The 40,490-nt window shown below is 71.1% G+C and carries 28 protein-coding genes and 3 pseudogenes; 18 read left to right on the top strand and 13 right to left on the bottom strand.

Annotation, left to right across the window (positions count from 1 at the left end):
• Positions 1-2,737: pseudogene (locus VH969_RS26005) on the bottom strand (hypothetical protein); the annotation flags it as partial.
• A 311-nt stretch (positions 2,738-3,048) separates the two neighbouring features.
• A complete protein-coding gene (locus VH969_RS26000; RefSeq protein ID WP_331978776.1) occupies positions 3,049-3,834 on the bottom strand; it encodes a helix-turn-helix domain-containing protein in 786 nt (261 codons plus the stop codon).
• A 131-nt stretch (positions 3,835-3,965) separates the two neighbouring features.
• Here VH969_RS26000 and VH969_RS25995 point away from each other — a divergent pair, with 131 nt between their 5' ends.
• A complete protein-coding gene (locus tag VH969_RS25995; protein ID WP_331978774.1) occupies positions 3,966-4,586 on the top strand; it encodes a dihydrofolate reductase family protein in 621 nt (206 codons plus the stop codon).
• Positions 4,587-4,735: 149 nt separating this feature from the next.
• Entirely contained in the window at positions 4,736-5,605 is an 870-nt protein-coding gene (locus VH969_RS25990) for a S1 family peptidase (protein ID WP_331978772.1), read from the top strand.
• 83 nt (positions 5,606-5,688) lie between these two features.
• On the opposite strand, the gene VH969_RS25985 is transcribed toward VH969_RS25990, so the two are convergent.
• The 4 genes from VH969_RS25985 to VH969_RS25970 form a co-directional block, all read right to left on the bottom strand.
• A complete protein-coding gene (locus VH969_RS25985) occupies positions 5,689-6,297 on the bottom strand; it encodes a class I SAM-dependent methyltransferase (RefSeq protein WP_331978770.1) in 609 nt (202 codons plus the stop codon).
• Between the two features lie 205 nt (positions 6,298-6,502).
• Positions 6,503-6,970 carry a DUF4265 domain-containing protein gene (locus tag VH969_RS25980; RefSeq protein ID WP_331978768.1) on the bottom strand — a complete coding sequence of 156 codons (468 nt, stop codon included), beginning with the start codon at positions 6,968-6,970 and terminating at the stop codon, positions 6,503-6,505.
• Positions 6,971-6,980: 10 nt separating this feature from the next.
• Positions 6,981-13,307 (bottom strand): RHS repeat-associated core domain-containing protein, encoded by a 6,327-nt coding sequence (locus VH969_RS25975; RefSeq protein WP_331978766.1) that lies wholly within the window; start codon positions 13,305-13,307, stop codon positions 6,981-6,983.
• Positions 13,308-13,528: 221 nt separating this feature from the next.
• A complete protein-coding gene (locus tag VH969_RS25970) occupies positions 13,529-14,461 on the bottom strand; it encodes a substrate-binding domain-containing protein (RefSeq protein WP_331978764.1) in 933 nt (310 codons plus the stop codon).
• A 71-nt stretch (positions 14,462-14,532) separates the two neighbouring features.
• Between VH969_RS25970 and VH969_RS25965 the strand changes: the two genes are divergently transcribed.
• From VH969_RS25965 to VH969_RS25925, 9 genes and pseudogenes are all read left to right on the top strand, one after another.
• Positions 14,533-15,393: an ABC transporter substrate-binding protein gene (locus VH969_RS25965; RefSeq protein ID WP_331978762.1), complete on the top strand. Its 861-nt coding sequence runs from the start codon at positions 14,533-14,535 to the stop codon at positions 15,391-15,393.
• A 5-nt stretch (positions 15,394-15,398) separates the two neighbouring features.
• The gene (locus VH969_RS25960; RefSeq protein ID WP_331978760.1) at positions 15,399-16,100 is read left to right on the top strand and encodes a TupB family ABC transporter permease; all 702 of its coding nucleotides are present in this window, start codon (positions 15,399-15,401) and stop codon (positions 16,098-16,100) included.
• Positions 16,101-16,143: 43 nt separating this feature from the next.
• A pseudogene (locus VH969_RS25955) lies at positions 16,144-17,133 on the top strand (ABC transporter ATP-binding protein); the annotation flags it as partial.
• 347 nt (positions 17,134-17,480) lie between these two features.
• Positions 17,481-18,074, top strand: coding sequence for a hypothetical protein (locus VH969_RS25950; RefSeq protein ID WP_331978756.1), 594 nt, complete (start codon positions 17,481-17,483; stop codon positions 18,072-18,074).
• 89 nt (positions 18,075-18,163) lie between these two features.
• Entirely contained in the window at positions 18,164-21,301 is a 3,138-nt protein-coding gene (locus VH969_RS25945) for an ATP-binding protein (protein WP_331978754.1), read from the top strand.
• A gap of 112 nt (positions 21,302-21,413) precedes the next feature.
• Positions 21,414-22,376, top strand: a complete 963-nt coding sequence (locus tag VH969_RS25940) for an efflux ABC transporter ATPase subunit, DrrA-related (RefSeq protein WP_331978752.1) — start codon at positions 21,414-21,416, stop codon at positions 22,374-22,376.
• Positions 22,373-23,119, top strand: coding sequence for an ABC transporter permease (locus VH969_RS25935; RefSeq protein WP_331978750.1), 747 nt, complete (start codon positions 22,373-22,375; stop codon positions 23,117-23,119). The genes VH969_RS25940 and VH969_RS25935 overlap by 4 nt, the downstream gene beginning before the upstream one ends.
• A gap of 37 nt (positions 23,120-23,156) precedes the next feature.
• Positions 23,157-23,993, top strand: a complete 837-nt coding sequence (locus VH969_RS25930) for a DUF4097 family beta strand repeat-containing protein (protein WP_331978748.1) — start codon at positions 23,157-23,159, stop codon at positions 23,991-23,993.
• Between the two features lie 362 nt (positions 23,994-24,355).
• The gene (locus VH969_RS25925; RefSeq protein WP_331978746.1) at positions 24,356-26,320 is read left to right on the top strand and encodes a S53 family peptidase; all 1,965 of its coding nucleotides are present in this window, start codon (positions 24,356-24,358) and stop codon (positions 26,318-26,320) included.
• Between the two features lie 164 nt (positions 26,321-26,484).
• On the opposite strand, the gene VH969_RS25920 is transcribed toward VH969_RS25925, so the two are convergent.
• From VH969_RS25920 to VH969_RS25910, 3 genes are all read right to left on the bottom strand, one after another.
• On the bottom strand, positions 26,485-27,435 hold the full coding sequence (locus VH969_RS25920; protein WP_331978744.1) for a patatin-like phospholipase family protein: 951 nt from the start codon (positions 27,433-27,435) through the stop codon (positions 26,485-26,487).
• A gap of 404 nt (positions 27,436-27,839) precedes the next feature.
• Complete coding sequence (locus tag VH969_RS25915) at positions 27,840-28,298, bottom strand: nitrile hydratase subunit alpha (RefSeq protein ID WP_331978742.1); 459 nt, start codon at positions 28,296-28,298, stop codon at positions 27,840-27,842.
• Positions 28,288-29,544 carry a cupin domain-containing protein gene (locus VH969_RS25910; protein WP_331978740.1) on the bottom strand — a complete coding sequence of 419 codons (1,257 nt, stop codon included), beginning with the start codon at positions 29,542-29,544 and terminating at the stop codon, positions 28,288-28,290. Before VH969_RS25910 ends, VH969_RS25915 begins: the two co-directional genes overlap by 11 nt.
• Positions 29,545-29,865: 321 nt before the next feature.
• Here VH969_RS25910 and VH969_RS25905 point away from each other — a divergent pair, with 321 nt between their 5' ends.
• A complete protein-coding gene (locus VH969_RS25905) occupies positions 29,866-31,095 on the top strand; it encodes a glycosyltransferase 87 family protein (RefSeq protein ID WP_331978738.1) in 1,230 nt (409 codons plus the stop codon).
• Here VH969_RS25905 and VH969_RS25900 read toward each other — a convergent pair.
• The 3 genes from VH969_RS25900 to VH969_RS25890 form a co-directional block, all read right to left on the bottom strand.
• Entirely contained in the window at positions 31,037-31,930 is an 894-nt protein-coding gene (locus VH969_RS25900) for an aminoglycoside phosphotransferase family protein (RefSeq protein WP_414638622.1), read from the bottom strand. The two genes, VH969_RS25905 and VH969_RS25900, sit on opposite strands and share 59 nt — an antisense overlap.
• Before the next feature lie 183 nt (positions 31,931-32,113).
• Positions 32,114-32,308 carry a hypothetical protein gene (locus VH969_RS25895; RefSeq protein WP_331978734.1) on the bottom strand — a complete coding sequence of 65 codons (195 nt, stop codon included), beginning with the start codon at positions 32,306-32,308 and terminating at the stop codon, positions 32,114-32,116.
• A 328-nt stretch (positions 32,309-32,636) separates the two neighbouring features.
• Positions 32,637-32,810, bottom strand: a complete 174-nt coding sequence (locus tag VH969_RS25890) for a CsbD family protein (RefSeq protein WP_331978732.1) — start codon at positions 32,808-32,810, stop codon at positions 32,637-32,639.
• Positions 32,811-33,080: 270 nt separating this feature from the next.
• On the opposite strand from VH969_RS25890, the pseudogene VH969_RS25885 reads away from it, so the two are divergent.
• Both VH969_RS25885 and katG read left to right on the top strand, forming a co-directional pair.
• A pseudogene (locus VH969_RS25885) lies at positions 33,081-33,515 on the top strand (Fur family transcriptional regulator); the annotation flags it as partial.
• A 16-nt stretch (positions 33,516-33,531) separates the two neighbouring features.
• Positions 33,532-35,808 (top strand): catalase/peroxidase HPI, encoded by a 2,277-nt coding sequence (gene katG / locus VH969_RS25880; RefSeq protein WP_331978730.1) that lies wholly within the window; start codon positions 33,532-33,534, stop codon positions 35,806-35,808.
• An 87-nt stretch (positions 35,809-35,895) separates the two neighbouring features.
• Here the strand turns inward: katG and VH969_RS25875 are convergent, their stop codons facing one another.
• Positions 35,896-37,455 carry a sialidase family protein gene (locus VH969_RS25875; RefSeq protein WP_331978728.1) on the bottom strand — a complete coding sequence of 520 codons (1,560 nt, stop codon included), beginning with the start codon at positions 37,453-37,455 and terminating at the stop codon, positions 35,896-35,898.
• Positions 37,456-37,609: 154 nt separating this feature from the next.
• Here VH969_RS25875 and VH969_RS25870 point away from each other — a divergent pair, with 154 nt between their 5' ends.
• The 4 genes from VH969_RS25870 to VH969_RS25855 all read left to right on the top strand — a co-directional run bounded on the left by VH969_RS25870 (position 37,610) and on the right by VH969_RS25855 (position 40,428).
• On the top strand, positions 37,610-38,002 hold the full coding sequence (locus tag VH969_RS25870; protein WP_331978726.1) for a GntR family transcriptional regulator: 393 nt from the start codon (positions 37,610-37,612) through the stop codon (positions 38,000-38,002).
• Positions 37,999-38,880: an ABC transporter ATP-binding protein gene (locus VH969_RS25865; protein ID WP_331978724.1), complete on the top strand. Its 882-nt coding sequence runs from the start codon at positions 37,999-38,001 to the stop codon at positions 38,878-38,880. The genes VH969_RS25870 and VH969_RS25865 overlap by 4 nt, the downstream gene beginning before the upstream one ends.
• A complete protein-coding gene (locus VH969_RS25860; RefSeq protein WP_331978722.1) occupies positions 38,877-39,866 on the top strand; it encodes an ABC-2 membrane transporter-related protein in 990 nt (329 codons plus the stop codon). Before VH969_RS25865 ends, VH969_RS25860 begins: the two co-directional genes overlap by 4 nt.
• Positions 39,867-39,987: 121 nt before the next feature.
• Positions 39,988-40,428 (top strand): response regulator, encoded by a 441-nt coding sequence (locus VH969_RS25855; protein WP_331978720.1) that lies wholly within the window; start codon positions 39,988-39,990, stop codon positions 40,426-40,428.
• The last annotated feature ends 62 nt before the right edge of the window (positions 40,429-40,490 follow it).

The raw sequence follows: 40,490 nt of genomic DNA, 5'->3' as shown, positions 1-40,490 counted from the left end.
CGCCACCACCGAAGTCGCCGCCACCGCCACCGAAGTCGCCGCCACCGCCACCGAAGTCGCCGCCACCACCACCGAAGTCGCCGCTGGCACCGCCACCCCCGAAGTCGCCACCGCCACCACTGAAGCCACCATCGCCACCGGCACCAAGGTCACCGCTGGCACCACCGAAGTCGCCGCTCGCGCCACCACCACCGAAGTCGCCACCGCCACCACCGAAGTCGCCGCTCGCGCCACCGCCGCCGGAGTCACCACCGCCACCACTGAAGCCACCATCGCCACCGGCACCAAGGTCACCGCCGGAGCCGCCGCCACCACTCAGGTCACCGCTGAAACCGCCGGAATCTGTCGAGCCACCGAGGTCGTCCGAGCCCCCGGCGTCCCCGAGACTGTCGGACCCGCCGGAACCACTGATGCCGTCGGACGCGGCCTGGGAACCGTTGAGGCCGTCATCGGTAGTGGCACCCTCATCCCCGGACTGAGGGGACTGCTGCCCATCGGTTGGAGCCTGGGCCTGGTCCGCCGGGGCCTGCTGGTCCGCGGGAGCCTGCTGATCCGCGGGAGCCTGCTGATCCACCGGGGCCTGCTGATCCGCGGGAGCCTGCTGGTCGGCCGGAGCCTGCTGCTCTGGCTGTGCCTGCTGCGCCGGGTTGGTGTTCGCCGGAGCGTTCGCCGACGGCGCCTGGGTCGGCGAGGCCTGCGGCTGCTGGGTGGGTGTCGCGGAGGTGCCGAAGGGGTTCAGCGAGTTCACCGCGTCGCGCACGGTCTGGTAGACCCGAGCCGGATCCACCGTGACCTGGAAGCCGGCCTTGCCGCCCGGTCCGAAGGCCAACCCGGCGTCCGCGCCGATGGTGATCTTGCCGTCCTCGGACCGGCCGATCGTCCCGTGCGCCTCCGCGCCGATGCCGAACCTGACCTCACCCGTGACACCGGCCCGCAACCCGCCGATGTCCGCGTGCGCCTCACCGCCGGCCTTCGCGCCGGCGAACGCGTTCGCACCCAGCTGCGCCCCGTTGGGTCCGATCGACGCGTTCGCGCTGGCATCCGCGCCGACGGTGGCCCGGCCCGAGCCGCCCACCTCTACGGGGCCGGACTGCAGCGAGCCCTGGGCGGACACCTGACCGAGGAAGGCCTGTGCGGCGGCCTGTGCGTTGAGGCCGTTCGTGGTGTTGAAGCCGCCCCGCGCGGAGGCCTCGCCACCCAACGCCCTGGCGTCCGCGCCGCCGGTGGCGGTGACGCCGCCGAACTGGGTCGTGCCGCTCGTGCTCGCGTCGAACACGCTGCCCTGGACCTTGCCACCGTCGACCGTGACGTTGACGCCCGGGCCCGCCGTGGTGGGCGTACCGGCTTGCGGTACGGACTGGCCGGCCTGCGGGCCGAACTGGCCCAACGGGGCGACGACGCCCGCCTGCACCTGGCCCGGCTGCACGCCGGTGGGCTGCGCCGGCTGCTGGTCCGACGCAAGCGGCTGCTGTGCGTCGGCGGTCGCCACGGGAGCGTTGCCCGGCTGGAGGTCGCCCGCCAGAACCTGCGGCTGCGCGCTGTTCGGCGCCACGGAAGCCGGGTCGGCCTGACCGTTTGCCGCGAGGACCGAATTCTGCGCGACCTGACCGTTCCCCGGCACCGCATTCGGGGCGAACTGGCCGTTGCCCGCCAGCACCGAATTCGGCGCGACCTGGCCGTTGCCCGCTACCGCGCTCGGGTCGGCCTGACCGTTTGCGGCCAGGACCGAATTCTGCGCGACCTGACCGTTCCCCGGCACCGCATTCGGGGCGAACTGGCCGTTGCCCGCCAGCACGGAATTCGGGTCCGCCAGCGCTTTCGGCACGATGCGGACGGTCTGGCCCTGCGCGTTCGTCGGCTGGCCGCCGAAGTTGTCCCGCTCGGCCAGTTCGGCGCCGTTGAACTCCATCGCGGTCTGGTTGAACCGCGCGATAGCGGCGTTCTGGTCGCGCAGCGACGTCGCGCTGTGGATGTCGTCGATGTTCTGGTCGAACCGGTCCTTGAAGCCGTTCAGGACGTTCGCGTTGTTCGTCGCGTTCAGGAACGACTGGCTCATCTGCGCGTCGATCGCGCCCTTGTCGAGAGACCGGCGCGCGTCGGCCGGCAACGTCGTGGCACGCAACGCCTTCGGCGAGTACAGGCTGATGTAGCCCGGCGACTCCGCCTTGTCGAGCACGTCCCGCATCGCGTCGATCTGCTGGTCCGAGTACGCGAGATCGACGCCCGGAATGCTCGTCGCGCCCTGCTGCCCGGCGGAGGGGTCCTTCGCCTGTGGCTGCGCCGGCGTGGCCCGCGACCCCGCGTCCCGCGGCGAGGGCAGCTGCGGACGGCCCGGTGCGGCCTCGGGCGGCAACATCGGGGTCGGGGCGAGCACGTCCGGCCCCCTGGCGGTGGTCGGCAGGTACCCCAGGGGCAGCGAGTCGTTGCGGTCGGCTCCCTGCGGCAGGATCGTGCCCGGGGACGCGGCGGCGAGCGTGGGGGCCACGATGCCGGCGGCCAGCGCCACACCGGCTGCCGCCGCCGCACGCTTGGACAGGGAACGTCGCTGGCGTCGATTCGGCTGAACCTCGTCCTCGACGCCGGTGGCGAGGTTCGACACGACGTGGTCGCAGGCGACCGGGGTGACGGGCCGGACGTGGGCGGCCGGGTCGCTCTCCGTCAACATCTGGCTGGCGAACCACTCCAGCCACGTGTCGTTGACGGCTTCAGCGGCCGTGGGCCGGCGGTTGGCATTCATGTGGAGGTCCCTCTCGGCTCGGACACGACAGGTCCCCCCGGACCGGCTGAATCACGATGTGTTCGGGCACTGCGCCGGTGCCAACAGCCGACGCGACCCGGAAGTCTTGCCCCGGAACTCGGGCGCACATCCCGGCCTGGCCAGGCCTTTTGCCCCGAAGGATGTGCATTTGTCGCCCTCGTATCTGAGCACGGTCGTCAGTGGGTAGTCACCGTGATACGCGATGTTAGGGATGCGAACTCGGCCACGACAACGAACTTTCGGCGGAACATTCCGGGTTCTCGAGCCGAACCCGGCCGGGCTGCCGGGCCTCAGTTCTGAACGGATTTCACCTGTGGCGCCTTCAGGTGGGCCGCCGGACTGGTCCCGAAGAACTGCCGGAAGTCGCGGATCATGTGCGCCTGGTCGGCGTAGCCGGCCGTGGCGGCCAGCTGATCCCAGTCCGGCCGGGACCGCTCGCGCGCCAACCGGCTCAGCAGGTGCTCGAACCGGGTGATCCGCGCCGCGCGTTTCGGGGTGAGGCCGACCTGCTGCCGGAACCGCGTGATCAGGTGCTTGTGGCTCCACCCGATCTCCCGGCAGATCTCGCCGATCGCGACGGTGCCGGCCGTCTCGGTCAGCCGCCGCCACGCGAACCGCACCTCCGCGGACACCGCCGGCGCGGCCCGCAGGCGCGCCAGGAAGAACCGGTCGAGCAGGTCGAACCGATCCGTCCAGCGAGGGAGGTCGCGGACGCGCTCGCCCAGCCGCCGGGCGTCCGCACCCAGCACGTCGTGCAGATCGACGAGCCGGCCGGTGAGGTGATCGGCCGGCACCCCGAAGACCTGGTACGCACCCAGCGGCGACAAGTCGATCTGCAGGTACCGCGGGGCGCAGCCGCCTTCGATGGTCGAGTGCGCCTCCTGCACACCGTTCACGAACTCCGGGGGACGCACCGCCGAGTCCTCCACCTTGATCAGCATCTGCACCGACAGCGACGCCGGCAGGACGAACCGCCCGGTTCGGTCATCGGGCCTGACCCAGCCCCCGTAACCCTTCGAGAGCGTGTCCCGCAGCGCGGGGTGCGGCAGGCGGCGGACCGGAGCGGGGGAGGTCACCAGCCCAGCATGGCCTCGACGCACCCCCCGGCGCATCCACGACTTCGCCGGATCGACACGCCATGCTGGTGGCCGTAGGGGGAAGCTCACCGCGAAAGGCGCCGGCAGGTGGCCGCCAGGAGGACAGCGCAATGACCGCACGAACGGGCAGGGTGACCTGCGACCTGTCGATCTCGCTCGACGGGTACGCGGCCGGGCTCAACCAGACCGAGCAGCGCCCCTTCGGCGACGACGGCGGCGACGGGTGGGGCGACAAGCTGCACGCCTGGTTCGGCGAAGGACCCGAGGAGCACCCGGCCGAGTTCGCCCGGATGATGACGGCCAAGGCGTTCATCATGGGCCGCAACATGTTCGGCCCCGTGCGCGGCGAGTGGGACCGGCAGTGGAACGGCTGGTGGGGCGACAACCCGCCCTACCACGGCCCGGTCTTCGTGCTCACCCACCACCCGCGCGACCCGCAGCCGATGGCGGGCGGCACCACGTTCCACTTCGTCACCGACGGCATCGAAGCCGCGTTCGAACGCGCGCGCGAAGCGGCCGGCGACGGCGACATCTCCATCCATGGTGGCGCGACCACCGTCAACCAGTACCTCGCCGCCGGCCTGATCGACGAGCTGCGGCTGCACATCGTGCCGATGACGCTCGGCGCCGGCGCGCGACTGTTCGACGGCGTCCCACCGCTGAGTCTCGAGCAGGTGGAGTCGCGCGCGGCGCGCTCGGTCACCCACGTGCTCTATCGCGTGCCGTCCTGACGAGAAGTGCAACTGACGGACGAGGCGTTCGGCAATTTCCCACCGAATGGCTCTGCAGTCCGGTTGTCGGTACCGGTTAGCGTCCGGGGGTGCTCGTCACAACGAGTCACGAGGGCAACGCTCTCCTCCCCCTGCTACCGGAGGCTTTCATGTACAGACGACTTGCCGTCGGACTGATGTCCCTCGTCACCGCGGGCGCCGCGGTCCTGACCGCGTCGCCCGCGCAGGCTGTCCAGAGCGTCACGCTGGCCGGCACCATCGCACTCAGTAACTGCTCGGCCTCGCTGGTCCGGTTCCCGAACTCCGCCGGCACCGACCAGGCGATGATGCTGACCAACGGGCACTGCTACGAGGGCGGGATGCCCTCCGCGGGCGAGGTGCTGGTGAACCGGCCGAGCAGCCGGGCCGGCACGTTGCTCGACGCGTCGGGCGACTCGCTCGGCACGGTTCGGGCGGACCTGGTGCTCTACGCGACGATGACCGACACCGACGTCACGCTCTACCGGCTGACCAGCACCTACGACTCGATCCGCGACTCGACCGGTGCGACCGCGCTGACCATCTCGGCGGGCCATCCGGCTGACGGCAGCGCCATCGGCATCCCGTCCGGGTACTGGCAGCAGGTGTGGAACTGCCAGATCAACGGTTTCGTCCCCACGTTGCGCGAGGACGAGTGGACCTGGCACGACTCGATCCGCTACGACACCGCCTGCGACACCATCCACGGCACGTCGGGTTCGCCGGTCGTGGACGTCGCCAGCGGCCTGATCGTCGGTATCAACAACACCGGCAACGACAACGGCGAGACCTGCACGCTGAACAACCCGTGCGAGGTCGACGACGCCGGCAACGTCACGGTGCACCCGGGGCAGAGCTACGGCGAAGAGACCTACTGGTTCACCACCTGTCTCGACGCCGCCAACACCCTCGACCTGAGCACACCAGGCTGCCTGCTGCCCTCGCCGCAGGGCTCGGCGGATCTCGGCCGCCGGCAAACCGCGGTGGCGGTCCCCCACTGACGCGCGCCGAACTGCGGGCGTGCGCCGCGGCCGCCGGTGCGGACTCGAGTCCGGGTCCGCACCCGCGGCCGGCGCGGTGGTGATCAGGATGCCCGACGCAGGACGGCGACGAGGAAGCCCGAGTCGTCGGTGAACGGGCGCAGGTCCCATGTGGACAGCAAGAGGTCCGGCTCGAGCCCGGCCGCCGCCGCGTCTTCGACGAACTCGCCGAACTCGTAGCCGCGCCCGGCACCGAAGCCGATCACCGCCCGGCCGCCCGGTGCGAGGTGGGTGCGGAACCGGGCCAGCACCTCCCCGCGAGTGCTCGGGGCGAGAAACGACATCACGTTCCCGGCACACACGATGGCGTCGAACGGCGCGGTGATCCCCCGCGCGGGCAGGTCGAGCTCCGCCAGGTCGCCCACCAACCACAGCGGCCCCGGATGGTCCTGCGCGGCGGCCTCGATCAGGACCGGGTCGACGTCGACACCGACCACGTCGTGGCCCGCCTTCGCCAACGTGCCACCGACCCGGCCGGGTCCGCAGCCGGCGTCGAGGATGCGGGCCCGGCGCGGCACCATGGCAGCCACGAAGCGAGCCTCCCCGTCAAGGTCCTCACCGGCCCGGGCCATGGTCCGGAACCGCTCGATGTACCAGTGCGAATGACCCGGGTCGGCGGTCACCTTCCGCATCCAGATGCTCTGCTCCGCCATGCCGCCATCCTCCCAGAGCGGTGAGCGGCTCACTCCGGTACGGACAGGCACTCGGCGAGCGGCGAGACGATGTCGCGCCATGCCGTCCACGCCGACGCGATGGCGACCGACCTCTCGCGCCGCGGGGTGTACTGCGGTGGCCCGCAACGACCTGTGCCCGTGGAAGTTCCGCAGGCCGGCCGAAACGTCCAGGCGACCCCGATGGTCAGGAGACCCACCAGTTGAGCGGGGTGCTGTCGTCGGCGGGGTCGTAGACGTTGACGTAGTACCACTCGCCGGTTGGCACGCGTTTGCGATAGGTGTTGAGCGTGGACTCGATCGCGGGGAAGCCGGCCCGGAAGGGGATGGTGAAGACCGTCAACGTGCTGCGGTCCCGCGTCCAGCCCTTGCCGTCGCTCCAGCCGCCGAGGCCTTCGATCTCGCCCTTGAGACGGTCCACATCGGCATCCGCGCCGGGTGGAGCGCTGACGTGCACGGCCACGTTGCCGCCTCGCTCCACCACCTCGAACGACTGGTCGTCGCGGACCTCCAGCAGGTCGCCCGCGGCGGCGCCCATGGCCAGGCCGGGCGAGGCGAGCAGGCGCCACCGCCGGCCCTCCGGCTGGGCCGGCACATCCTCGTGCACCGGCCGGCCGGATCGGCCGATCTGGACGAGCAATCGCACGGTGGTCATGCGCCCGACCCTAGTCTGATCGCCCATACGGTGCGCCGCAGCTTCCCCGCTCGGCACAGGACATCCCCGGGCTCGGCCCGCCTCGGTTCCCGGAGGACAGGTTGCAGGCGGCACCCTCGAGACAGACGTTCGGCGAATCCAGGTTGCCACCCTTCGATGTCGGCACGTTGCGATGACCGACATGCATGTTGTCCGGATTGCGTGTGGTCTGCCCGCAGCGCCAGCACCGGTAGAGCCCGCCCGCGTCGTCCGCCTCGTCGAGCAGGGCCTGGCGCACCGCGTCCTGTCCGGCCCGGGAGCCTCCGGTCGGGCCGCCCGTGCTGGCCGCGATCTCGGCCGGGCTCGCGCCTTCGGCGTCGCGCAGGATCACCCCGCCGCCGCCCATCGGCTGCTTGGTCGCCGGTCGGACGGACTTTCCGACCACCTTCTGCGCGACGCTCTTGGCCGCGTTGGCGACCTTCCCGACCGCCGGGGCGACCTTGCCCGCCGCGGCCTTGACGGTGTTGGCGACGCTCTTTCCGGCCGTGGTCACCGCGGACTTGATGGCCTGGCCGGTGGCGGAGCTCGCGACCTTGCTCGCGACCGCGCCGATGCCGACGCCAACCCCGGCGCCGAGAGCGCCGAACGCGGCGCCGATGCCGACGTTGGTGGCGAGGCCGGCCCAGGAGAACTGCTGCTTGCCCTCGGCGACGTCGACGCCGTAGCCGGCCGCGGCGCCCGCGGCGCCGGCGACCGCGCCGGCGACGATCACGCAGCCGACCCCCGCGGTCGCGCCGCAGAACGCGCCCGCGGCGATGCCCACACCGATGCCGACGGCGACGTTCGCGATCAGGCCCTTGTGCTCGTCGACCCAGTTCACCGTGCTGGACGCGGCGCTCTTGACCGCGTTCCACGCGCCGGACAGGCTCCACAACCCGGTCGGGTCCATGTACGTGACCGGGTTGTTCGCGCCGTAGCTGTACGGGTTGGCGGTCTGCGCCGACGTGAGGTCGTTCGCCGGGTCCGGTGAGATGAACCGCCCGGTGTCCGCGTCGTAGTACCGGGCACCGAGCGCGTTCAGCCCGGTCGAGGTGTCCTTGATCTTGCCGAGCCAGCCGTGTTCGGTCAGCGGGGCGAGCGCGAGGTCGCGGATCTGGCCGTAGGGCCGGTAGTAGGCCCGGTCGAGGATGCCCGGCGTGTCGGCCGGCACCGCGAGCTGCGCGGAGCCTTGGGTGTCGTTGAACTGCCACGCGATCGTCCCCGTCGGCAGCCGTTCGGCCACCACCGTGCCGGCGTGGGTGTAGAAGCGCGTGCCGACCGGCAGCACGCCGACCGCGACGGTGATCTCCTCGCGGTCGAGGTAGAGCGTCGTGTTGCCCAGCGGGTCGATCTTGGCCAGCCGGCTGCCGTCCGGCGCGTACACGAAGGACGTCTTGGTCACCAGCGTCGCGGTCTGCGACTCGAGCTGGTGCTGGCTGTTCCAGGCCAGCTTCGTCGGCAGCAGCGGGAGGCCCGGCCGGGTGACCATGGCCCCGTTCTCGTCGTAGCTGAACGACTTCGCGCCCACCTTGGTCGCCGCGTGCGGGTGCGCCGGGTCGTCGTAGCGGTAGGAGGTCGGCACGCCCAGCGAGCGGTCGGACGTGATGTTGCCGTCCGGTGCGTAGGTGAAGGACTGGTTCATCCCGGCCGGTCCATCGTGGACGGTCGAGGACGAGGAGTCCGAGCAGTCGGTACGCCGGGTGGTCCACGCGTGCGAGAGCCGGTTCAGCCCGTCGTAGCCGAAGCACGTGGCGACCGGTGCGGGCAGCGCGCGGTCCGTGATCGACGTGATGTTGCCCGCCGGGTCCCACTGGTAGTTGTCGTCCTGCTTGGCCGCCTCGCCGCCGGTCAGCGGGTCGCCCACCAGCGTCTGCATCCGCGACAGCCGCTGGGTGTCCGGCTCGTACGCGTACGCGCGGCGCAGCGGGAACAGCGGGTTGGCGTAGTCGCGGCCGGCGAGCTTGCCGTCCGCGGCGTACCGGGTGGCCGAGATGTAGGACTGCGCGCCGGTCAGCGTGGTGGGGTTGCCGAGCGCGTCGTAGCCCGTGGTGATCGTCTCGGCCGGGGCGCCGAGCACGTTGTCCGGGTACCTGACGGAGACCTCGTGGTCGGCGGCGTCGTAGCCGTACCGCACCGAGTAGGTCGCGGGCGTCAGCAGCCCCGGCAGGCCGGCCGGGAAGCTCCAGGACCGGCCGGTCACGCGGCCGCGGGGGTCGTAGCCCAGGACCGCCTTCGTGTAGGACCTGCCGCCCTGGATGGTGGTCTGCGTGGCCTCGCGCCCGATGCCGTTGGGGATCGAGGTCGAGTCGTAGGTGAACGTGCCGACCTTCCGGCCGCTGCCCGACGCGCCGGCCCAGCGCGTGGTCGGCCGGTTCAGCGCGTCGAAGTCGGTGGACAGCGTCGGCGCCGAGCCGCCCGCGGCGAGGGTCTTCGCGTCCCAGGTCGCGGTCACGTTGCCGTTGGCGTCGTAGCGCTGCCGGGTGGCGCCGGCGTCCGCGTCGGTGCCCGCGATCACCCGCTTCTGCAGGTCGTAGTCGAAGGTCGAGCGGTGCCCGGCCGGGTCCGTGATCGACTCGATCTGGTCGGCCGGCGTGTAGGTGTAGGTCGTGCTGACCGTGGCGGACCCGGTGCCCTCCTGCTTCTTGACCTGCCGCTCACGGGCATCGGTCCAGGAGGTGGTCACGACGCCACCGGTCGGCGGGGTCGTGCGGACGTGGTCGCCGAAGTACTCGGTCGTCGTCGCCCACAGCTCGCGGCCACCGGCGAACTGGGCCGTCCGCACGTCGCGGCCGAGCGCGTCGTAGCTGTGCCGGGTCTCGTCGACCGCGTCGCCCGGCACGGTCAGCAGGGCCGTGCCCGCCCCGCCGGCCACGACGACCGGCAGCGACTTGGCGGCGAGATGGCCGGCGTCGTCGTAGCGGGTGTCGGTGACGATGGTCTTCGCCGCGGTGTCGGTCGACGCGGGCGAGATCTCCTGGGCCTGCCGGTCCCGGCCGAGCGAGTCCAAATAGGACCAGGAGGTGACGTAGGTCGAGCCGGACTGCAGCTGCCGGCTGGTGACCAGTGGCGGCTTGGTGTGCCCGGGATCGAGAAAGTAGCTGAAGGCCTTGGCGGGCGGGGCGTCGGGCGCCTGTTCCGGCATGCGGACCGACGTGAGCCTGCCGAGCGCGTCGTAGGCGCTGGTCGTGACCTGGCCGTTCGCGTCCCGGACACTGACCGGCTGCTGACGGTCCGGCTCGAGCGTGGTGACCTCGGCCTGGCCGAGTGCGTTGGTCTCGGTGACCGTGGCCGGCCGCCCGGTCGCCGGTTGGTAGCCGGTGCGCGCGGTGTTGCCGTTGCCGTCGGTCTCGGTGACCGTGCGGCCGTACTCGTCGAACCCGACGCGGGTGGTGACCGCCTGGCTCACGGTGTCCACACCGGACGCGGCGACGGCGTCGTCGCTGCGGGTGATGTCGCCCTTGGCGACCGGGCCGCCGAGGGTGGCGGAGCCGTCGAAGTAGCTGTCCTTGCCGGCGACGAGCGCGGTCGGCGCGTCGCACGTGCCGGCGTAGGTGCGCGTGCGGTATGGGAACGCCAGCATCCAGGCGTCCACGGTCGCCTCGTCGCGGGCGTAGGAGATCTTCGTGCAGCGTGGGTCGTCGCCGTCCGCCCGGTCGAGCACGGACGTCGCCTGGCCGTAGGTGTCGAAGGTGGTGTTCAGCCGGGTGCTGCGGGTGGACCGCGCGCCGTCCTCGCCGAGCACGGTCACGCGGGTCACGCCCGCGTTCTCGACGACCTGGTGCGCGTCGTCGTACGGGTGGGACTCGCCGGGCGTGACCGGCGTGGTGTGCGCCGAGACGTAGCCGTGGGTGGCGCCGCCGAGCTCGTAGGTCGCGTCACCGTTGCCGTCCACCGCGAACTGCTGGGTCTCCCGCGGCTTCGCGCGCAGCCATGCCTCGTCCGGCAGCGTGGTGCCCTGCGAGTCGGTGACCGACACGGACTTGGTGCCCCCGCCCGCGGTCCGGTCGCCGTTCATGCCGCGGAAGAACAGGTTGCGGGTCAGCTCGAGCGTGCGCGGCGCCTGCTCCCCGCGGAAGTCCGGATCGGACATCTTGGCGACGTCGACGCTGCCGTAGCCGCGCCAGTCGCTCCACGTCTTGCGTTCCGACGGCGTGACATCGTCGTCGTCGTAGTGCCACGCGGGGTCGCCGCGGTAGCGGTACTCGGTGACCTGGGGCGGTGAACCGCCCGCGCGGTCGGTCACCGTGACCTTCGTGACGAGATACTTCGACCACCAGCCGAAGCCGGCCGAGTCGCCGTTGCCGCGCCAGGCCGGGTAGCAGTCCTGCGTGTTGGTGTCGGCGTGCCCCTCGGGGAAGTTGTCGATGGTGCACGGGCTCGGCTGGCCGTAGGTGACCGAGACCTTGCGGCCCAGCTCGTCGGTGGCCGACGTGATGCGCAGCTTCTTCAGCGCGGGCACGCCGGACGACGGCGCCGCGTCGACCCGGTTCGCCCGCTCCTCCCCGGTGAAGTCGACCGACGGCAGCGTGGCCTGGCCCGACCCGGCGAAGCCGGTCTGCTGGACCTTCTCCAGCCACAACGACGCGCTGGTGCCGTCGGACGGCTTCGGGAACGAGTAGGTGAAGTCCATCCGGTCGACGTCGGTGTAGCCGTCGCCGTCGCCACTGCCCTCGCTGCGCTGCGCGGTCACCGACCGGAGCAGGTCGCCGGTGAAGAACGACGGCGACTTCTGCTCGTCCTCGCCGCACTCACCGGTGCAGAGCTGGTCGACCGGAACGTCCGGATAGGACGAACCGTGATCGGCGTCGAGCGGCGGGCAGGTGCCCGAGCCGTCGGCGGCCTCGGTGCAGCGCGGACCCGTCGTGAAGTGCAGCCGCGCCGGGGCGAGCTGGTCCTCGGCGCCCGCGCGCTGCGAGTACGTGATGTCGCGGACGTGCCCGCCGCGCACGTAGTCGGTCGACTTGTCCTTGTCGCCGTTGCGCGCGTACCGGTTCTTCTCCTGGGTGTAGAAGTAGGTCGCCGAGTTGCCGTGCGCGTCGACCACGCCGTCGAGGTTCCAGCGCCATGCCTGGTCGCAGAAGGCCTTCTCGATGTCGCTGTCGTGGCACGGTTCGCCCGAGTCGTCGCCGAACACCGGGACGGTGAACACCGAGCCGGTCTTCGTGCCGGTGGTCGGCTGGGCGCCACGGCCGAAGGTGTAGCGGACGCCCTGCGGGGTGGCGACCTCCCAGTACTCGCCGTTGTTGTCACCGTTGTCGGCGCCGGTGTGCCGCTCGATCCGCCAGCCCGGGTCCTGCTTGGCGCGCCACACGTCGCCGCCCGCGGCCTTGTCGGCCACCAGCTCCGAGGACGTGCCCTGCAGCGAGAGCATCAGCTCGTCGCCCGCCCAGCACAGGTCCCCGGTGTCACCGCCGTCGTCGACGCAGCCGTTGTAACGCCGCTCGAGGTAGGGCGTCGCGAGGTCCCAGCCGAGCCCGGTCCACGACGGCTGCGCGTTCTCCGACGCGGTCAGGCCGTCGACCGCCTGGGAGGAGTAGCCGAGGTCGAGGTCGGGAGCGTCACCGGCGATGGCCGGCACCTTCGGCATCGGGATGGACCAGGAGAAGTCCCCGGCCTGCAGCCCGACCGACCACTTGCTGGACGACGCGAGCTTCGTCGCGGTGTAGGACCCGGTCTCGCCGCCCGGCGCCGCCGCGACCACGAACACCGACCGGCCGTCGGCCGGGACGTCGGCCACGAGGCGGTGGTGCGGCAGATCCACGTGGCTGCGCACCTGGCGCGTGGGGCCGCACTTCTCGCCGTCGAGGACGCAGTCCGGCTTGGCCAGCAGCACGAGCCGGGACTCGAAGTCACCACCGAACGAGCCGGCGAAGCCGCCGACGTCCACCCGGACGCCGACCTTCTCGTCGTCGGTGCCGCCCTCGACGCCGAAAGCCGTGCCGTGGCCACCGAGCTTGGCGGCGTCGTCCGGACCGTACGCGGTCACCCGCACCTTCGCGGGCTTGCGCGCGCCCCGCCCGGGCGCGGTCACGGAGATCGCGCTGGAGCCGACGCGGGCGAGGCCCGCGGACGGCACGTCGACCGTGCCGCTGCCGGCGTGCGGCCAGCGCGGTGCGCCGGGACGGTACTGCGCGAGGCCGGTGCCCCGGGTGGGTCCGGAGTCCTGCGTGGGGACACCCGCGCGGGGGATGTCGATTACCGAGCCGTCGGCCGTCGCCACGTCCGGGTCGGCCCCCGGGGGCGGCGACGCGGTGAGAGTGCCGGCGAGCAGGACCAAGGAAAGCGCTCCCGCGAGAGAGCGCACAATGCGGCGTGGCATCGGCCGAGACTCCGTCCCCTTCGGAGCGTCGGCCCCCAGTCAGCCGACGACGACATGACCTTGCCACCACCCGGTAGGCCGGTGTCAAGGCCTACCTACATTGGTGACTTACTTGTCAGGAATTCGCATGCCGGCTCAACCCGAATGGCCTCACCCGTACGAGTGACCACGGATACGCGTACCGTCCACAGTGGAGAATGCGTCCGGATCCGGCACCCCGACTAGCGTCTGGCGGGTTCGCCGGTGAGGTGGTCGATGGTGCCGGCGCGGCTGAGGTCGTAGCCGTGGAGTGCCGTTATGGCTGACCGGATCGCCGGGTCCTGAATCGCGCCGACGAGCGGGGAGGCGGCATCGAGAGCGTCGGCGGGTAGGACGAGATCGAAGTCCTCCCAGGCCACGGGCAGGAAGTCCAGGTCGAGGTCGGCGGCGACGGCGCGCACGGCGAGCCCGGCGTCCATGGCACCGACCGCGACCGCGAGCGCGACCTCGACGTGCGAGTCGAACTCGGCGCCGGTCACGCGGTCGGGGTCCAGGCCCAGCGTGGTGAGGGTGTGGTCGAGCAGCACGCGGGTGCCGGTCCACGGGTTGCGTTTGGCGAGGCGGAGACCTTGCATTTGCCGCAGGTCGCTGATCCCACTCGGGTTCCCGGCGGGCAGCAGCAGGCCCTGCTCGCGCCGCCACAGGTGGATCAGGACCGGGTCCCGGCCGCGCAGCACAGCCCTCGCGAACGGGGCGTTGTAGACGCCGGTGTGGTGGCGCAGGTGGACGGTCGCGCCGTCCGCGGTGTTCGCGGCGACGGCGGCGAGGCCGTGCAGGCTCCCGCGGGAGGGCACCATCGAGACCCGGTCGCCGAGGTGGCGCAGGACGAGGCCCATGGCCGGATCGTCGCTGCCGGCGAGGCGGAACACCGACCGGCCGGCGAGCAGGCGCCGGGCGGCGGCCCGCCCGCCCGGGCTCACCCGCGCCCGGCGGCGCGGCTCCAGCACGATCACCCCGTGCTCGGCGAGGTGCCGGTAGGCGCGGCTCGCGGTGGCCGGCGTGGTGGCGTTGGCGACGGCGTGCACGCGGACGCTCGGCAACTCGGCCCCCGGCGTGAGCTCGCCGGCGAGGACCGCTCTGGCGAGCTCCGAGCTGAGATCCAGGTACCGCGTCACGGGTGTTCCTCGACGTCCAGAGCCGGTTATGGTTGGTGTCTCGCATTGTGATGCTACAGAAGGAGTCAGTCATGCAGCGACACCCGGTCCCGCGGGTGCTGGCGTTCCTGACCGTTCTGTTCTCGCTCGCCGCGTGCGGGTCGGACCAGGCGGCCGGGCCGTCGGACGGGAAGTCGATGATCCTCGCCACCACGACGAGCACGCAGGACTCGGGTCTGCTCGACGAGTTGCTGCCGGCGTTCACCAAGGACACCGGCTGGCAGGTCAAGCCGCTGGCCGTGGGCAGCGGTCAGGCGATCGAGCTGGGCCGCCGCGGCGAGGCCGACGTGCTGCTGGTGCACTCGCCGGAGGCCGAGGAGAAGTTCGTCGCCGAGGGCACCGCCGGGGAACGCCGGCTGGTGATGCACAACGACTTCGTGATCGTCGGGCCGGCGGACGATCCGGCCGGGATCCACGGCCTGCCGGCCGCCGAGGCGATGCGGAAGATCGCCACCGCGAAGGCGGGGTTCGTGTCCCGCGGCGACGAGTCCGGGACCCACGCGCGGGAGAAGCAGCTGTGGGAAGAGGACCAGATCGTCCCGTCGGGACAGTGGTACCGCTCGACCGGTCAGGGCATGGGTGACACGCTGCGGGTGGCGAGCGAGACGTCGGCGTACACCCTGTCCGACCGCGCGACCTACCTCGCGCAGAAGGAGAACCTCTCGCTCGAGGTGCTGAGCGAGGGCGACGAGGCGCTGCTCAACGTCTACCACGTCATCGAGATGACCAAGCGTGCCGGGGAGAAGGTGCAGCCGGACGCCGCGAAGGCGTTCGCCGACTGGATGGTCGGCGAGCGGGCACAGAAGATGATCGGTGACTTCGGCGCCGAGAAGTTCGGGCAGCCGTTGTTCGTGCCGGACGCGGGCAAGGACGAGACGACGCTGGGGAACTGACCACTGTGGACGTACTCGGCGACGGCCTGGTCGAGGCGTTGCGGCTGCTGCTGACCGGCGACGAGGACACCTGGGCGATCACGGCGCTCACCCTGCGCGTCTCCCTCAGCGCCGCCCTGATCGCCTTCCTGCTCGGTGTCCCGGTCGGCGCGCTCATCGCCCTGCGCCGGTTCTGGGGGCGGCGGGTGCTGCACGCGGTCGCGAACACCGGCATGGGCATGCCACCGGTCGTGGTCGGGTTGTTCATCACCGTCCTGCTCTGGCGCAGCGGCCCGCTCGGTTCGCTCGGCCTCCTCTACACCCCGACCGCGATGGTGATCGCCCAGGCCGTGATCGCCACGCCGATCGTGATCGCGCTGACCGCCGCCGCGCTGCAGCAGGTCGACCCGGACTTCCTGCTGCAGATGCGTGGGCTCGGCGCCACCCGGCTGCGCGCGCTCGGCGCGCTGCTCGGTGAGGCGCGGCTGCCGCTGCTGGCGGCCGGCATGGCGGGGTTCGGTGCCGTGGTCAGCGAGGTCGGCGCGGCGCAGATGGTCGGCGGCAACCTCGCCGGCGAGACCCGGGTACTCACCACCGCCGCCGTGCTCGCCACCAGCCGTGGCCAGTTCGCGCTGGCGATCGCGTTCGGCCTGGTGCTGTTGGCGATCGCGTTCGCCGTCAACCTCGCGATCACCTTCGCCCAGCACCGGCAGGCGGCGAACCGGTGAGCGTGAGCGCGAACCGATGAGTATCGGCTGCCACGACCTGGTGGTCACCGCGGGTGGACGGGTGCTCGTCGCTGTACCGGCGCTGGAGGTCCCGGCCGGGGAGACCCTCGCCGTCCTCGGTCCCAACGGGGCCGGGAAGTCGACGCTGCTGCGCGCGCTGGCCCACCTGGGCTCGGCGTCCCGGTCCGGCACCGTGCTGCTCGACGGTCACCCCGCCGCCACCGCGGAGCTGCGGCGCGCGGTCGCCGCCGTACTGCAACGCCCGGTGCTGCAACGCGCGACCGTGCTCGACAACGCCGCCGCCGGCCTGCGGCTGCGCGGCGTGCGGGCACGCGAGGCACGCGACCGAGCCGCACCCTGGCTCGACGCGCTCGGCGTCGCGCACCTCGCCACCCGCCAGTCCCGCACCCTGTCCGGCGGCGAGGCGCAGCGGGTGGCCATCGCCCGGGCCCTCGCCGTCGCGCCACGAGTGCTGCTGCTCGACGAACCCTTCACCGGCCTCGACGCCACCACCCGGGCGGACCTGCTGGCCGACCTGCGCGCCGCGCTGGACCGGCAGCACGCCGCGGTCCTGCTCGTCACCCACGACCGCGAGGAAGCACGCGCGCTCGCGCAGCGCACGGCCCTGCTCGTGAACGGCGAGATCCGCCAGATCGGCACCACCGAGGACGTCCTCGACGCACCCGCCGACCTTGAGTGCGCCACCCTGCTCGGCTTCACCACGCAGCTACCGCCGGCCCTCACCGGCCGGGAGGTCACGCTGGTCGCCCGCCCCGAACGCTGCCGCCCACTCACCGACTCGACACCGCCCCCGGCCGACTCCGTCGTGATCGACGGTGTCCTGCGGCGGGTCGTCCCGCTCGGCGGCGCGACCCGCCTCGATGTGGACACCACGACCGGCCACGCCACCGCGGTCACCACCGCCGACGTCACCGCGACCGCCGGCAGCACGATCCGGCTCGCGATACCGAACGAGCATCTCCGGGAATGCGGGCGACCGGTCGCTCCGCAACATTTGCCGCGCAACACGTGAACCTGGAATCGACGCGCGCCGGCGTCGCCGTGCTCGACCGGCGACGACCCGCACAATGCGGAACACGAAAATTCGCCGCCATTGCCCGCAACGGAAAATTCCCATCCATTCCCGGGCCACACGGAATGACGAATCCGAGAAACGGAATTGGTCGTGCGGACGATTTCCGTTGTGTGCGCCACTGACGCAGGAGGCCGGCAGGGCGTTACCACTCGAACTCAGGAAGGGCACTCGCAATGAGCTCTGACAGGCAATTCACCGCGAACGGCCCGACGGAGATCGGGTTCCAGTGCAACGGCGCCAACATCGGCGTCGGCGGGTTCTTGGTGGGAAACAAGAACGGTGTTGTGGCGCGCTGCGGCAATGCGCTCGGCCAAAACGGCGCCGCGGTCCACGCACAGAACGACACACCCGACGCCAACGGTGTCATCGCGACCGCGCACATCGGTTCCAACGCGTTCGGTATCTGGGCCTCGTCCGCTAATGGTTTCGCGGGGCGCTTCGACGGGAGGGTGCACATCCGGGGCAAGCTGACATCGAGCGAGCCGAAGTCGGCCGCGGTCCGCGTCGCGGACGGCTCTCTTCGCCTTCTCTACGCCATCGAGAGCCCGGAGAGCTGGTTCGAGGACTTCGGCTTCGGTCGCCTCGAGAGCGGCTACGCCCGGATCGAGCTCGACGAGACGTTCGCCTCGGTGGTCGCCGACGGTCCGTATCACGTCTTTCTGACGCAGTACGACGGTGACGACGGCCTCTACGTGACCGAGCGGGACACGTCCGGCTTCGCCGTACGCTCGGCGCGCTCGGCTGACGCCGGGTGCGAGTTCAGCTATCGGGTGACCGCGAAACGCAAGGACGCGGCGCACCTGCGTTTCGAAGAGGCCGACGAGCCCACGGGGACCCTTCCGGAGCTGTCCGCGGTCCCGCCGGAGGACGCCGATTGACCGCACGCCCGGCGCCTGGTCGGGGCCGCATGCCGACGGCTCCACCGTGGTCGGCGTGACCGGCGGATCGCCATGACAAAATCGGCTGAGTGCAGATCAGGATGCTTGGACCGTTCGAGGTCCGCGCGGACGACGGCGCCCTCGCCGACGTGCCAGGCGCCCGGCTGCGCGGACTGCTGGCCGCCCTCGCGCTCGAACCGGGTCACGTGGTCCCGAAGGCGACGCTCGTCGACTGGATCTGGGGTGAACAGCCTCCCTCCGACGCCGCGAATGCCTTGCAACGCCTGGTTTCCCGGCTGCGGAAGGCGCTGCCGGAAGGGTCGGTGGAGGGCCAGCCGAACGGCTACCGGTTGCGGGTGGAACCCGACGCGGTCGACGCCGTGCGGTTCGAGCGCCTCGTCGCCCAGGCACGCGACGACGAGGATCCACAGGGGGTGCGGCGGCTGCGCGAGGCGCTCGCATTGTGGCGCGGCGCGGCCATGCAGGAAGTCGGCCTGCCGGACAGCGGGGCGTTCGACGCGGCGGTCACCCGGCTCGAAGGCCTGCGCCTGACGGCCATGGAGGACCGGTTCGACGCGGAGATCGGCCTCGGCCACGGTGCGGAGCTCGTCACCGAGCTGACCGACCTGGTGGCCGCGCACCCGGTCCGGGAACGGCTGGTCGCGGCGTTGATGCGGGCCCTGGTCGCGACCGGTCGCGACGCCGAGGCGCTGCTCGTCTACGAGCGCACGAGGGAAGCCCTGGCCGATGCGCTGGGCGTCGATCCGTCACCGGAACTGTCCGGGCTGCACCTCGCGCTGCTGCGGGGCGAGCTGGGACGCCGGGAGGAGAACCGGAAGACCAACCTGCGCGCCGAGCTGACCAGCTTCGTCGGCAAGGACGCCGACGTCGCCGCGGTCCGCGACCTCGTCACCGAACACCGGCTCACCACCCTGATCGGACCGGGCGGCTCGGGGAAGACCAGGCTGGCCACCGAAACCGCGCGCACGCTGCTCGGCGACCTGCCCGACGGAGCCTGGCTGGTCGAGCTCGCGCCGATCGGCGCCGACGGCGACGTGGCGCAGGCGACGCTCGCCGCGCTGCGGCTGCGGGACGCGCTGCTCGGCGACGCACCGGACGCGGAACCGACGGACCGGGTCATCGCCGCCATCCGCGAGCGGGCGATGTTGCTGATCCTGGACAACTGCGAGCACGTGATCGAGACCGCGGCGACGTTCACCCACCGGGTGCTCGGCGAGTGCCGGCGGCTGCGGATCCTCGCGACGAGCAGGGAACCCCTCGGCATCACCGGTGAGGCACTGTGGCCGGTCGCGCCGTTGGTGCTGCCCGCGGCGGACGCCGACCCGGCTGAGATCGCGTCCGCCCCGGCCGTCCGGCTGCTGGCCGACCGGGCCGGCGCGGTACGCAACGACCTGGCGGCCGACGCCCGCACGTTGCCGACCATGGCGCGCGTCTGCCGAGCGCTGGACGGGATGCCGCTGGCGATCGAGCTCGCGGCGGCCAGGTTGCGCACCATGTCCCTCGACCAGCTCGCCAACCGCCTCGACGACCGGTTCCGCCTGCTGACCGGCGGCAGCCGTACCGCGCTGCCGCGGCACCGGACGCTGCGCGCGGTGATCGACTGGAGCTGGGAGCTGCTCACCGACGCCGAACGCACCGTGCTGCGCAGGCTGTCGGTGTTCTCCGGGGGCGCGAGCCTGGAAGCGGCCGAGCGCGTGTGCGCTGGCGCCGGGGTCGAGGCGGACGACGTGCTCGAGCTGCTGACCGCGCTGACCGAGAAGTCGCTGGTCGTCAGCAAGGACGAGGGCGCGCCGCGCTACCGGATGCTGGGCACGATCAAGGAGTACGCCCAGCAGCGTCTCGCGGAGGCAGGCGAATCGGACCTGGCGCGCCACGCGCATCTGGCGTACTTCACCGATCTCGCGGAAACCGCGGACCCGCACCTTCGGCGCGCCGAGCAGCTGGCATGGCTCGCCAAGCTCGAGGTCGAGCACGACAACATCGGTGCCGCGATGCGCGGTGCGCTCGCGGCCGGCGATGCGAACGGGGCGATGCGGCTCGCCGGTGCCGCTGCCTGGTACTGGTGGCTCGGTGGACACAAGACCGAGGGCAACGAGCTGCTGATCGCGGCGACCGCCACGCCCGGCGAGGTGGCCGACGAGATCGGCGCCAAGGCGTACGAGTTCCTCTCGGTGTTCATGACCTCCGGGCGGACCGACGCGAGCCAGGCGGCGGAGTGGATCCGCAGGGCGTACGAACTCAGCCGGCGCATCGAGAGCCGCGACCCGCTGCTGGGGTTCGTCGACGCGCTGGAACGCCTGCTGCACGGGCCGGGCACCTTCCTGTCCGCCTTCGAACCGCTGCTCGACGAGAAGGACCCCTGGGTACGCGCCGTCGCGCGGCTGCAACTGGGCAAGCAGCGGATCCTGCTCGGCCAGGACCTGGAGACCGCGGACGCCTACCTGGAGACCGCGCTCGCCGAGTTCCGCGCGATCGGCGAGCGGTGGGGGATCTCGTTCGCCCTGACGGAGGTGGCGAACCGGATCGCCGTGCGCGGTGAGTTCGCCGGCGCGTGCGAGCTCTACGAGCAGGCGATCACGGTCGTCACCGAGGTCGGCGCCGTCGAGGACGTCCTGTGGATGCGGGCCCGGCAGGCCCAGTTGTACTGGCTGCTGGGCGATACGGACGCCAGCGTGGCCGCCATGGCCGAGGCGCAGCGGGTCGCGGAACGAGTCGCCTGGCCGAACGCGCTGGCCGAGCTGGCGCTGGCGAAGGCGGAGCTCGCGCGCTGGAGCGGCGACGCCGAGCAGGCGCACCGGCAGCTCGACCTCGCGACACCGCTGCTGGGCGACAACGCCAAGCAGGAAACCGTCCGCGCGATGGTCCAGGACCTGCTCGGCTACCTCGCCGAGGACCTCGCCGAGGCCCGCGAACACCGCACCGCGGCCGTCCAGGCCGCTGCCGAGACGGGGTTCGCGCCCACGATCGCGCAGGTGCTGGTCGGGATCGCGGACCAGGCATTGCGCGGCGAGGAGTACGAGCAGGCCGCGCGGCTGCTCGCGGCAAGCGCCGGCGTGCGTGGCCTGGCGGATCGTTCCCATCCGGACGCGGTCCGCATCGAAGGGGCCGTACGGCGCCGCCTCGGCGACGCACGGTTCGACGAGGTGGCCGCGGAGGGGACACGGACCAGCTGGGACCGGCTGGTCGAGGTCACGCTCGCCACCTGAACTTCACCCCCGCGCGGCCGTGACCAGGCAGCACGCCGTGTCAGGGCCGGTGTCAGGGCCGGTGTCAGGTCGGGGGCAGGGCGGTGTCAGGACGGCCGCGCATGTTGGCGTCATGACAAGTTCAGCGATTACGGCATCGGGCCTTAAGAAGGCCTACCACGACAAAGTCGTGCTCGACGGCATCGACCTGGATGTGCGTGCGGGCACGATCTTCTCCCTGCTCGGCCCGAACGGGGCGGGCAAGACGACGACCGTGAACGTGCTGACCACGTTGCTCAAGATGGACAGCGGGACGGCGCGTGTCGCCGGCTACGACGTGGCGACCGAGACCAGGAAGGTCCGCTCGGCCATCGGCGTCACCGGCCAGTTCGCCTCCGTGGACGAACTGCTGACCGGCCGCGAGAACCTGCAGCTGATGGTGGACCTGCACCACCTCAAGGGCGGCGAGGGCAAGACCGTCGTCGAGCACCTGCTGCGGCGCTTCGACCTCGCGGAGTCGGCCGACAAGCAGACGTCGACCTACTCCGGCGGCATGCGCCGCAAGCTGGACCTGGCGATGACCCTGGTCAGCCGGCCCCAGATCATCTTCCTGGACGAGCCGACCACCGGCCTGGACCCGCGCAGCCGCCGCACGATGTGGAACATCGTCCGCGAGCTGGTGGCCGACGGCATGACCATCTTCCTCACCACCCAGTACCTCGACGAAGCCGACCAGCTCGCCGACAAGATCGCCGTGCTCGACCAGGGCCGGCTGGTCGCGGAAGGCACGCCCGAGCAGCTCAAGCGCCAGATCCCCGGCGGCCACGTGCAGCTGCGGTTCGCCGGCGCCGCACAGCTCGGCGCCGCGCTCCGCGTGCTGACCGACGCCACCCCGGACGAGGAGAGCCTGCTCCTGCGCGTGCCCAGCGACGGCAGCGTCAAGGCGCTGCACGCCCTGTTGGACCGGCTCGCCGAGTACGCCATCGACGTCGAGGAGTTCACCGTGCAGATGCCGGACCTCGACGACGTCTTCCTTTCACTCACCGGTCGCTCGAGCGCCACAGCCGAGCCCAAGACGGAGGTCATCACCAAATGAGCAGCGATTCGGCGATCATGCTTCGCCGCAACTTCAAGCACACCGTGCGCAACCCGGTCACGGTTTTCAACGCGATCTTCATGCCGATCATCATGATGCTGATGTTCGTGTACGTCTTCGGCGCCGCGTTCGACGTCGGTGGCGGCGACTACATCGACTACGCCACCCCGGGCATGCTGATGCTGGCCATCGTCTACGGCCTCAGCGCCACCGCCGTCTCCGTCAGCTCCGACATGACCAAAGGCATCATCAACCGCTTCAAGGTCATGGACGTCTCCCGTGGGGCCGTGCTGACCGGGCACGTCGTGTCCACCGTGGTGCGCACCGCGGGCGCCGCCGCCGCGATCATCGGGGTGGCGTTCCTGTTCGGCTTCAGTCCCAGCGGGTCCTTCTTGGACTGGCTCGCGGTCGTCGGCCTGCTCCTGCTGGTGATCCTCGCGGTCAGCTGGCTCACCGTCGCCTTCGGCCTGGCCGCGAAGACCGTGGAGTCCGCGGGTTTCTTCGCCGTGCCGCTGATCATGCTGCCGTTCTTCAGCAGCGCGATCGTCCCCGCCGACAAGATGGGCCCCGGGATCCGGGAGTTCGCCACGTACCAGCCCTTCACGCCGATCATCGAGTCCATCCGCGGGTTCCTCGCCGGCGCACCGGACACCGGCCAGACCCTGGCCGCGATCGCCTGGTCACTCGGCATCGCCGTGGTCGGCTACGTCTGGGCCCGCTCGAAGTTCGACAAGCGGGCCTGACCGCTCGCCGATCACCACAAGTCAAGGGGAGTTCGTCATGGTTACATTCGCAACGCCTGAGCCGATCACGGCCACGTTGACCACCGGAGGTGCCCGAGTCCGGATCGCCGCAAGCGAGCGGCCGGACACGGTGGTGCTCGTCGAGCCGATCAACCGCGCGAGCAAGTCGGACGTGCGGGTGGCTGACCGCACCAAGGTCGGCTTCGCCGACGGCGAGCTGTCGATCGAGACGATCAAGGCGGGCGACAAGAAGGGTTCCGTCGCCATCACGGTCGAGCTGCCGGCCGGCTCCAGGCTGGTCCTCAACACGGCATGGACGGACGTGCACGCCGACGGCCGGTTCGGCGACTGCGCGCTGGACGTGGCATCGGGGCAGGTCCGCCTCGACCGGATCGCCGCGCTGCGCGGGCGCCTCGGCGCCGGCGAGGTCGAGGTTGGGCACGTCGCCGGGATCGCCGACATCGAAGGCGGCGCGGGCGGGCTGCAGATCGGCGAGATCGGGGGCACCGTCAGGTACGAGGGCTCGACCGGCACGGTCTGGATCGGCCACGCCAGGTCCGACGTCGAGCTCACCGGCGCCGGCGGCAGTTTCGACATCGACCGCGCCGAGGGCAGCGTCATCGCCAAGGCGGCCGGCTGTCCCATCCGGATCGGCCGGCTGACCCGCGGCCAGGCGGAGCTGATGAACGCCTCCGGGGGCATCGAGATCGGCATCGGCGAGGACACCGCCGCCTGGGTGGACGCCAAGAGTACGAAAGGGACGGTGCGCAACTTCCTGCCGGTAGAGGAGAACGCCGACGATCTGGACAACCAGGTCAAGGTGTACGCCCGCACGCGGCTCGACGACATCGTCATCCGGCGCGCGGCGAGCTGAGCCGCATGCGGTGGCGCCACCACGGCGCCACCGCAGCACCACCGCAGCCGGCCGGTTCGAGCGCCGCCGCCTATGTGGAGTTCGCACCGTTAGCGCCGGACACCCGCTTTTCTTAGGTAAACTAATTTGCTCACATCCAGTCACAGAGCAGCTGCCCGCCAAGTCGGGCAAAGGCGGGCAATTGCCCGAACTTGGTTGGTTTCTTTCCTTCTCTGACGGCTAACTCTGTGACGATCCGTCACATTTGCCGACGTCGGCCACTTGACCGGGTGGCCGACGTCCTTCCATCGGGCAGTTCGCCGCCCTAGGGTCTCCGGCCGTTCACAGGCTTCGAGAAGGGATCTCTTGTGCGACGAGGCTTCATGGTGTTCGCCTCCCTCGCCGCGGTCGGTGGCCTCGCGTGGGCGGTGCCGGCGATCGCGTCGACCGACGGCCGGGCGACCATCCCGAGATCGCATTCGGACTGGGCCACGGCCCACAGCAAGGTCGCGGACACCGATCCGCAGTCACGACTGTCGTTCCGGGTCTTCCTGAAGATGCGCGATCAGGCCGGCGCCGAGGCGCTCGCCAAGGCCGTGTCCGACCCGCAAAGCCCGTCGTTCCGCAAGTTCCTGAGCCCGGCTCAGGTCCGGGACCGGTTCGCCCCGACCCAGCAGGCCGTCGGCTCGGTGCGCCAGTGGCTGTCCGGCGAGGGCTTCCGCATCGGTGACGTTCCCGCCAACCGGGCGTACATCACCGCCAGCGGCACCGCAGACCAGGTGCAGCAGGCGTTCGGCGTGGAGCTCGGCCAGTACAAGGTCGGCGGCAAGACGCTGCGTGCCGCGGACAAGAACCTGAGCATCCCGTCCAACCTGGCCGGTGACGTGTTCGGGGTATCAGGGGTCGACCAGAGCACCGCCATGGTCCGGCCGAACCACGAGACCGGCACCAGCGGCAAGCCCGCCCCCGCCGCCACCGCCCACAGCAAGGCCAAGCCCGGCGACGTGCCGCCCGGACCCGGCTTCCGCAACGCCGGTCCCTGCAGCGCCTACTACGGCGAGAAGACCGACACCACCGACCCGGCGTTCGACGGCAAGCAGCGCCCGTACGCGCCGTGCGGGTACAAGCCGGACCAGCTGCGTTCCGCGTACGGCATCGACGGGACCGTTCAGTCCGGTGTGGACGGACGCGGCACCACGGTCGCGATCCTGGACGCGTTCGGCTCCCCCACCATCGTCAACGACGCCACGACCTACGCGAAGCGCAACGACCCGCGCCACCCGCTGCGCCAGGCGCAGTTCAGCCAGAAGGTGTACCCGCCCACCCCGGAGCTCGAGCCGCCGGACCAGTGCGACGCGGCCGGCTGGTACGGCGAGGAGACCCTGGACGTCGAGGCCGTGCACGCCATGGCACCCGGCGCGAACATCTACTTCGTCGGCGCGTCGGACTGCCTCGACTCGTCCATCGACGTGGCGCTGAACGACATCGTCGCCAACCGCTCGGCCGACATGGTGTCCAACTCCTACGGCGACGCCGGTGAGGACATCCCGGCCGAGGAGGTGCAGGCATTCACCCAGATCGCGACGCAGGCCGCGCTCGAGGGCATCGGCCTGTACTTCTCCTCCGGTGACAGCGGTGACGAGGCCGCCAACCTCGGCCAGCCGTCGCCGGACTTCTCCGCGTCCTCGCCGTGGGTCACCGCGGTCGGCGGCACCTCGATGGCGGTGGACGCCACGGGCAAGCGCCAGTTCGAGACCGGTTGGGAGACCGGCAAGAGCACGCTGACCGACGGCGGCTACCCGGAGCCGGCCTTCAACGGCGGCGCCGGCGGCGGCACCAGCCGGCTGTTCAGGGAACCCTTCTACCAGAAGGGAATCGTGCCGGACGCGCTCGCCCGGCAGAACCAGACCGGCGGCAACCGCGGCCGGGTGGTGCCGGACGTTTCGGCGCTGGCCGACCCGAACACCGGCTTCCTGATCGGGCAGACCCAGACGTTCAGCGACGGCGTCTACTACGACCAGTTCCGCATCGGCGGGACAAGCCTCGCGTGCCCGCTGATGGCCGGCATCGTCGCGGTGGCCGACGATCTGGACGACGTGCACCACGGCTTCATCAACCCGGTCATCTACCAGATCACCTCGCACACCGGGTCGATCAACGACGTGAAGCACGTGGACGCGGCGGTCGAACGGGTCGACTTCGCGAACTCGGAGAACGCCGACGACGGCCTCATCGTGTCGGCGCGGACGCTGGACTACGGCGGCCTGACCATCCACACCAAGCGCGGCTACGACAACGTGACCGGCGTCGGCTCGCCCGGCGGACGCTCGTTCCTTCGGTTGCTCTGACCGGTCCGTCGACCGCACCCTGACCGCGGGCCCCGGCGCACACCAGCGCCGGGGCCCGCGCAACACCCGGGTGCCGCCCGAAGCCAGTGACGTCGCCGGCCACCGCGTCGCTCATGGCTGAACGGCGCGACACCGGGTGGCGCTGGGCCGGCGGCGTGCAGTCGTCAGCGGAACGTCACGCGGGTCGCTTCCCGCTTGCCTTGGGCGAAGCCGGCACGGGCGGCGGGGACGCGGGTCGCCGGATCCATCTGGTTGGTGCCCATCGCGGCTCGGGAGTCGGCGTCCGGCGTGATCACCTCGACGTGGCTGCCCTGCTCGCGCAGGGCCGCGACCTGGCTTGGCAGGTCCGTGCCCCATTCCGGTTCCCTGCGCAGGCCCTCGAACTGGCCCGCTCGCGGTGGCGCCTGGCTTCGGCCGCCGAAGGGCGAGAGCACCACGACGTTCGCATGGCCGGCGGCCAGGTCGGCGTTGTCGGTGGAGCGCACGCCGCCGTTGATGTAGTGGGTGCCGTTGATGCGGTGCGTGGGACCACCGGGCAGCGCGGTGCTCGCGGTCACCGCGTCCACCAGGTCGACGCCGGACTCGCGGTCGAACGCGGCCAGCTCGCCCGTATGCGCGTCGACGGCCACCACGATCATCGGCCGGTCCGGCCATTCGGCGCGAGGCAACCTGGCGGCGACCACCGCACGCCGCTGTTGCGCCGCCTCGGGTGCGAGTTTCGCGTTGCTCTCCAACCCGAACGCGCCCATCGCACGTCGTAGCTCTGCTGCCGACGTGGCGGCGGCGCCGATGGCCCTCATGCGCTCGAAGACGGTGGACATGGGCAGGGCCATCGGCAGGGCCATCGGCGGAGACGCCGGCCGGGACGCCGGCCGTTCCCGGTGCTGGCCGACCGGCCGAACCGGCTCGGACAGCACCGAGGCCAGCAGTTCGGCCGGCGGTATGCCGCTGCGCACGTGCGCCGCGGCGGTGGCACCGGACGAGGTGCCGACCACCAGATCGGCGGCCTCCGCCAGATCGACGCCGGCTTCGGCCAGTCCCGCGATGACACCGATCGCCCAGGCATTTCCGGCAGCCCCACCACCACCGATCACCAGGGCAACGTCGTGCCCCATCAGTGGGTGCGACCTCCGTCGCATCGAGTCGGGCGTGCCGGATCGGGTTTCGTCCCCGGTCACGGGCAGCGGTTCAGGAAATTGCGACATGTCTTGGTCCCTTTCCGGGCATCCGCGATGCGGGTGCTCGAGGACCGGTGACGGCGAAGCGCTAGCGGCTCCAGCGTGAGGGGGTGAGCACCCGACTGTGAACGAAGATCGGACTCACCTCCTTGGCTCGTGCGCTGTGGCAGCGCTCCCGAACGAACTCGGGGCGAACGATAGCCGGGTAAGCGGCTCCGCCGCAAAGCGGTTGTCGCCGCGATGGAAGTTGAGCTGCCGGCTCCCCCGATGTCCACGGCGGCCGGATCGCTCGCGCGGAGCCGGTCTCGGACGCCCTCGGCGCACCCAGGAGCAGGGGTGGCTCAGTCTCGCCGCGGGTCGCCGAAGTTGAACCTGCTGTCTGTTCCGTCGCCTGGCGGCCGATCGATCTCGTCGCCGCGAAGGCGCGGATCGAAGTTGGCGTCGTCCTGGAAGAACGCCTTCACCTTGACGATCCGGGAAGCGAGGTACTCGTCCACGCTCGTCGGCCGGGCCACCTCTGCCACGGCCGGCGGGAGGATGACCGTCAGGGAGTCGGCGGTGTTCTCGACGAACCGTATCGTCGTGTTCTCGCCGACCTCGACGGTGATGCCCAGCTCGGCCATCACGCTGCGCGGGTCGGCGATCAGCCGAGCCCGGTACTCGGGGTCTGCCATCGCGATTGCGGCCAGCACGAACAGGCCCTTGTCCTCGTACCGCGGATCCAGTTCCCACATGGTGATCCGCCAGTCCTGCAAACGGCGCTGCGCGTCCGCCGAGAGTGTCGTGACATCAGGAGGCATGAGAGTTTCCTTCCACTGTGTGGTCCGCTATTACGAGTAGCCCCTCGCGGATGAGCCGCGACACCAGGTCGGTCTTCGCCGTCGCGGGAAAGTCGCCGATGGCCGGCAGCTCGCCGATCCGGAAATGCTCGTGGTCGGCGACGAAGCGCAACGCGTCCTCGAGGAACAGCGGGCCGGACACGAAGTTTCCGTCGAACTCGATGGTGACCTCGGACGCGTCTGTCCGGATCCGCCTGGGCATGACCCGCGTCCATCGGACGAGCGACTTCTCGGTGAGCCGGGCTATGCCGTCGAGTGAGCGGATATGCCCGCCCGGCGCGGCCTTGCCGCCGTTGACCAACCTCGCACTCAGGTTCTCCCGGGCACGCCGGACCAAGGACTCGTCGGTCAGTGCGCGGGCGAACCGGTCGCCGAGCCCGGTGAGAGTGTGCGGATCGATCTCGTGGTCGAGGAATCCCGGGGGCAGGGCAGTCCGGAACCGGGAGTCCTCGTCGGCGGCCAGCCGCAGTGCCTCCGCCATCAGGTCCACCCAGCAGAAGGCGTGGATGCCGACGGTGAGATGCAGTGACGACGTGCTGGTCGACACCGCGCGGTGCGCGTGCCCGCGCGGGATGTAGAGCGAGTCGCCGGGCTCGATCGTCAGGGTGCGAAGGACCGTGTCCTCGGGTGGGCGCCTGCCGTTCTCCGTGGCAAGCGGCATTCGTCGAACGGGCTCGGCGACATGCCATTCCTTCGTGCCGTGCAACTGGAGGATGAAGACGTCGTGGGTGTCGACGTGCAGGTCGAATCCTTGCGCGTTGCGGGGCGTCAGGTAGAGGTTCACGCCGACCGGATGATGTAGCTCGGCCTCCACGGCGCGCGACAGGTTCGCCACCTTCGACGAGCGGCGGTGCAGCGCGTTGAGAACGATCGTGTAGCCCTCGTGGTACGCGCGGTAGACGTCCTGGATGTCCGGCACACCCGCCGCCGTCATCACGACTTCGCGTTCCGAGACACGGCCTTCGCCGGTGCGCACCAACCCGTCTCCGGCCCACCGCCGGCTGTTCTCGCCACCTCCGAAGATCCGCAGCCCGGCCGTCGTCGCGGTGATCAACTCGTCGACGTCGTCGAGACCGGGCAGATCCTCGAAATAGGCCGGCTGAGACCTGCCGATCAGCAGCGGCTCCTTCTCCCAAGCCGTCCGAAGGAATTCCTCCGCGGTGATCGGATGCAGCAACCGATCGAGCCCCAGGGAATGTCCGCGCACGGGATCGATATCAGCGTGAACCCGAACCACCGCTCCGCCTCTCCCCAACGCCGAGAATCCCCGTCAACATCAATCGGCCCGCCCAGCCGAACAGGAACTCCGCGTACCCGAAAACACAGGTCAGTGACCTAACTTTCGTCGCTTCGCCCGCTTTGATCGTTACGATCTGACTTGTCCGGCCAGGACTGATTCACACGGCGATATCCGGTTTGGTTTCTCACTTCCGAAAGGGACGATCGGCAGCCGGCATCGGTGTACGAAAACTTGTCGCCGTCGCGGTTCCCAACACGGATGTCACCGGAAGAAGCGCACATTGGACGGGTGCGAAGACCTGCTCTCGTCGGGCTGGCCGTAGCGAACCTCGCGGTAGTCGCCTGGTTCCTGCTGTCGTTCCGGCGGGGTGGCGTCAGCGGCTACGTCTACCGCATCGACCTCGACGTCTACCGGATCGGCGCCACGGTGTGGCGGCACCGTGGCCAGCTCTATGGCCAGCTGCCCGCACCGCGCTACGGCAGGCACCACCTGCCGTTCACCTACCCGCCCATCGCCGCCATCGTGTTCGTGCCGTTCGCGCTCATACCCTTCGGGCTGGCCAGCGCCACGATCACGGTTCTCACGATCGCGGCGCTGGCACTGGTCCTGGCCGTGACACTGCGCTCGCTCGACGTGCCGCCACACCGGCACCTGGTCTGGGCGTTGCTGCCCGCGACCCTGCTCCTGGAACCGGTCCGCTCGACCCTGCACTACGGCCAGATCAACGTCCTGCTGATGGCGCTCGTCGTGCTGGACTGCCTGACCCGCACACCACGCTGGCCCCGCGGCGTGCTGCTCGGACTCGCCGCGGCGATCAAGCTCACGCCGGCTGCGTTCGTCCTGTTCTTCCTGATCCGCGGCGACCGCAGGGCAGCGCTCACCGCCGCACTGTCGTTCCTGTGCGTGACAGGCGTCGGGTTCCTGCTCGCCTGGCGTGACTCCGTGCGGTACTGGACGGCGACCGCCTTCGACACGCGCCGGATCGGCGGCATCACCTTCGCCTCGGACCAGTCGATCAAGGCCCTGCTGGTGCGCCTCGGCCTCGGTCCGGGCGCGTTGTGGCTCGTGCTCGCGGTCGCGCTGGTCGGCATGGCCGCCATCGGCATGCGCCGGGCCTTCGCCGCCCGGCGGCCGACCTGGGCACTGGGCCTCAACGCCTTCGGCGCGCTACCGGCCTCGCCCATCTCGTGGTCGCACCACTGGGTCTGGGCCGCGCCGATCCTCCTCACCGCCGGCGTCGATGCCTGGCGCACCCGGGCCCGCGCCGCGATCGCCGGTGCCGCGGGCGGCACGCTCCTGTTCATCCTGTCCCCGCACTGGTGGTGGCACAGCACCGACCCGTGGACCACGTGGCGCCTGCTGACCGGCGACGCCTACCTGTTCGCCGCGGTCGCGGTCGTCGCCCACGCCGCCGTCAGGCCCTCCGGGCCGGTCCACGTCGCCGCCACCACGTCGAAGCTCACCCGGTCGGGGCAGCACCGACAGCCCGGAGCACGTGGCGGGCATTGGCGGAGATGATCGGGTTGGTGTGGCGGTAGTACGGGAGCTGGATGGCGGCCATGGACAGCGCCCAGCCGCGCCCGCGCGCCCACGTGGCGTCGTCGGCGCCCACCGCGTCGCGGAAGAGTGCCGTCGCCGCGGGGGTCAGCAGGTTCCAGGCGGGAATGAGATCGCAGGCCGGGTCGCCGACGCCGGCGGTCGCGAAGTCGAGGACGGCGGTCAGCCTGCCGTCGGTGACGAGCAGGTTGCTGGGCATGAGGTCGGAGTGAACCCAGCGGGGCGGCCCGGTCCAGGCGGGGGCCGCGAGCGCGTCCGACCACACGGCGATGGCCGCGTCGGCGTCGAAAGGCTCGTCGGTGTGCCGTAGCTCGTCGATCGCGGCCCGGGTGGACCGGTCGACCGTGGCGAGCGAGCCGCCTCGGTAGGCGGTGGGGCTGCCGGGCAGGCTCACCCGGCGCATGGCGATGACGAAGGCAGCCAGATCGCGGGCCAGCTGCTCGGGCGCGGCGAGGCGGCCTTCGACCGGCGTGGTGCCGGCGATCCACTCGTGCACCGCCCACGCCCAGGGGTAGCCGTCGGCCGGTTCGCCGGCGGCCACCACGGTCGGGATCCTGACCGGCAGCACGGGGGCGAGCCGCGGGAGCCACCGCCGCTCCCACTCCAGATCGTCGACGCCGTGGGTGGTGAGCGGGAGCCGGACCGACAGCGCGTCGCCGAGCCGGTAGACCGCGTTGACGGTCCCGCCGGAGGCGATGCGCTCGATCGGCAGGTCCGCCCACTGCGGGAACTGGCCGCGCAGCAGGCGGCGGACGAGCTCGGCGTCGGTGTGCGCCTCGTCGGCATGCATCTTCATCACGGGCACCCGATCATCAACGCCTCGTCAGGGGCAAGCCGATTCCGGCCGTCGAAGACGTGCTCGAACAGAGCCGCCACAGAGGACCAGGGCCAGCAGGATGATCGACAGCGTGATCCAGATTTGTGCCAATGCGACACGCTCCCGTTGGTCGCGCGGTCTGTCTTCCGAAAGGCCGGCTTTCTAGTAGCCCAGCGCGGCGCCCTCACCCCGCGGATCGGCGCCCCCTTCGTGGAAACCGCGGTCGCGATCGACGCGGATCGCTTCCATCGGCGCGGCCCGCGGAGCGCGCCACCGCAAGGGGACCAGAAACACGAGCGACGCGACGATCGGCAGAGTTGCCGGCAGAACGTCGACGGGGACCTGCGCCGTCTCCATGCGCCCCTCCGCAAGCCAGACGTGAACGCCTGGCGCCGCTCGTCGCGAGCAGCGCACACCACGCAGTCGCCCGGCGTGCCGATGGCCGCGCAACAGTGCCCGACGGGCGCGAGCTACGCCGGCGACTCTGCTCCCGGCCCGTCCGGCGGAACTTCACCCGAACCGGGTGAGTTCGGCTTCCCGCGGACGGCTCGGCGTGCGCGGGCGCGGAGTGCGACGGTTCGGGGGCCCACTCCGCGAGAAACGACGGAGACGCGACACCGGCGTCTCCGTCGTGCTTGTTCGTCTTGTCTGTGTTTGTCGTCGTTTTGTCTTCGTTCGGAGGTTGTCAGCGTTTGAAGGCGTCCTTGACCTTCTCGGCCGCCTGCTTCAGGTTTCCCTTCGTCTGGTCGGTTTCGCCTTCGGCCTCGAGCCGCTCGTCGTCAGTGGCGCGACCGACCGCTTCCTTGGCCTTGCCCTTCAACTCGTCGGCCTTCGCCTCGAACTTGTCGTCGTTACCCATGCGCTCACTCCGCTCTGTCGGCGCTGTCGTGCTCGCCGCTCGGGCTGCCCCGCCGCCACCCGATGCAAACCTCTCCGTTCGACACCGTCGCCGCCGCCGATGTGGCCGGGTGCGCATCCTGCCCGCGGCCCGGGCCAGGTCGACGTGCTCGAACCCACCGGCCGGTGAGCCGGCCCGCTTCCCCCGGCGAGCGATTCGATCGGGTGCCCGGGTGGGTGATGTGACGGACGTTAATTTGACTCATTCCAGAAAGCATCTAAGGTTCGTCGGGTGACGTCCGACTTCGAGGCGCAGCTTCGGGCGATCTCGTTGCGTGTGACCCGGCCTCGCCTGGCGGTGCTCACCGCGCTGCGTGACCACCCGCATGTCGACACCCGCACGGTGATCGCGCTGGCGCGGGACGAGTTCCCCGCGGTGTCGCACCAGGCGGTCTACGACGTGCTGCAGGCGCTCACCGAGTCCCGCCTGGTGCGGCGCATCCAGCCGGCCGGCGCGACCGCCCGCTACGAGATGCGGGTCGGCGACAACCACCACCATGTCGTGTGCCGCTCCTGCGGTGCGATCGCGGACGTCGACTGCGCCGCCGGAACCGCCCCCTGTCTCACCGCCTCGGACGACCACGGTTACGTGATCGACGAGGCGGAGGTCGTCTACTGGGGCGCCTGCCCCGACTGCGCGGCCGCACGCACCACCGATAGTCCGCCAGCACGGAAGGAAGCAGATGAGCGACCCAAGCACAACTCCCCCCGCCAGCGCGCAGGGCGTGGACGAGAAGGCGGCGGCCGGCTGCCCGGTCGCGCACGACTCCGTGACCGCGCACGGTAGCGAGAGCGAGAACCCGGCGATCGACTCGCCGGCGTCGGCGACGAGCGGCCGACCGCGCACCACCCGGGACTGGTGGCCCAACCAGCTCGACCTCTCGGCGTTGCGCGCGCACTCGTCGAAGAGCAACCCGCTCGGCGAGGACTTCAGCTACGCCAAGGAGTTCGCCAAGCTCGACGTGGAGGCCCTCAAGCAGGACATCGTCGAGGTGCTCACCACGTCCCAGGACTGGTGGCCCGCCGACTTCGGCCACTACGGCGGCCTCATGATCCGGATGAGCTGGCACGCCGCGGGCACCTACCGCATCCACGACGGCCGCGGCGGGGCCGGCGACGGCGGTCAGCGCTTCGCCCCCCTCAACAGCTGGCCCGACAACGCCAACCTGGACAAGGCGCGCCGGCTGCTGTGGCCGGTCAAGGAGAAGTACGGTCAGAAGATCTCCTGGGCCGACCTGCTCGTGCTGGCCGGCAACGTCGCGATGGAGTCGATGGGCTTCAAGACCTTCGGTTTCGGCTTCGGCCGCGAGGACATCTGGGAGCCCGAGGAGATCTTCTGGGGCCCGGAGGACGACTGGCTGGGCGACGCGCGCTACGCCGGTGACACGGAGATGGTGCCCGAGCTCGGCGCGACCGAGATGGGCCTCATCTACGTCAACCCCGAAGGACCCCGCGGCAACGCGGACTTCATGGCCGCGGCCCACTTCATCCGGGAGACCTTCGCCCGGATGGCGATGAACGACGAGGAGACCGTCGCGCTGATCGCCGGCGGCCACACCTTCGGCAAGACCCACGGCGCCGGCATCGCCGACGACCACGTGGGCCCCGAGCCCGAAGGTGCCCCGCTGGAGTCGCAGGGCCTCGGCTGGCTCAGCACGCACGGCAGCGGCAAGGGCGCCGACACGATCACCAGCGGTCTCGAGGTGACCTGGACCGACCGGCCGACCGAGTGGAGCAACCGCTTCTTCGAGATCCTCTTCGGCTACGAGTGGGAGCTGACCACGAGCCCCGGCGGCGGCAAGCAGTACGTCGCCAAGGACGCGCCGGAGATCGTCCCGGACCCGTTCGACCCGGCCAGGAAGCACAAGCCGACCATGCTCACCACCGACCTGGCGCTGCGCTTCGACCCGACGTACGGGCCGATCTCGCGCCGCTTCATGGAGAACCCGGACGAGTTCGCGCTCGCGTTCGCCAAGGCCTGGTACAAGCTGCTGCACCGCGACATGGGCCCGGTCAGCCGCTTCCTGGGACCGTGGGTCGCCGAGGCACAGCTGTGGCAGGACCCGGTGCCGGCCGTCGACCACGAGCTCGTGGGTGACGCCGACATCGCCGCCCTCAAGGCGAAGGTCCTCGACTCCGGGCTCACCACCACCCAGCTCGTCTCGACGGCCTGGGCCGCGGCCGCGAGCTTCCGGTCCACCGACAAGCGCGGTGGCGCCAACGGTGCCCGCATCCGCCTCGAGCCGCAGCGCGGCTGGGAGGTCAACCAGCCCGAGGAGCTCCCGAAGGTCCTGGATGCCCTCGAGGGCATCCAGCGGGAGTTCAACGAGGCCGGCGGCGCGCGGATCTCGCTCGCCGACCTGATCGTGCTGGCCGGCTCGGCCGCTGTCGAGAAGGCGGCGCGCGACGCGGGCGTCGAGGTGACCGTGCCGTTCCGCCCGGGCCGCACCGACGCCACCCAGGAGCAGACCGACGTCGACTCGTTCGCGGTCCTCGAGCCGCGCGCCGACGGGTTCCGCAACTACGTGCGTTCCGGCGAGAAGCTGCAGCCGGAGGTGCTGCTGGTCGACCGCGCGTACATGCTCAACCTGACCGTGCCCGAGATGACCGTCCTCGTCGGCGGCCTGCGCGCCCTCGGGGCCAACCACGGCGGCACCCGGCACGGTGTCCTCACCGACCGGCCCGGCGTGCTCAGCGCCGACTTCTTCACCAACCTGCTCTCGCCGGGTACCCGGTGGAAGGTGTCGGAGTCCGAGGAGAACGTCTACGAGATCCGCGACTCGGCGACCGACGAGGTGCGGTGGACCGCCACCGCGGTCGACCTCGTCTTCGGCTCCAACTCCCAGCTGCGCGCCCTCGCCGAGGTCTACGCCAGCCAGGACGCCCGCGAGAAGTTCGTTGGCGATTTCGTCGCGGCCTGGACCAAGGTCATGGAGCTCGACCGCTTCGACCTCGCCTGATCCCGCCTCACCGACGAGCCCGGCCATCCACCGTGATCGGCCGGGCTCGTTTGCGCAGGTAGAAGTATCGCCGTGGGTCGCGGTGGGTCAGGAGCTCAGGTGCAGCCGGTCCCAGCTCAGGCCGTCGCGGGAGAACATGATCTGCTGCTCGGGCCTCGACGCCGACACGTAGCCGGCGCCGGCCCAGTACGCGAAGCCGTGGTAGCGCTTGGCCGTCTCGGTGAACGTGTGGCCGTGGTCGCGGCTGACCAGCGTGCGGCCGGCGGAGCTGGTGGTCAGCAGCGTGCCGTCGGCGGCGGCGACCAGCGAGTCCATCGTCCGCAGGGGCGCGCGGCCGCGGGTACGCCGCCACGTCGCGCCGCCGTCGCCGCTGTGGAAGATCGCGATCATGGCGTAGTCGCCGCCGGTCTCCGCCTTGTCGTAGGCGTACAGGTCGTCGCCGTAGCCGACCACCGCCCACGAGTCGCTGAGATCCTCGCGCGGTGCCATCAGCGATGACACCGTCCAACTGCGACCGTCGTCGTCGCTGACCGCCACCGCCCACTTCCGGGTACGCGGCTCGATCCCGACGATCCACCACTGGTTTCCGGCCAGGGGCATCGGGCCCGGGTAGGACTGCCGCAACGGTGGTGCCGACGCGAGTCGCGCGGACTCCCCCGTACCCGGCAGCACGACCGACGGCTCGGCCTCGGTGCACGGGTCGGCGCCGCCGAAGCAGGCCGGCACGAGTGCCGCGCCGGGTGGGATCTCGGACAGCGTGCGCCGCGGCTCGGTGGACACCGGCCGCCAGGTCTGCCCGCCGTCGGAGGTGTGCACGCGATACGTCTCGTCGCCCGGCGGGCTGACCGGGTACCAGTCGACCGCGACCTCCTCCGGCCCGAGCACGATGAGCCCGCCCATCATCGAGACCGCCACGGCGGGCTTGCGTACCGGTCGCGAGGTCCAGCTCCTGCCGTCGTCCGAGGCGAGCAGCTCGAGGTCGCAGTCGGACGACGGGCAGTTCGCGCGCAGCGCGAAGGCATGGTTCTCGTCGGCGAACTGCACGTCGAAGACGAACCGCTGGCCCGGGGCCGGCGGGGGCGTCCACGCGGTCGACGGGGGCGGCGCCGCGGGCGGGGTCGCGGCCTGCCCGACACGCAGCAGCGGCACGGCCACCGCCAGGACGACGACGGCGACCGCCGCCACGGCCAGCATCCGCCTGCGGGCCGTGCGCTGCCCAGCGCGGTCGTGCACCCAGCGCACGACCGGCTGCCGCACGCTCACCCAGGAAACCGCACCGGCTCCGCCGACCTCGGCCTCGATAGTCTCAACCGGACGATCCACAATGGACGCAATGGTGGCCGGGGGCAGCCCGGCGAGGCGGTGCAGCCGGATCGCCTCGGCCGCCCCGTCGGTCGCCGGCGGCCGGTATGGCAGTGCCCGCCACCGCTGCCGCCTGCGGGCGCGCCGCACGACCTGCGCCCGCACCCACTCCAGCGGGCTCTCCTCCTGCGCGAGCCGGACGCGCCGCCCGTAGGCGACGGCCAGCGCGTCCCGGGTCACCGCCTCCGCCTCGGCCAGGTCCTCGAGCAACGCGTACGCGGTGAGCAGCAGCTCCCGGTAGCCGCCGGCATAGAGCCGGCCGAACCAGTCCTCCCCAGCGCTCACGACGCCAGGCTCCTACGCCGGGGCGGCAACGCACAACCTCGAACCCCGGAGCGGACGGCTCGTCCGCGGCGGTGAGCCCCTCGCGGGGCCACGGAGTGGCTCATCACCTCCTGTTTAGCTATAGTGCTATGTAGCTAGATAAATGGAGGTGCTCGTGATCGAGTTTCACCTGGACGGCAGGTCCGGCCTCTCGCCGTACCAGCAGCTGGTCCAACAGGTGCGGCACGCGCTGCGGCTCGGCCTGCTCGACGAGGGCGACCAGCTGCCGAAGGTCAAGGACGTGGTCGCGGACCTCGCGATCAACCCGAACACCGTGCTCAAGGCCTACCGCGAACTGGAGCACGACGGCCTCGTCGCGGCCCGGCCGGGGGTGGGGACCTTCGTGACGGCAACGCTGAACGGCGCCTCCCCGGCGGTGCTCGGGCCGCTGCGGCAGGACCTGCGCCGCTGGCTGTCCAAGGCGCGCCGGGCCGGCCTCGACGAGGAGAGCATCGAGGCCCTGCTGATGTCCACGTTTCGCGACTCCGCAAGAGAGGACATAGCGTGACCGTCCTGCGTGCCCAGGGACTGGGCAAGAGGTACAAGCGCAAGTGGGCGCTGACCGGCTGCACGCTCGAGATCGAGCCCGGTCACGTCACGGGGCTCGTCGGACCGAACGGCGCGGGCAAGTCGACGCTGCTGAACATCGCGTCCGGCATGCTCCAGCCGACCACCGGCACGATCGAGGTGTGCGGCGGCGTGCCGGGCAGCGGTCCGGCGCAGCTGGCCAGGGTCGGCTACGTCGCGCAGAACGCGCCCGTCTACCGCGGGCTCACCGTCGAGGAACACCTGCGGCTCGGTGCCCGGCTCAACCCGGCCTGGGACGACGACCTGGCGCACGAGCGCGCCGAGCGGATCGGGCTGGACCCGACGCAGCACGCCGGCAAGCTCTCCGGCGGCCAGCGCGCCCAGCTCGCGCTCACGATCGGCATCGCCAAGCGGCCCGAGCTGCTGCTGTTCGACGAGCCGGTCGCCGCGCTCGATCCGCTCGCGCGCCGGGAGTTCCTGGCGGACCTCATGGAGGCCGTCGCCGCGCACGGGCTGTCCGTGGTCATGTCGTCCCACCTCGTCACCGACCTGGAACGGGTCTGCGACCAGCTGATCGTGCTGGTGGACTCCGAGGTGCGGATCGCGGGTGACGTCGAGGAGCTGCTCGCCACGCACCACCGGCTGACCGGACCACGCCGCGACGTCGACGCGCTGCCGTCCGACCAGCGCGTCATCTCCGCGCGCCACACCGACCGGCAGACGACCGTCGTCGTCCGCACCGAGGCGCCGATCCTCGATCCCACGTGGACGGTCAGCCAGCTGTCGCTCGAGGACGTCGTCCTCGAGTACATGAGCAATCCGGTCACCACCCGCCCCGCCCTGGAGGTCCTGCGATGATCTGGCTGACCTGGCGCCAGTTCCGCGTGCCCGCGCTGTCGGTGTTCGCCGGCCTGGTCGTGATCGGGGTGATCCTCGCGATCACCGGGCCGAAGCTGGTGGGCCGCACCGACCTCACCGACCAGGACCTGCTGTACGGCGGCACCATTCTGGCGCTGTACGTGCTGCCGGCGGTCGTCGGCGTGTTCTGGGGCGTGCCGCTGATCACGCGCGAGCTTGAGTCCGGAACGCACAGTCTCGTGTGGAACCAGACCGTCACGCGCAAGCGGTGGCTCTCGACCAAGCTCGGGGTCGGCGTGCTGGCCGCGATGGTGGCGGCGGGCCTGCTGAGCCTGGCCGTCACGTGGTGGGCCAGCCCGATCGACGCGATGGCGAGCGCCGGCACGGACCGCCCCATGCTGAACCGGATGTCGCCGGTGGTGTTCGCCGCGCGGGGCATCGTGCCCATCGGGTACGCGGCGTTCGCGTTCGTCCTCGGCGTCGCGGTCGGCATCGCACTGCGCCGCACGGTGGCCGCCATGGCGGTGACGCTCGTCGTGTTCGCCGCGGTGATGCTGGCGGTCCCGTTCCTGGTGCGCCCGTATGTGCTGCCCGCGCTGGACGAGAACGTCTCGATCACGCCCACGAACGTCATGGGGATCCGGGGGAACGAACAGGGCGTGATCGAGAGCATCTCGGTCCGCGAGCCCGCCGGCGGGTGGGTGCTGGCCAACGAGACCCTCGACCCGTCGGGCAACCCGGTGTCCCCGCTGCCCGCGTTCGTCCAGGGCTGCGTGCCCAGGCCGGACCGCAGCGCGCCGCCGCCGGACCGGGGGTCGATCGGCGAGTGCATGGCGCGGCTGGGAGAGCACGGGTACACGCAGCACGTGGCGTACCAGCCGGGCTACCGGTTCTGGCCGCTGCAGTGGCTCGAGCTGGCTTTCTTCCTGGCGCTGTCCACATTGCTCACGTGGTACTGCTTCCGGCGCCTGCGTCAGCTGTCCTGATCCCGCTGCCGCGGGAGGTCGTCTCCGCCCGCTGGATCACGGATTTCCTCACCCCGCCGGCGGCCACGCTCGACACCGACGCCGTTGCGCCCGAGCGGCCGGGGGAGGAAAGTGGTTGGCCGTGGCCGGCGCGCTGACTCCCGTCGACATCCTTCTCGTCGAGGATGACGACGGCGACGTGTGGTTCACCAGGGACACCTTCGACTACTACAAGGTCGGCAACACACTGCACGTGGTGCGCGACGGTGTGGCGGCGTTGCGGTTCCTGCGAAACGAGCCGCCGTACTCCGACGCGCCGCGGCCGGGCGTGATCCTCCTGGACCTGGACCTTCCCAAGCTGGACGGCCGCGCGGTGCTGGCCGAGATCACCGCGGACGAGCGGCTGCGAGACATCCCCGTCGTCATCCTCACCTCCTCCCAGGACGAGGCCGACCTGGTGCGCAGCGTGATTCTGGGCGCGAGCTCCTACATCACCAAGCCGGTCGACTTCGACCGGCTCGTCGACATCGTCAAGAGGCTCGACGACTTCTACCTCACGGTGATCCGCGCCCACACCGACTGACACCACGCGGCGAAACGGGACGTCGCCGGGCGCGTGCCGGGTGGTCGGTGGACCACCCGGCA

The sequence above is a fragment of the Actinophytocola sp. genome, assembly GCF_036555685.1.
Classification (GTDB): domain Bacteria; phylum Actinomycetota; class Actinomycetes; order Mycobacteriales; family Pseudonocardiaceae; genus Actinophytocola.
This window is presented reverse-complemented; position numbering and strand designations above follow the sequence as displayed.

Excerpts from the sequence above, each read along its gene's own strand:
- VH969_RS25995 (WP_331978774.1), top strand. The coding sequence starts at position 3,966 with ATGACCGCACGAACGGGCAGGGTGACCTGCGACCTGTCGATCTCGCTC.
- VH969_RS25990 (WP_331978772.1), top strand. The coding sequence starts at position 4,736 with ATGTACAGACGACTTGCCGTCGGACTGATGTCCCTCGTCACCGCGGGC.
- VH969_RS25985 (WP_331978770.1), bottom strand. The coding sequence starts at position 6,297 with ATGGCGGAGCAGAGCATCTGGATGCGGAAGGTGACCGCCGACCCGGGT.
- VH969_RS25980 (WP_331978768.1), bottom strand. The coding sequence starts at position 6,970 with ATGACCACCGTGCGATTGCTCGTCCAGATCGGCCGATCCGGCCGGCCG.
- VH969_RS25975 (WP_331978766.1), bottom strand. The coding sequence starts at position 13,307 with ATGCCACGCCGCATTGTGCGCTCTCTCGCGGGAGCGCTTTCCTTGGTC.
- VH969_RS25965 (WP_331978762.1), top strand. The coding sequence starts at position 14,533 with ATGCAGCGACACCCGGTCCCGCGGGTGCTGGCGTTCCTGACCGTTCTG.
- VH969_RS25940 (WP_331978752.1), top strand. The coding sequence starts at position 21,414 with ATGACAAGTTCAGCGATTACGGCATCGGGCCTTAAGAAGGCCTACCAC.
- VH969_RS25935 (WP_331978750.1), top strand. The coding sequence starts at position 22,373 with ATGAGCAGCGATTCGGCGATCATGCTTCGCCGCAACTTCAAGCACACC.
- VH969_RS25930 (WP_331978748.1), top strand. The coding sequence starts at position 23,157 with ATGGTTACATTCGCAACGCCTGAGCCGATCACGGCCACGTTGACCACC.
- VH969_RS25925 (WP_331978746.1), top strand. The coding sequence starts at position 24,356 with ATGGTGTTCGCCTCCCTCGCCGCGGTCGGTGGCCTCGCGTGGGCGGTG.
- VH969_RS25920 (WP_331978744.1), bottom strand. The coding sequence starts at position 27,435 with ATGGGGCACGACGTTGCCCTGGTGATCGGTGGTGGTGGGGCTGCCGGA.
- VH969_RS25915 (WP_331978742.1), bottom strand. The coding sequence starts at position 28,298 with ATGCCTCCTGATGTCACGACACTCTCGGCGGACGCGCAGCGCCGTTTG.
- VH969_RS25900 (WP_414638622.1), bottom strand. The coding sequence starts at position 31,930 with ATGAAGATGCATGCCGACGAGGCGCACACCGACGCCGAGCTCGTCCGC.
- VH969_RS25895 (WP_331978734.1), bottom strand. The coding sequence starts at position 32,308 with ATGGAGACGGCGCAGGTCCCCGTCGACGTTCTGCCGGCAACTCTGCCG.
- VH969_RS25890 (WP_331978732.1), bottom strand. The coding sequence starts at position 32,810 with ATGGGTAACGACGACAAGTTCGAGGCGAAGGCCGACGAGTTGAAGGGC.
- katG (WP_331978730.1), top strand. The coding sequence starts at position 33,532 with ATGAGCGACCCAAGCACAACTCCCCCCGCCAGCGCGCAGGGCGTGGAC.
- VH969_RS25860 (WP_331978722.1), top strand. The coding sequence starts at position 38,877 with ATGATCTGGCTGACCTGGCGCCAGTTCCGCGTGCCCGCGCTGTCGGTG.